This is a genomic window from Janibacter terrae NBRC 107853 (assembly GCF_001591405.1).
GTDB lineage: Bacteria > Actinomycetota > Actinomycetes > Actinomycetales > Dermatophilaceae > Janibacter > Janibacter terrae.
On the sequence record NZ_BCUV01000004.1, the window covers coordinates 115,344 to 164,733 of the forward strand.

49 protein-coding genes (1 of these 49 running past the window's edge) are annotated in these 49,390 nt (G+C 71.2%); 31 read left to right on the forward strand and 18 right to left on the reverse strand.

Annotated elements, in window-relative coordinates:
• Positions 1–2,303 carry the 3' portion of an excinuclease ABC subunit UvrA gene (uvrA, locus tag JT1_RS04560; protein ID WP_068323764.1) on the forward strand. Its footprint begins 814 nt before the window's first position, so 2,303 of the gene's 3,117 nt are visible here — the last part of the coding sequence; its start codon lies off the left edge, out of view; the stop codon is at positions 2,301–2,303.
• A 61-nt stretch (positions 2,304–2,364) separates the two neighbouring features.
• Here the strand turns inward: uvrA and JT1_RS04565 are convergent, their stop codons facing one another.
• The 5 genes from JT1_RS04565 to JT1_RS04585 form a co-directional block, all read right to left on the reverse strand.
• Positions 2,365–3,069, reverse strand: a complete 705-nt coding sequence (locus JT1_RS04565) for an ABC transporter ATP-binding protein (protein ID WP_245634671.1) — start codon at positions 3,067–3,069, stop codon at positions 2,365–2,367.
• A 5-nt stretch (positions 3,070–3,074) separates the two neighbouring features.
• Positions 3,075–3,959 (reverse strand): ABC transporter ATP-binding protein, encoded by an 885-nt coding sequence (locus JT1_RS04570; protein WP_068323770.1) that lies wholly within the window; start codon positions 3,957–3,959, stop codon positions 3,075–3,077.
• A complete protein-coding gene (locus JT1_RS04575) occupies positions 3,956–5,623 on the reverse strand; it encodes a branched-chain amino acid ABC transporter permease (RefSeq protein WP_068323772.1) in 1,668 nt (555 codons plus the stop codon). The genes JT1_RS04570 and JT1_RS04575 overlap by 4 nt, the downstream gene beginning before the upstream one ends.
• Positions 5,620–6,579, reverse strand: coding sequence for a branched-chain amino acid ABC transporter permease (locus tag JT1_RS04580; RefSeq protein WP_068323774.1), 960 nt, complete (start codon positions 6,577–6,579; stop codon positions 5,620–5,622). The genes JT1_RS04575 and JT1_RS04580 overlap by 4 nt, the downstream gene beginning before the upstream one ends.
• 150 nt (positions 6,580–6,729) lie before the next feature.
• Complete coding sequence (locus tag JT1_RS04585; protein WP_245634668.1) at positions 6,730–7,926, reverse strand: branched-chain amino acid ABC transporter substrate-binding protein; 1,197 nt, start codon at positions 7,924–7,926, stop codon at positions 6,730–6,732.
• 253 nt (positions 7,927–8,179) lie between these two features.
• Between JT1_RS04585 and JT1_RS04590 the strand changes: the two genes are divergently transcribed.
• The 10 genes from JT1_RS04590 (at position 8,180) to JT1_RS04635 (ending at position 17,308) form a co-directional block, all read left to right on the forward strand.
• Positions 8,180–8,575, forward strand: coding sequence for a Rieske (2Fe-2S) protein (locus JT1_RS04590; RefSeq protein WP_068323780.1), 396 nt, complete (start codon positions 8,180–8,182; stop codon positions 8,573–8,575).
• A 9-nt stretch (positions 8,576–8,584) separates the two neighbouring features.
• On the forward strand, positions 8,585–10,531 hold the full coding sequence (uvrC, locus tag JT1_RS04595; protein WP_068323783.1) for an excinuclease ABC subunit UvrC: 1,947 nt from the start codon (positions 8,585–8,587) through the stop codon (positions 10,529–10,531).
• Positions 10,528–11,442, forward strand: a complete 915-nt coding sequence (gene rapZ / locus JT1_RS04600; RefSeq protein WP_068323786.1) for an RNase adapter RapZ — start codon at positions 10,528–10,530, stop codon at positions 11,440–11,442. Before uvrC ends, rapZ begins: the two co-directional genes overlap by 4 nt.
• A 1-nt stretch (position 11,443) precedes the next feature.
• Positions 11,444–12,394: a gluconeogenesis factor YvcK family protein gene (locus tag JT1_RS04605; protein ID WP_068323789.1), complete on the forward strand. Its 951-nt coding sequence runs from the start codon at positions 11,444–11,446 to the stop codon at positions 12,392–12,394.
• A gap of 48 nt (positions 12,395–12,442) precedes the next feature.
• Positions 12,443–13,423, forward strand: a complete 981-nt coding sequence (gene whiA, locus JT1_RS04610) for a DNA-binding protein WhiA (RefSeq protein WP_068323792.1) — start codon at positions 12,443–12,445, stop codon at positions 13,421–13,423.
• Positions 13,424–13,520: 97 nt separating this feature from the next.
• Positions 13,521–14,528 carry a type I glyceraldehyde-3-phosphate dehydrogenase gene (gene gap, locus JT1_RS04615; protein ID WP_068323795.1) on the forward strand — a complete coding sequence of 336 codons (1,008 nt, stop codon included), beginning with the start codon at positions 13,521–13,523 and terminating at the stop codon, positions 14,526–14,528.
• A gap of 32 nt (positions 14,529–14,560) precedes the next feature.
• Positions 14,561–15,769 (forward strand): phosphoglycerate kinase, encoded by a 1,209-nt coding sequence (locus JT1_RS04620; protein WP_068323803.1) that lies wholly within the window; start codon positions 14,561–14,563, stop codon positions 15,767–15,769.
• Between the two features lies 1 nt (position 15,770).
• Entirely contained in the window at positions 15,771–16,565 is a 795-nt protein-coding gene (gene tpiA / locus JT1_RS04625) for a triose-phosphate isomerase (protein WP_068323806.1), read from the forward strand.
• Between the two features lie 115 nt (positions 16,566–16,680).
• Complete coding sequence (gene secG / locus JT1_RS04630; RefSeq protein ID WP_068323809.1) at positions 16,681–16,926, forward strand: preprotein translocase subunit SecG; 246 nt, start codon at positions 16,681–16,683, stop codon at positions 16,924–16,926.
• Between the two features lie 31 nt (positions 16,927–16,957).
• Positions 16,958–17,308, forward strand: a complete 351-nt coding sequence (locus JT1_RS04635; protein ID WP_082807470.1) for an RNA polymerase-binding protein RbpA — start codon at positions 16,958–16,960, stop codon at positions 17,306–17,308.
• On the opposite strand, the gene pgl is transcribed toward JT1_RS04635, so the two are convergent.
• Genes pgl through tkt form a run of 6 tightly spaced genes read right to left on the reverse strand, consistent with a single transcriptional unit; the run spans position 17,298 to position 25,530 of the window.
• Positions 17,298–18,026 carry a 6-phosphogluconolactonase gene (gene pgl, locus JT1_RS18230; protein WP_068323812.1) on the reverse strand — a complete coding sequence of 243 codons (729 nt, stop codon included), beginning with the start codon at positions 18,024–18,026 and terminating at the stop codon, positions 17,298–17,300. The genes JT1_RS04635 and pgl overlap by 11 nt on opposite strands.
• Entirely contained in the window at positions 18,023–19,147 is a 1,125-nt protein-coding gene (locus tag JT1_RS18235) for a glucose-6-phosphate dehydrogenase assembly protein OpcA (protein WP_068323813.1), read from the reverse strand. Before JT1_RS18235 ends, pgl begins: the two co-directional genes overlap by 4 nt.
• Entirely contained in the window at positions 19,144–20,688 is a 1,545-nt protein-coding gene (zwf, locus tag JT1_RS04650; protein ID WP_068323816.1) for a glucose-6-phosphate dehydrogenase, read from the reverse strand. The genes JT1_RS18235 and zwf overlap by 4 nt, the downstream gene beginning before the upstream one ends.
• Positions 20,685–22,304 carry a glucose-6-phosphate isomerase gene (locus JT1_RS04655; protein ID WP_068323819.1) on the reverse strand — a complete coding sequence of 540 codons (1,620 nt, stop codon included), beginning with the start codon at positions 22,302–22,304 and terminating at the stop codon, positions 20,685–20,687. The genes zwf and JT1_RS04655 overlap by 4 nt, the downstream gene beginning before the upstream one ends.
• A complete protein-coding gene (gene tal / locus JT1_RS04660; protein ID WP_068323822.1) occupies positions 22,301–23,443 on the reverse strand; it encodes a transaldolase in 1,143 nt (380 codons plus the stop codon). The genes JT1_RS04655 and tal overlap by 4 nt, the downstream gene beginning before the upstream one ends.
• On the reverse strand, positions 23,440–25,530 hold the full coding sequence (gene tkt, locus JT1_RS04665) for a transketolase (RefSeq protein WP_068323937.1): 2,091 nt from the start codon (positions 25,528–25,530) through the stop codon (positions 23,440–23,442). Before tkt ends, tal begins: the two co-directional genes overlap by 4 nt.
• Before the next feature lie 322 nt (positions 25,531–25,852).
• Between tkt and JT1_RS04670 the strand changes: the two genes are divergently transcribed.
• A complete protein-coding gene (locus tag JT1_RS04670; protein ID WP_068323824.1) occupies positions 25,853–26,803 on the forward strand; it encodes a heme o synthase in 951 nt (316 codons plus the stop codon).
• Between the two features lie 338 nt (positions 26,804–27,141).
• Here the strand turns inward: JT1_RS04670 and JT1_RS04675 are convergent, their stop codons facing one another.
• The 3 genes from JT1_RS04675 to JT1_RS04685 form a co-directional block, all read right to left on the reverse strand.
• Entirely contained in the window at positions 27,142–28,083 is a 942-nt protein-coding gene (locus tag JT1_RS04675; protein ID WP_082807473.1) for a COX15/CtaA family protein, read from the reverse strand.
• A 76-nt stretch (positions 28,084–28,159) separates the two neighbouring features.
• Positions 28,160–28,930, reverse strand: a complete 771-nt coding sequence (locus tag JT1_RS04680) for an ABC transporter permease (RefSeq protein WP_068323829.1) — start codon at positions 28,928–28,930, stop codon at positions 28,160–28,162.
• Positions 28,920–29,630, reverse strand: a complete 711-nt coding sequence (locus JT1_RS04685; RefSeq protein ID WP_068323832.1) for an ABC transporter ATP-binding protein — start codon at positions 29,628–29,630, stop codon at positions 28,920–28,922. The genes JT1_RS04680 and JT1_RS04685 overlap by 11 nt, the downstream gene beginning before the upstream one ends.
• A gap of 162 nt (positions 29,631–29,792) precedes the next feature.
• Here JT1_RS04685 and JT1_RS04690 point away from each other — a divergent pair, with 162 nt between their 5' ends.
• From JT1_RS04690 to JT1_RS04740, 12 genes are all read left to right on the forward strand, one after another.
• On the forward strand, positions 29,793–30,443 hold the full coding sequence (locus tag JT1_RS04690; RefSeq protein ID WP_245634669.1) for a helix-turn-helix transcriptional regulator: 651 nt from the start codon (positions 29,793–29,795) through the stop codon (positions 30,441–30,443).
• Entirely contained in the window at positions 30,440–31,861 is a 1,422-nt protein-coding gene (sufB, locus tag JT1_RS04695; RefSeq protein WP_068323838.1) for a Fe-S cluster assembly protein SufB, read from the forward strand. The genes JT1_RS04690 and sufB overlap by 4 nt, the downstream gene beginning before the upstream one ends.
• A complete protein-coding gene (gene sufD, locus JT1_RS04700; protein ID WP_068323841.1) occupies positions 31,861–33,030 on the forward strand; it encodes a Fe-S cluster assembly protein SufD in 1,170 nt (389 codons plus the stop codon). Before sufB ends, sufD begins: the two co-directional genes overlap by 1 nt.
• Entirely contained in the window at positions 33,027–33,362 is a 336-nt protein-coding gene (locus tag JT1_RS04705; protein WP_068323847.1) for a non-heme iron oxygenase ferredoxin subunit, read from the forward strand. Before sufD ends, JT1_RS04705 begins: the two co-directional genes overlap by 4 nt.
• 31 nt (positions 33,363–33,393) lie before the next feature.
• Positions 33,394–34,173, forward strand: coding sequence for a Fe-S cluster assembly ATPase SufC (gene sufC, locus JT1_RS04710; RefSeq protein ID WP_068323850.1), 780 nt, complete (start codon positions 33,394–33,396; stop codon positions 34,171–34,173).
• A gap of 2 nt (positions 34,174–34,175) precedes the next feature.
• Positions 34,176–35,456 carry a cysteine desulfurase gene (locus JT1_RS04715; RefSeq protein ID WP_068323943.1) on the forward strand — a complete coding sequence of 427 codons (1,281 nt, stop codon included), beginning with the start codon at positions 34,176–34,178 and terminating at the stop codon, positions 35,454–35,456.
• The gene (gene sufU, locus JT1_RS04720; RefSeq protein ID WP_068323853.1) at positions 35,456–35,926 is read left to right on the forward strand and encodes a Fe-S cluster assembly sulfur transfer protein SufU; all 471 of its coding nucleotides are present in this window, start codon (positions 35,456–35,458) and stop codon (positions 35,924–35,926) included. Before JT1_RS04715 ends, sufU begins: the two co-directional genes overlap by 1 nt.
• Positions 35,923–36,252 (forward strand): metal-sulfur cluster assembly factor, encoded by a 330-nt coding sequence (locus JT1_RS04725; RefSeq protein WP_068323856.1) that lies wholly within the window; start codon positions 35,923–35,925, stop codon positions 36,250–36,252. The genes sufU and JT1_RS04725 overlap by 4 nt, the downstream gene beginning before the upstream one ends.
• An 11-nt stretch (positions 36,253–36,263) precedes the next feature.
• Positions 36,264–36,833: an acVLRF1 family peptidyl-tRNA hydrolase gene (locus JT1_RS04730; protein WP_068323859.1), complete on the forward strand. Its 570-nt coding sequence runs from the start codon at positions 36,264–36,266 to the stop codon at positions 36,831–36,833.
• 78 nt (positions 36,834–36,911) lie between these two features.
• Positions 36,912–37,592 carry a BNR-4 repeat-containing protein gene (locus JT1_RS19120; RefSeq protein WP_082807474.1) on the forward strand — a complete coding sequence of 227 codons (681 nt, stop codon included), beginning with the start codon at positions 36,912–36,914 and terminating at the stop codon, positions 37,590–37,592.
• A complete protein-coding gene (locus tag JT1_RS18240) occupies positions 37,517–37,723 on the forward strand; it encodes a hypothetical protein (RefSeq protein ID WP_169701841.1) in 207 nt (68 codons plus the stop codon). Before JT1_RS19120 ends, JT1_RS18240 begins: the two co-directional genes overlap by 76 nt.
• A gap of 21 nt (positions 37,724–37,744) precedes the next feature.
• On the forward strand, positions 37,745–38,650 hold the full coding sequence (locus JT1_RS04740; protein WP_169701849.1) for a hypothetical protein: 906 nt from the start codon (positions 37,745–37,747) through the stop codon (positions 38,648–38,650).
• 13 nt (positions 38,651–38,663) lie between these two features.
• Here the strand turns inward: JT1_RS04740 and ypfJ are convergent, their stop codons facing one another.
• Complete coding sequence (gene ypfJ, locus JT1_RS04745) at positions 38,664–39,584, reverse strand: KPN_02809 family neutral zinc metallopeptidase (RefSeq protein ID WP_068323868.1); 921 nt, start codon at positions 39,582–39,584, stop codon at positions 38,664–38,666.
• A gap of 114 nt (positions 39,585–39,698) precedes the next feature.
• On the opposite strand from ypfJ, the gene JT1_RS04750 reads away from it, so the two are divergent.
• The 5 genes from JT1_RS04750 to JT1_RS04770 all read left to right on the forward strand — a co-directional run bounded on the left by JT1_RS04750 (position 39,699) and on the right by JT1_RS04770 (position 46,383).
• Positions 39,699–41,297, forward strand: a complete 1,599-nt coding sequence (locus tag JT1_RS04750; RefSeq protein WP_068323871.1) for an ABC-F family ATP-binding cassette domain-containing protein — start codon at positions 39,699–39,701, stop codon at positions 41,295–41,297.
• An 80-nt stretch (positions 41,298–41,377) separates the two neighbouring features.
• On the forward strand, positions 41,378–43,027 hold the full coding sequence (locus JT1_RS04755; RefSeq protein WP_082807475.1) for a nitrite/sulfite reductase: 1,650 nt from the start codon (positions 41,378–41,380) through the stop codon (positions 43,025–43,027).
• The gene (locus JT1_RS04760) at positions 43,024–43,764 is read left to right on the forward strand and encodes a phosphoadenylyl-sulfate reductase (protein ID WP_068323877.1); all 741 of its coding nucleotides are present in this window, start codon (positions 43,024–43,026) and stop codon (positions 43,762–43,764) included. Before JT1_RS04755 ends, JT1_RS04760 begins: the two co-directional genes overlap by 4 nt.
• A gap of 10 nt (positions 43,765–43,774) precedes the next feature.
• A complete protein-coding gene (locus JT1_RS04765) occupies positions 43,775–44,422 on the forward strand; it encodes a sirohydrochlorin chelatase (RefSeq protein ID WP_068323880.1) in 648 nt (215 codons plus the stop codon).
• A 77-nt stretch (positions 44,423–44,499) separates the two neighbouring features.
• Positions 44,500–46,383 (forward strand): ABC transporter ATP-binding protein, encoded by a 1,884-nt coding sequence (locus tag JT1_RS04770; RefSeq protein ID WP_068323882.1) that lies wholly within the window; start codon positions 44,500–44,502, stop codon positions 46,381–46,383.
• A gap of 4 nt (positions 46,384–46,387) precedes the next feature.
• On the opposite strand, the gene JT1_RS04775 is transcribed toward JT1_RS04770, so the two are convergent.
• Genes JT1_RS04775 through JT1_RS17705 form a run of 3 tightly spaced genes read right to left on the reverse strand, consistent with a single transcriptional unit; the run spans position 46,388 to position 47,651 of the window.
• The gene (locus JT1_RS04775; protein ID WP_068323884.1) at positions 46,388–47,158 is read right to left on the reverse strand and encodes an SURF1 family cytochrome oxidase biogenesis protein; all 771 of its coding nucleotides are present in this window, start codon (positions 47,156–47,158) and stop codon (positions 46,388–46,390) included.
• A complete protein-coding gene (locus JT1_RS04780) occupies positions 47,158–47,373 on the reverse strand; it encodes a hypothetical protein (RefSeq protein WP_068323887.1) in 216 nt (71 codons plus the stop codon). The genes JT1_RS04775 and JT1_RS04780 overlap by 1 nt, the downstream gene beginning before the upstream one ends.
• On the reverse strand, positions 47,370–47,651 hold the full coding sequence (locus tag JT1_RS17705; protein ID WP_245634673.1) for a DUF3099 domain-containing protein: 282 nt from the start codon (positions 47,649–47,651) through the stop codon (positions 47,370–47,372). The genes JT1_RS04780 and JT1_RS17705 overlap by 4 nt, the downstream gene beginning before the upstream one ends.
• Before the next feature lie 134 nt (positions 47,652–47,785).
• Between JT1_RS17705 and fabG the strand changes: the two genes are divergently transcribed.
• Positions 47,786–48,496: a 3-oxoacyl-[acyl-carrier-protein] reductase gene (fabG, locus tag JT1_RS04790; protein ID WP_068323890.1), complete on the forward strand. Its 711-nt coding sequence runs from the start codon at positions 47,786–47,788 to the stop codon at positions 48,494–48,496.
• A 48-nt stretch (positions 48,497–48,544) separates the two neighbouring features.
• Positions 48,545–49,300 carry an enoyl-ACP reductase FabI gene (fabI, locus tag JT1_RS04795; protein WP_068323893.1) on the forward strand — a complete coding sequence of 252 codons (756 nt, stop codon included), beginning with the start codon at positions 48,545–48,547 and terminating at the stop codon, positions 49,298–49,300.
• The last annotated feature ends 90 nt before the right edge of the window (positions 49,301–49,390 follow it).

Sequence of the window (49,390 nt, forward strand, 5' to 3'; positions counted from 1 at the left end):
CCAACGACCACCCGCTCAACATCGACGAGATCGAGCCGCGGTCCTTCTCCTTCAACTCCCCCTTCGGCGCCTGCCCGGTCTGCACGGGCCTGGGGACGGAGCTCGAGGTCGACGCGGAGCTCGTCGTCCCCGACGACGACCTGACGCTCGCGGAGGGGGCCATCGCGCCCTGGGCGCAGGGGACCCAGTCGGCCCAGTACTTCCAGCGCACGATGTCGGCGCTCGGCGACGACCTCGGCTTCGACATGGACACGCCGTGGCGGGCGCTGCCGAGCCGCGCCCGCGAGGCGCTCCTGCACGGACGCAACCACAAGGTGCACGTCAAGTACCGCAACCGCTTCGGGCGGGAGCGCTCCTACAGCACCGGCTTCGAGGGGGTCATCCCCTTCATCAAGCGCCGGCACACCGAGACCGAGTCGGACTGGAGCCGGGAGAAGTACGAGGGGTACATGCGCGAGATCCCGTGCCCGACGTGCCGGGGGACCCGCCTGAAGCCGGAGTCCCTCGCCGTCCTCGTCGGTGGGCAGAGCATCGCCGACGTCTCCTCGCTCTCGATCCGCGAGGCGGCCGGGTTCCTCGACACCGTCGACTTCAGCGAGCGTGAGCGGCAGATCGCCGAGCAGGTCATCAAGGAGATCAACGCACGGCTGGGCTTCCTCCTCGACGTGGGCCTGGAGTACCTCTCCCTCTCGCGGGCCGCGGGCACGCTCTCCGGTGGCGAGGCGCAACGCATCCGGCTGGCCACGCAGATCGGCTCGGGCCTGGTGGGCGTGCTCTACGTGCTCGACGAGCCGAGCATCGGTCTGCACCAGCGCGACAACCACCGGCTCATCGAGACGCTGACCCGGCTGCGCGACCTCGGCAACACACTGATCGTCGTCGAGCACGACGAGGACACCATCGCCGCCTCGGACTGGGTCGTCGACATCGGCCCGGGAGCGGGGGAGCACGGCGGTCATGTCGTCCACTCCGGGCCGCTCGCCGACCTGCTGACGAGCGAGCGCTCGGTGACCGGCCGCTACCTCTCCGGCGACCTCGAGATCCCGGTCCCGGCCGTGCGCCGACCGCAGGACCCCGCGCGCGAGGTCACGGTCAAGGGAGCCAAGGAGCACAACCTCGCCGGCATCGACGTCAGCTTCCCGCTGGGCAACTTCGTCGCGGTGACGGGCGTGTCCGGGTCCGGCAAGTCGACCCTCGTCAACGACATCCTCTACAACGTCATGGCCAACAAGCTCAACGGCGCCCGCCGGGTGCCGGGTCGGCACAAGACGGTGACCGGCCTCGAGCACCTCGACAAGGTCGTGCACGTCGATCAGAGCCCCATCGGTCGCACGCCGCGGTCCAACCCGGCGACGTACACCGGGGTCTTCGACCACGTCCGCAAGCTCTTCGCCCAGACGAGCGAGGCGAAGGTGCGCGGGTACCAGCCGGGCCGGTTCTCCTTCAACGTCAAGGGCGGGCGCTGCGACGCGTGCTCCGGTGACGGCACGCTGAAGATCGAGATGAACTTCCTGCCGGACGTCTACGTCCCGTGCGAGGTCTGCCACGGCGCCCGGTACAACCGGGAGACCCTCGAGGTGCACTTCAAGGGCAAGAACATCGCCGAGGTCCTCGACATGCCGATCGAGGAGGCCGAGGACTTCTTCGCGGCCGTCCCGGCGATCGCCCGCCACATGAAGACCCTCAACGCTGTCGGCCTGGGCTACGTGCGCCTCGGGCAGCCGGCGACGACCCTCTCGGGCGGTGAGGCGCAGCGGGTCAAGCTCGCGGCCGAGCTGCAGAAACGGTCCAACGGGCGCACGATCTACGTGCTCGACGAGCCGACGACCGGCCTGCACTTCGAGGACATCCGCAAGCTGCTGCTCGTGCTCCAGGGCCTGGTCGACAAGGGCAACTCGGTCCTGGTCATCGAGCACAACCTCGACGTGATCAAGTGCGCCGACTACGTCGTCGACATGGGTCCCGAGGGCGGGTCGGGCGGTGGCCAGGTGGTCGCGAGCGGCAGCCCGGAGCAGGTCGCAGCCGTGCCACGCTCCTTCACGGGGCAGTTCCTCGCCCCGGTGCTCGCCTCCTCGTCGGTCTCGCCCGTCGTCGGCGAGCTCGTCGTCGACGAGGCCGACCCGGCCCCCGCGGCGAAGGGAGCGGCCACGAAGAAGTCGGCCTCCGCGAAGAAGACCGCGGCCCGCAGGACCGCGGCCACGAAGGGGACGAAGGTCACCGCGACGAAGAAGACCGCGCCGGCCAAGAAGTCCGTCTCGAGTGCGGCGAGCGCGGCGGCCCGCCGTGCGAAGAAGGCGGGCTGACGCGAACGGCGAGGGGTGGGGGCCGGCCGCCCCATCCCTCGCCGTCCGGACGTGCCGGGGGTCAGTCCTCGCCGAGGTAGGCCTTGCGGACCTCGTCGCTCGTCAGCAGCTCCGCACCGGTGCCCTGGGTGACGATCTTGCCGACCTCGAGGACATAGCCCTGGTTGGCCAGCTTGAGCGCCGCCCGCGCGTTCTGCTCGACGAGGAGGATCGTCGTGCCCTGCGCCTGGAGCGTCTTCACGGTCGACATGATCCGCTTCATCATGATCGGCGAGAGCCCCATCGAGGGCTCGTCGAGCATGAGCAGCTTCGGCCGGGAGAGCATCGCGCGCCCCATGGCGAGCATCTGCTGCTCCCCGCCGGAGAAGGTGCCGGCAGGTTGCGAGCGGCGCTCCCCGAGGATCGGGAAGAGCTCGAAGGCGGCCTGGATGTCCTTGTCGACGCCCCTGTCGCGGCGGGCGAAGGCGCCCAGGCGCAGGTTCTCCTCGACGGTCATCTTCGGGAAGATCCGCCGCCCCTCGGGCGAGTGGGCCAGCCCCAGCGTGACGATCTGGTGCGCGGGCAGCTGGTCGATGCGCTGGCCCTTGAAGCGCACCTCGCCGCTGCTCGGCCGCAGCAGGCCGGAGATGGTGCGGAGGGTGGTCGTCTTGCCCGCACCGTTGGTACCGATGAGGGTGACGACCTCCCCCTCGTCGACGGTGAAGGAGATCCCCTTCACGGCGACGATCTTGCCGTAGGAGACCTCCAGGTCATCGACCTCGAGCATCGCGCTCATCGGCCCTCCTCCTCGTCCGTGGTCGCGCTGAAGGTCGTGTCGACGTCGAGTGCGGCCACCTCCTCGTCCTCGTCGTCCGCGACGCCGATGTAGGCCTCGATGACGCGGGGATCGGACTGGACCTCCCCGGGCGTGCCCTCGACGAGCACCTGGCCCCGCACGAGGCAGAGCACCCGGTCGCAGAGGTTGAAGATGAACCGCATGTCGTGCTCGATGACGACGACGGCCAGGCCCGAGTCGCGGATCTTGAAGATCAGCTCCATGGCCTGCTCGGTCTCCTTGGGGTTCATTCCGGCCGTCGGCTCGTCGAGCAGCAGGACCTTGGGATCGGTTGCCAGGGCACGCGCGATCTCGAGGCGACGCTGGTCGCCGTAGGGCATGTTGCGCGCGAGCAGGTGCGCGCTGCGCCCGAGGCCGACGTAGTCGAGCAGCTCCTGGGCACGGTCGGTCGTCTCGCGCTCCTCGCGACGGAACTTCGGGCCCCGGATGATCGAGGTGAAGGCTCCCGAGGAGGTCCGGCAGAAGCGACCCACCATGACGTTCTCCAGCGCGGTCATGTTGCCGAAGAGCCGGATGTTCTGGAAGGTGCGTGCCATGCCTGCGCGGACGACGGCGCGCGGCTTCGGAGGGATCTGCGTGCCGAAGAGCGCCACCTCGCCCTCGGTCGGCTTGTACATGCCGGTGAGGCAGTTGAAGAAGGTCGTCTTCCCGGCGCCGTTGGGGCCGATGAGCCCGACGATCTCACCCTCGCGAACGTCCATCGAGACGTCGTCGACGGCGACGAGACCACCGAAGCGCATCGTGACGTTGCGGGCGTCGAGGATGACCCCCGGCGCTGCCTGCGACTCCGCGGTCGGGGGAGTGGTGGTTGCGGTGCTCACTTGGCTGCCTCCAGCTCGTTGATGACCACTGTCTCGGCCAGGTCCTCGTCGTCCTCGTGGAACTCCAGCTGGCGACGCTTGCTGGCGACGAGGCCCTCGGGACGCACGCGCATCATGACGACGAGCACGAGCCCGAACATCAGGAGGCGGTAGTCCTCGAGGAAGCGCAGCTTCTCCGGGAGGAACTTCAGGATCGCGGCGCCGATGAGCACACCGCCGACCGTGCCCATGCCGCCGAGGACGACGGCAGCGAGCAGGAAGGCGGACTCGAGGAAGATGTAGCTGTCCGGGGAGACCGCCTGGTCCATGTGGGCCTTGACCGTGCCGGCCATGCCGGCCAGCGAGGCGCCCCCGGCGAAGGCGAGCAGCTTGAGCCCGAAGACGTTGACGCCCATGGCCTCCGCAGCGCGCTCGTCCTCACGGATCGCAACCCACCCGCGCCCGATGCGGGAGTTGTTCAGGTGGGTGAAGACGACGATCACGAAGACGATGAGCGCGATGAGCACGAAGTAGTAGTTGCCCGCACGCGGGATCTCGATACCGAGGATGGTGTGCGTGTCGCCGAAGTTGAATCCGAAGAAGTCCAGGTCCGGGATGGCGTTGATGCCGTTGGACCCCCGCGTGATGAGCGGGCCGGAGGTGCCGTCGAGGTTGAACATCGCCAGACGGAAGATCTCACCGAAGGCGAGCGTGACGATGGCGAGGTAGTCGCCGGAGACGCGCAGGGTCGGCGAGCCGATGATCAGACCCAGGATGCTCGAGACGAGACCGCCGATGAGCATCACGACGAGGAAGGGGGGCTTCCACCCGATCGTCGCGAAGGCGGAGTACGACATCGTGGCCCCGACGTAGGCACCGGCGCCGAGGAAGGCGATGTAGCCGAGGTCGAGGAGGCCGGCGAGGCCGACGACGATGTTGAGGCCGAGCGCGGTCGCCGCGAAGATCAGCACATTGCCGGCGATCGTCAGGTTGCCCTCGGAGCCGCCCTGGGTGAAGGGGAAGGCGAGCGCCACCGCGAAGGTCGCGAGCGTGAAGACGCGCCGGTGGCGCAGGGTCACGCCACCGATCCACGCCGCCATGTTCGAGCGCGTGAAGGTGAGCGTCACGCCGATGAGCATGCCGACGAGCAGGACGAGCACCCACGGCTCCTGCTGCTTCAGGGCGTACTGCGCCGTGTAGAGCGCGATGCCGAGCAGGGCCGCGATGGTCAGGATCTCCACCCAGGCGGGCAGCGCGAGCGCGGCCGGGTCGAGGACCTTGCGCTCGGGCGTCATGAAGCCGGCGACGGCGACGAGCAGCCCGCCGACGACGGCGACCCACACCCCTTCGTTGGCGTTGATCAGGCCACCGGACTCGAAGGAGATGGCTCCCAGCGAGACCACGGAGAAGATCGCGCCGGTGACGCCGATGGTGCGCAGCCCGCGGCCGGCGTCGATGTGCTCGGCCCACCGACGCAGGGGACCCAGCACGACGAGCGCCAGCACGAGCGAGACGAGGCCGATGACGATCGCGTAGACCTGCAGGGTGACCGGCCAGAAGCGGACGGAGATGTCACCGAAGAGGGGCTCGAAGCTCCACGACAGGAAACCGGAGACGATGAGCAGGACGGAGCCGGCGACCGCGAGCGGCGCTGCGAGACGGGGGTTCTGGGACGGCGACTTCATGCGCGGTCCACCACCTTTGCACCCATGATGCCTTGGGGTCGGAAGACGAGGACGAGGATGAGGATCGAGAAGGCCCAGATGTCCTTCCACGGCGATCCGCCGGGCAGGTACTGGATGGCCATCGACTCGAGGACACCCAGGACGAGGCCACCGACGACCGCGCCCTGGATGTTGCCGATGCCCCCGAGCACGGCAGCGGTGAAGGCCTTGAGGCCGTAGATGAAGCCCATCTTGAAGTTGATGTTGGTCGTCTGCAGGCCGTACGCGACTCCGGCGACGGCGGCGAGCGCGGCGCCGACGGCGAAGGCCGTGACGATCATCCGGTCGACGTTGATGCCCATGAGGCGCGCGGTGTCGGGGTCCTGCGAGACGGCCTGCATCGCGCGGCCCGTGCGCGTGCGGTTGATGTAGTACCAGAGCCCGACGGCGCTGATGACGAGGCAGGCGATCGTGAACAGCGCCGGCCGCTGCAGCGTGACGCTGCCGAGGGTGAAGGCCTCACCGGAGATGCCGTCGACCTGGGGGAAGACGACCTTCTGCTTCGCGGAGGGGAAGTCGAAGGGGTTGACCGAGGAGATGAAGAGCGTCGGGTCGTTGTACCCGACGCGGACGAGCTCCTGCAGGAAGACCGAGATACCGATGGCCGTGATGAGCGGTGCCAGACGGGGCGCGTTGCGCAGCGGCCGGTAGGCCACGCGCTCCATGAGCACCGCCACGAGGACCGAGGCCGCGACGGCGCCGAGGAGGATGAGCGGCAGGGTCCACAGGGCCGTCTGCCCGGGGAAGAGGACCAGCGAGGTCGAGAGCGCGCCGAAGGCGCCGATCATGAAGATCTCGCCGTGCGCGAAGTTGATGAGCTGGATGATGCCGTAGACGACGGTGTAGCCGACGGCGATCAGGGCGTACAGGGACCCGATGGTCAGACCGTTGACGATCTGCTGGGCGACTTGTTCCACGTGTCCTCCTGGGGCGTGGACGCAGGTCGTGCGTCCACCACGTGCGTCGAGGGGATGTGACGAAGGGGGATCTCAGCGGTGGGGTGAGGATGCGAAGCCGCGTCCCCACCCCACCGGATGACCTGACCGGGGACGGTCAGATCAGGTCGATCACTTGAACTCCTCGGTGTTCACGTCCGTCCACTTGCCGCCCTTGACCTCGTAGACGGTGAGGACCCGCGTGGTGTTGTCGCCGTACTCGTCGAAGGCGACCTTGCCGGTCACCCCGTCGAAGGAGACGTCCTTCATCGCGTCGATGGTGGCCTGGCGGGCCTCCTCCACGCTGGAGGCGTCCTTGAGCGAGACCTTCATCGCCTCGATGATCGACTGGCCCGCGTCGTAGGCGTAGGCGCCGTAGGCCTCGGCCGGGTCGCTGTAGCCGGCGGCCTCGTAGTCCTCCAGGAACTTCTTGCCGGCGTCCAGGCTCTCGGTCGGGGCGCCGACCGAGGTGGCGAGGTCGCCGTCGGAGCCCTTGCCGGCGAGCTTGATGAACTCCGGCGAGAAGATGCCGTCACCGCCCATGAGCGGGATGTCGAGACCGCCGGCCTTGAGCTGCTGGCTCAGGGGTGCGCCCTGGGGGTACTCCCCGCCGTAGTAGACGGCCTTGGGCTTCTTGGCCTTGAGGGAGGAGACGACGGCGTCGTACTTGTCCTCGTCGGGGTTGATCGTCTCGGAGGCGACGACCTTGCCGCCGAGCTTCTCGTACTCCTTGGTGAAGGCCTCGACGAGACCCTGGCCGTAGGTCTTCTTGTCGTGGACGGTCGCGATCTCCTTGATGCCGGCCTTCTCGTAGAGGTACCGGGCGGCGAAGGGCCCCTGGATGCTGTCGGTGGTGCAGACGCGGAAGTAGCTGGCGTAGACCCGCTCCGGGGAGTCCTCCGGCTTGGCCCCGCGGGTGAGCGTCGGGTTGGTGTTGGCGGGCGAGACCATCGTGATCTTCGCCTTGTCGAGGATCGGCTGCACCGGGCCGGCGACGGACGAGTTCAGCGTGCCGACGACGCCGATGACCTCGTTGTCCGAGGCCAGCTTGGAGGCAGCGTTCTTGCCGACCTCGGGCTTGCCCTCGTCGTCCTCGGGGACGACCTCGATCTGCCAGTCGCCGAGGTCGCCGGACTGGTTCGCCTGGTCGGCCGCGAGCTCGACCGAGTGCTGGATGCCGAGGCCCAGGGCGGAGAGGTCGCCGGACAACGGCGCGACGACACCGATCTTCACGACCTTCTTGTCACCGCCCGAGTCGCCGGAGCCGTCGGAGCCGCCGCTGTCGCCGCGGGTGCCGCAAGCCGACAGGGCCATGGTCGCGACGAGCATCGTCGCTCCCGTTGAGATGACGGAACGCCTGATCACGTGTCCTCCTGGTGCTGGGATGTGCGGCCGTGCGGCCTCGGCGCGCAACTCTGGTGCTGCGGGCTGTGCAGGGAATGTAGGCCTGCGGAGGCCGTGATGTGTCCCACATCGCAAGACCGTGACTCGCTCGTTACCAAGTGGTCATCACCGTGGTGACCCACGGACCCCGGTGGCAGGATCGGGGGCCGGACCGATCCCCCTTCGGAAGGGCTCTGAGATGAGCACGACGCGACGCACCGCCATGTCCCTCGCCGCGACCGGTGGTGCCGGTCTGCTCGCCGCCTGCGGGGGTGACGGCTCCGCGGCCGGCGAGACCGGCGGAGGCGGCACGGGTCGCGTGAGCATCCCGGTCGCCGACGTGCCCGAAGGGGGAGGCGTCGTGCGTGACGACGTCGTCGTCACCCAGCCGAGCGCCGGCGAGTTCAGGGCCTTCGACGCCAGGTGCCCGCACCAGGGTTGCGCGGTGGCCGGCGTGACCGCCGAGGCCATCGAGTGCCCGTGCCACGGCAGCCGCTTCGACCCGGCGACCGGGGCGGTGACGCAGGGGCCCGCGACGACCGGCCTCACGGCGAGGACGGCGACCGTCGAGGGCGCTGACGTGACCGTCTCATAGGCTCGGGGGGTGGCAGATCCGGCGACCTACCGACCCGCCCCGGGGTCCATCCCGACCGATCCGGGCGTGTACCGCTTCCTCGACGAGCACGGGCGGGTCATCTACGTCGGCAAGGCCAAGTCCCTGCGCTCGCGGCTCTCCTCGTACTTCCAGGACATCTCCGCGCTGCACCCGCGCACCTCGCGGATGGTGCGCACCGGCGCCCGGGTCGAGTGGACCGTCGTCGCGACCGAGGTCGAGGCGCTCCAGCTCGAGTACGCGTGGATCAAGGAGTTCGACCCCCGCTTCAACGTCAAGTACCGCGACGACAAGTCCTACCCCTACCTCGCGGTGACCCTCGGCGAGGAGTTCCCCCGCGCGCAGGTGCTGCGCGGCGCCAAGCGCAAGGGCACGCGCTACTTCGGCCCGTACACCCATGCCTGGGCGATCCGCGAGACGCTCGACCTGCTCCTGCGGGTCTTCCCCGTGCGCACGTGCAGCAAGGGCGTCTTCAAGCGGGCCGAGCAGTCCGGCCGCCCCTGCCTCCTCGGGTACATCGACAAGTGCTCGGCGCCGTGCGTCGGCCGCGTCACCCCGGAGGAGCACCGCGCGCTCGCGCTGGAGCTGTGCGACTTCCTCGCCGGGGACACCGCCCGGTTCGTGCGGCGGCTCGAGCGGCGGATGAAGGAGGCGGCCGCCGAGCTCGACTTCGAGCAGGCCGCCCGCCTGCGTGACGACGTCGCGGCGCTCACCAAGGCCCTCGAGAAGTCCGCGGTCGTCCTGCCTGACGGCACCGACGCCGACGTCTTCGCCCTGGCCGACGACGAGCTCGAGGTCGCCATCCAGGTCTTCCACGTCCGTGGCGGCCGCATCCGGGGCCAGCGGGGCTGGGTCGCGGAGAAGGCGGCCGAGGACCTCCCGGAGGTCGTCGAGCACCTCCTCCAGCAGGTCTACGGCGGCGAAGGGGGAGAGGCCGTGCCCCGTGAGGTGCTCGTCCCCGTCGTGCCCCCGGACGCCGCGCAGGTGGCGGCCTGGCTGACCGAGCGTCGTGGCAGCTCCGTGGACCTGCGTGTCCCGCAGCGCGGCGACAAGCGCGCACTCATGGAGACCGTGGCCCGCAACGCCGAGCAGTCCCTCGCCCGGCACAAGGTGGCCCGGGCCGGTGACCTCACGGCGCGCAGCCAGGCCCTGCAGGAGCTGCAGGAGGCGCTCGGCCTCGACGACGCGCCCCTGCGCATCGAGGGCTACGACATCAGCCACGTGCAGGGCAGCGACGTCGTGGGCTCGATGGTCGTCTTCGAGGACGGGTTGGTGCGCAAGGGGGAGTACCGGCGCTTCATCGTCCGGGGTGACGTCGACGGACGCACCGATGACACCGCGGCCATGCACGAGGTCCTCTCGCGCCGCTTCGCCCGCCACCTCAAGGACCGCGAGCGCGACGCGACCGATCCCGAGACCGGTGAGGTGCGCCGCTTCGCCTACCCGCCCAACCTCGTCGTCGTCGACGGCGGGGCCCCGCAGGTCGCGGCCGCCCAGCAGGTGCTCGACGAGCTCGGCGTCGACGACGTCGCCGTCGTCGGCCTGGCCAAGCGGCTCGAGGAGGTCTGGGTCCCCGGGGACGAGCATCCCGTGATCCTCGCCCGCACGAGCGAGGCCCTCTACCTCCTGCAACGCCTGCGCGACGAGGCGCACCGCTTCGCCAACACCTTCCACCGTGAGCGGCGCAGCAAGTCGATGACACGCAGCGCGCTCGACGGCATCCCCGGTCTCGGCGAGGCCCGCCGGGCCGCCCTGCTCGCCAGGTTCGGCTCCGTCAAGCGGATCCGGGCGGCGTCGGCGGAGGAGCTGGCGACCACATCCGGGATCGGACCTGCCCTCGCGGAGCGGATTGCGGCAGAGTTGGCCGGGACGACGACCACGCCGGCCGTGAACCTCACCACCGGTGAGGTGCTCGACGACGCAGGAGGAACCCAGTGAACGAGACCGACACCGCCGCGGCGGCCGAGAGCGACTGGGTCCCGGAGGTCGTCGTCGTCACCGGGATGAGCGGAGCCGGCCGCTCGACGGTCGGCAACGTCATGGAGGACCACGGCTGGTACGTCATCGACAACCTGCCGGTCAGCCTGCTCCCGGAGCTGCTGCGTCTCGGGGTGAGCCGGGGCGAGGACATCGCCGCGAGCGAGCCCCCGGTGCGCATCGGCATCGTCCTCGACGTGCGCGCCCAGGGTTTCGACACCCTGACCCAGGCCCTCACGATGCTGCGGGAGCGGGGGTGGACCACCCACCTCGTCTTCCTCGAGGCGACCAACGAGTCGCTCGTGCGGCGCTTCGAGAGCGTGCGCCGGCCGCACCCGCTGCAGGGCAAGGGCCGGCTGCTCGACGCGATCATCCGCGAGCGGGAGGTCCTCGCGGGCGTGCGGGCGAGTGCCGAGACGGTCATCGACACCTCGGGCCTGAACGTCCACCAGCTGAGCCGCAAGATCAGCCCGCTCTTCGTCGAGGACTCCTCGGAGCGGTTGCGCATGGCGGTGCTGTCCTTCGGGTTCAAGTACGGGGTCCCGCTCGACGCCGACTTCGTCCTCGACATGCGCTTCCTGCCCAACCCGCACTGGGTGCCCGAGCTGCGCCAGCACACCGGGCGGGAGGCCCAGGTCGCCGAGTTCGTGCTCAGCCAGCCCGGTGCGCGCGAGTTCATCGACGGCGTCGACACCATGCTGCGTCCGGTCATCGCGGGGTACCTGCGCGAGAACCGGCGCTACGTCACCCTCGCCGTGGGCTGCACGGGGGGCAAGCACCGGTCGGTGGCCCTCGCCGAGGCGCTGGCCTCGCGGCTCTCGTCGAACGACGTCGCCACCTTCGTCGTCCACCGTGACCTCGGGCAGGAGTGACGTGGTCGACGCCCTCCGCTCGGCCAAGGTGGTCGCCCTCGGCGGTGGCCACGGGCTCGCCGCCAGCCTGTCCGCCCTTCGCCTCGTGTGCGAGCAGGTGACGGCCATCGTCACGGTTGCCGACAACGGCGGCTCGTCGGGTCGCCTGCGTACGGACTTCGACGTGCTGCCGCCGGGCGACCTGCGGATGGCGCTCACCGCGCTGTGCGACGACAGCGAGTGGGGCCAGACGTGGAGCGACGTGCTCCAGCACCGGTTCACCGGTGAGGGGGATCTCGCCGGGCACGCCCTGGGCAACCTGCTCATCGTGGCGCTCTGGCAGCTGCACGAGGACCCGGTGACCGGGCTCGACCTCGTGGGGCGGCTGCTGTCCTCGCGCGGACGCGTGCTGCCGATGGCCGCCGTGCCGCTCGATCTCGTCGCCCGCGTCAGCGGTCTGGACCCGGCGGCGCCGACGGCCACGAAGGAGGTGCGCGGACAGGTCGAGATCGCGCGCACCCGCGGTCTCGTCGAGTCGATCTCCCTCGTGCCGGACAACCCACCGGCCCGCCCCGAGTCGGTGGAGGCCGTCGACGCGGCCGACCACATCGTCCTCGGGCCGGGTTCCTGGTACACCTCCGTGCTGACCCACCTGCTCGTGCCGGACCTGCGGGACGCGCTGACCCGCACGACCGCGACCAAGATCCTGACGCTCAACCTCGAGATGCACACCGCCGAGACGCGGGGGTTCTCCGCGACGCAGCACATCCGCACGCTCCACGCGATGGCGCCGGACCTGCGCTTCGACGTCGTGCTCGCCGACCCCTGGACGATCGAGGACCGCAGTCGCCTCGAGTGGGCCTGCGGCATGCTGGGCGCGGAGCTGGTCGCCATGCCGCTCGCCCAGCAGGATCGTCCGGGGCAGCACGATGCGCTGCGTCTCGCGGCCGCCTATCGTGACATCCTCTCGTAAGCGCGCGCGCGCGACCCGCACGGCCGACAACCGGGAAGGAACCCACACATGGCGATGACCGACAAGGTCAAGGACGAGCTGAGCCGTTTCGAGGTGACCAAGACCTGCTGCCGCAAGGCAGAGGTGGCCAGCCTGCTCCGATTCGCCGGGGGGCTGCACATCGTCAGCCGCCAGATCGTCGTCGAGGCCGAGGTCGACACCGCCCAGACGGCGCGACGTCTGCGCAAGAACATCGCCGAGCTCTACGGCTACCCCTCCGAGCTGACCGTGATCGCCGCCGGCGGGCTGCGCAAGGGCAGCCGCTACGTCGTCAAGGTCGGGGCTGACGGCCCGGCCCTCGCGCGCCAGACCGGGCTCGTGGACGCCGACGGCCGTCCCGTCCGCGGTCTGCCGCCCCGGGTCGTCGGCGGGTCGGTCTGCGACGCCGAGTCGGCGTGGCGCGGTGCCTTCCTCGCCCACGGCTCCCTCACCGAGCCGGGCCGCAGCTCCTCGATGGAGATCACCTGCCCGGGGCCGGAGGCGGCCCTGGCCCTCGTCGGTGCCGCCCGACGCCTCGGCATCCAGTCCAAGGCCCGCGAGGTCCGCGGGGTCGACCGCGTCGTCATCCGCGACGGCGACGCCATCTCGGCCATGCTGACCCGTCTGGGTGCCCACGACGCGATGATGGCGTGGGAGGAGCGCCGCATGCGCCGCGAGGTGCGGGCCACCGCCAACCGACTGGCCAACTTCGACGACGCCAACCTGCGTCGTTCGGCCCGCGCCGCGGTCGCCGCCGGGGCCAGGGTGCAGCGTGCCCTGGAGATCCTCGGGGACGACATCCCGGACCACCTGCGCGAGGCCGGCCAGCTGCGCCTCGAGCACAAGGAGGCCTCGCTCGAGGAGCTGGGCCAGCGGGCCGAGCCCCCGATGACCAAGGACGCCGTGGCCGGACGCATCCGGCGTCTCCTCGCGATGGCCGACAAGCGGGCTGACGACGAGGGCATCCCCGGCACCGAGGCGACGCTCACCTCGGACATGCTCGACGGGTGACCCGGCTCGACGCCGGGGGTGACGCAGGCCATAGGGTGTGAGGGACCAGGAGCCGCGTCCGCGGCGCTCGTGGAATCTCTCTCTGGAGGCACCCACTGTGACTGTTCGAGTTGGCATCAACGGCTTCGGCCGCATCGGCCGCAACTTCTTCCGCGCCGTCAGGGCCTCAGGGGCCGACGTCGAGGTCGTCGCGTTCAACGACCTGGGGGACGACGCCACCCAGGCCCACCTGCTGCGCTACGACTCCATCCTCGGACGCTTCGACGGTGACGTGCAGGTCGTCGAGGGCGGTATCGAGGTCGACGGCCGCCTGATCACCTCGCTCGCCGAGCGCGACCCGGCCAAGCTGCCCTGGGGCGACCTCGGGGTCGACGTCGTCATCGAGTCCACGGGATTCTTCACCGACGCGACCGCGGCCCGGGCCCACGTCGACGCCGGTGCGAAGAAGGTGATCATCTCGGCTCCCGCGAAGAACGAGGACATCACCGTCGTCATGGGCGTCAACGACGACCTGTACGACGGGGCGAAGCACACGATCATCTCCAACGCCTCCTGCACGACCAACTGCCTCGCGCCCATGGCCAAGGTGCTGCACGACTCGCTCGGTATCACCAAGGGCCTGATGACGACGATCCACGCCTACACGGCCGACCAGAACCTCCAGGACGGCCCGCACAAGGACCTGCGTCGGGCCCGTGCCGCGGGGCTCAACATCGTGCCGACGTCCACCGGCGCGGCCAAGGCGGTCGCGCTCGTGCTGCCCGAGCTGAAGGGCAGGCTCGACGGGTACGCCCTTCGCGTCCCCGTCCCGACCGGCTCCGCCACCGACCTGACCTTCGAGGCGGGCCGCGAGACCACTGTCGAGGAGGTCAACGCGATCATGCGCGCGGCGGCCACCGAGGGCCCGCTCGTCGGCAAGCTCGTCTACACGGAGGACCCGATCGTCTCCAAGGACATCGAGACGGACCCGGCGAGCTGTATCTTCGACTCCGGCCTGACCAAGGTCATCGGCAACCAGGTCAAGGTCGTCGGCTGGTACGACAACGAGTGGGGCTACTCCAACCGCCTCGTCGACCTCGTGGTCCACGTCGGCGCCTCCCTCTGACCGCACTGACGGACCCCCACCGAAAGGCACCTGTGAAGACCCTCGCCGACCTCGGGGACCTGCGCGGCAAGCGCGTCCTCGTCCGCTCCGACCTCAACGTCCCGATCGACGGGACGTCGATCACCGACGACGGCCGGATCCGGGCCTCGCTCCCCACGATCACCCGGCTCGTCGAGGCCGGCGCCCGGGTCGTCGTCACCGCCCACCTGGGCCGGCCCAAGGGTGCCCCGGACGCGCAGTACTCGTTGGCCCCCGTGGCCACCCGCCTGGGCGAGCTGCTCGGTGCGGACGTCGCCTTCGCCACGGACACGGTGGGGGAGTCGGCGCGGTCGGTCGTCGCCGGCCTGGAGGACGGGCAGGTCGCCCTCCTGGAGAACCTGCGCTTCAACCCGGGCGAGACGAGCAAGGACGCGGCCGAGCGGGGCGCCTTCGCCGACCGCCTCGCCGAGCTGGCCGACGCGTACGTCTCCGACGGCTTCGGCGTGGTGCACCGCGCGCAGGCCTCGGTGTACGACATCGCGACCCGTCTGCCGGCGGCCATGGGGGGCCTCGTCCAGACCGAGGTCGACGTCCTGCGACGGCTCACGAGCGAGCCCGAGCGGCCCTATGCCGTCGTGCTGGGTGGTGCCAAGGTGAGCGACAAGCTCGGCGTCATCGACAACCTCCTGGGCACCGCCGACCGCCTCCTCATCGGGGGCGGCATGGTCTTCACCTTCCTCAAGGCGCAGGGCCACGAGGTCGGCACGAGCCTGCTCGAGGAGGACCAGCTCGGCACGGTCAGGGAGTACCTCGAGCGCGCCGAGCGCGACGGGGTCGAGATCGTCCTGCCCACCGACGTGGTCGCGGCCACCGCGTTCTCCGCGGACGCCGACCACGAGGTCGTCGCCGCCGACGCGATCCCGGCCGACCGGATGGGTCTGGACATCGGCCCCGACTCCGCCGAGGTCTTCGCGGACCGGTTGGCCGACTGCCGGACGGTCTTCTGGAACGGCCCGATGGGCGCCTTCGAGATGGCCCCGTACGCGGCCGGCACCCGCGCGGTCGCGGCCGCGCTCGTCGAGGCGACGAAGGGGGGCGCTCTCACCGTCGTCGGTGGCGGCGATTCCGCGGCCGCCGTGCGCCAGCTCGGCTTCGCCGACAGCGACTTCGGTCACATCAGCACCGGTGGCGGTGCCAGCCTCGAGTACCTCGAGGGCAAGGAGCTGCCCGGTCTCGCGGTCTTCGACGGGCAGGGGGCCTGACATGGCCGGCGCGCGCACCCCGCTCATGGCGGGCAACTGGAAGATGAACCTCGACCACCTGCAGGGCACCCACCTCGTGCAGAAGCTCGACTGGACCCTGCGCGACGCCAAGCACGACGTCTCGCAGGTCGAGGTCGTCGTCCTGCCCCCCTTCACGGACCTGCGCTCGGTCCAGACGCTCGTCGAGGGCGACCGTCTCGCCCTGCGCTACGGCGCCCAGGACCTCAGCCCGCACGACTCCGGCGCCTTCACCGGCGACATCTCCGGTGCCTTCCTCGCCAGGCTCGGGTGCAGCTACGTCGTCGTGGGCCACAGCGAGCGGCGCGACGGGCACGACGAGGACGACACCGTCGTCGCGAGCAAGGCCGCCGCGGCCTTCCGCCACGGTCTCGTCCCGATCGTCTGCGTCGGCGAGGGGCTCGAGGTGCGGCAGGCCGGCGAGCACGTCGCCCACGTCCTCGCCCAGGTCGAGGGCAGCCTCGCCGGGATCACGCCGGAGCAGGCCGCGAGCGTCGTCGTCGCCTACGAGCCGGTCTGGGCCATCGGCACCGGCGAGGTCGCGACGCCCGAGGACGCCCAGGAGGTCTGCGAGGCCATCCGCGGCAAGCTCGGCGAGCTCTACTCGCCGGAGGTCGCCGACGGCGTCCGCGTCCTCTACGGCGGCTCGGTCAAGTCCGGCAACATCGCCTCGATCATGGCCGGCGGCGACGTCGACGGGGCGCTCGTCGGCGGCGCCTCCCTCCAGCCCGAGGAGTTCGCGGCCATCTGCCGCTACCAGCAGCACCTCACCGCCTGAGCGTGTCGGCGGCGCCCGGAGCGCGGGTGGACCGGGCAACCGGGGTATCCTGACGCGGGCGCTGCCGCCGCGGCGGCTCCCCACCGACTGACCCGACCGACAAGGACCTGATCGCGTGAACGCCGTCCGCATCGGACTGCAGGTGATCCTCGTGATCACCGGCCTGATCCTCACCCTGCTCATCCTCATGCACAAGGGGAAGGGCGGCGGCATGTCCGACATGTTCGGTGGCGGCATGTCCGCCTCCCTGGGCAGCTCATCGGTCGCCGAGCGCAACCTCTCGAGGTTCACGGTCATCGTCGGGCTCATCTGGTTCACGGCCGTCGTCGGGATCGGACTCATCGACCGCTTCGACGCCTGACCGCGTCCCGCACACCCCTAGGAGCTTCGACATGGCAGGTGGAAACGCTATCCGTGGCAGCCGCATCGGCGCCGGACCCATGGGAGAGGCCGAGCGGGGTGACGCGGCACCGCGCGCGTTCGTCACGTACTGGTGCTCCAGGGGGCACGAGGTGACCCCGTCCTTCTCCCTCGACGAGAGCGTCGAGATCCCGGAGCAGTGGGAGTGCACGCGCTGCGGGCTGCCTGCCGGCCGGGACAAGGACAACCCGCCCGCCCCGCCCACGGCCGAGGTCTACAAGACCCACCTGGCCTACGTGAAGGAGCGCCGCTCCGACAGCGAGGGCGAGGCGATCCTCGAGGAGCGCCTCGGCGAGCTGCGCGACCGCGGCCTCATCCGCTGACTGCGGCCTCGTCCACCAACCACAGGGTCCGCTCCAGGCCGCGCAGCCGGGCGGCGGTGCTCTCCTGCGCCGGGGCGCCGCCGACCCCCTTCGCCACCGCCTCGGCCTTGTCCGCACCGGCGACGACGAACCACACCTCACGTGAGTTGCCGAGGCACTCGAGCGTGATCGACACCCGCGTCGGCGGCGGCTTGGGGGAGTCGTGGACCGCGACGACGAGCGTGTCGGAGAGCAGCTGGGCCGGGTGGCCGGGGAAGAGGGAGGCCACGTGCCCGTCCGGACCGACGCCGAGCAGGACGATGTCCCAGCTGCCGCTGCCGTCCTCGCGCAGCGTCCGCTCGTAGGCCGCGGCCGCTTCCTCCGGCGAGCCGGAGGCCTCGGGGCCGGCGAGGCGGTGGACGTGCTCCGCCCGCAGCCCCAGGCCGGTCAGCCCGGCGGCGTCGTTCTGGGTGTCGTTGCGCTCGGCGTCACCGGCGGGCAGGTAGCGCTCGTCGCCCCACCAGACGTGGACCGCGTCCCAGTCGACGGCGTGGCGGGCCGGGTGCTCGGCGAGCGCGGCGACGACCGCCGACCCCATGGACCCGCCGGTGAGGGCGATGTCCGCCCGCCCGCGTGCCGTGATGGCGTCCTGCAGGGCCACGAGCAGACGGCTCGCGGTCATCGCGGCGAGGTCCTGCGCGCCCGGGTGGACGAGGACGAAGGGGGCCGCCCCGGTCACGCCTCGTCCTCGGTGCGCAACCGGTCGCGTACAGCGGTCCGCACGGCCTCGGTCGAGCTGCTGGCGTCCTCGGGGGCGGCCTCGACCATCGCGTTGCGGATGATCTTGCTCGACTCCTTGGTGAGTCGCTCGACCTCCTGACGGGCCTCGCTCGGCGAGGGGACCTCGCCGGCCCGGACCGCGTCGGTCATGGTGGTGCGCCGCCGGGTGATCTTCGGCAGCCCCGAGATGAGCGCGTCCGCGTAGACGTCGTCGGGGTCGAGGCGGCTCAGCTCGTCGGCGAGGCACTCGGCATCGGAGCGCGGGGCCAGGGCGATCGCCCGCTGCGGCTGGTCGGGCTGGTCGAGCGTCGCGGTGTCCCCGAGCTGCGGCCGCACCAGGTCGGTCGGGCCGGAGGCGCGCTCGAGGCGCACGCTGACGATGCCCGAGCCCTCGCGGGAGCGGACCAGGCTGACCGGGCACCGCAGGCTGTGGCGCAGCCATGCCGCCAGCAGGTCGGCCGAGGGGGAGTCCGCGCCGCCGACGACGGTGGCCGCGGTGACCGACTCGAAGGGTGCTCGGTCCAGGGCCGTGGCCAGCAGCCCGCGCCAGAGGGTGATCCGGCTCCACGCCAGGTCGGTGTCGCCGGGGCGGTAGGCCTTGCCCAGCCGCCGCAGCATCGCGCCGGGGTTGTCCGCGACGGCGCAGTCCGTGATCCGTCGCTGGGCCATCGCGCCCACGGGGTCGCCGCCGGGGTCCTTGGGCGCGTCGTGGGGCCACCACGCGACGACGGGGGAGTCGGGCAGGAGCAAGGGCGTTACGACGCTGCGGGCATGGCCGATGAGCTCCCCGTACAGCCGCAGGACGACGACCTCGGAGGCACCGGCATCGCCGCCGACGCGGATCTGCGCGTCGAGGCGCGCCTTGCCGCGGGCGTTGGCGAGGATGACGCAGACGATGCGGGCCGGGTGCTGGTGGCTCGCGGCGTTGGCGACCGCCAGGGCGTCCTCGGCCTCGTCCTCGCCGACGACGATCACGAGGGTGAGGACGCGGCTGAGGGCCATCGCCCCGACGTCCTCACGGATCTCGACGAGCCGGTGGCTGATCTGGGACGTGCTGGCGTTGGGCAGGTCGACGATCACGGCATCCTCCAGGTGCGTCCGTCACGCTGCATCATCTCGTCGGCGGCGGCCGGGCCCCAGGTGCCGGCCGCATACTGCTCGACGCCGCCCTCCTGCGAGCTCCAGAAGCGCTCGATCGGGTCGAGGATCCGCCACGAGAGCTCGACCTCCTCGTGCCGGGGGAAGAGCGGCGGGTCGCCGAGCAGGACGTCGAGGATGAGCCGCTCGTAGGCCTCGGGGCTGGACTCGGTGAAGGCCCGGCCGTAGCCGAAGTCCATCGTCACGTCGCGCACCTCCATCTGGTTGCCCGGGACCTTGGCGCCGAAGCGCATCGTCACCCCTTCGTCGGGCTGCACCCGGATCACGACGGCGTTCTGCCCGAGCTCCTCGGTCTCCGTGTCGGTGAAGGGCAGGTGCGGCGCGCGCTTGAAGACGACCGCGATCTCCGTGACCCGGCGCCCGAGCCGCTTGCCGGTGCGCAGGTAGAAGGGCACGCCCGCCCAGCGCCGCGTGTCGACGTCGAGGCGCATGGCGGCGTAGGTCTCGGTCGCGGAGCCTGCGGCGACCCCGTCCTCCTCGAGGTAGCCGATGACCTTCGTCCCGCCCTGCCACCCGGCGGCGTACTGGCCGCGGACCGTGCCGCCGGCGAGGTCCTCGGGGACGCGGACGGCCTCGAGGATCTTCTCCTTCTCGGTGCGCAGGGCCCCAGCCTTGAAGCTCGTCGGCTCCTCCATGGCGGTGAGCGCGAGGAGCTGCAGCAGGTGGTTCTGGATGACGTCGCGGGCGGCGCCGATCCCGTCGTAGTACCCGGCGCGGCCACCGATGCCGATGTCCTCGGCCATGGTGATCTGCACGTGGTCGACGTAGTGGCTGTTCCACACCGGCTCGAACATCTGGTTGGCGAAGCGCAGCGCCAGGAGGTTCTGGACCGTCTCCTTGCCGAGGTAGTGGTCGATCCGGAAGATCGAGTCCGGCGGGAAGACCGCCTCGACGATCCTGTTGAGCTCCTGCGCGCTCTCCAGGTCGTGCCCGAAGGGCTTCTCGATGACGACCCGACGCCACGAGTCCTCGGTCTGCGCCGCCAGCCCGGACCGCTGGAGCTGCTCGCAGACCGTGGAGAAGAAACCCGGAGGGATCGACAGGTAGAACGCGTGGTTGCCACCCGTGCCGCGCTGCTCGTCGAGCTCGCGCACGGTCTGGGCCAGCAGGTCGAAGGCCGCGTCGTCGTCGAAGGTGCCCGGCACGAAGCGGAAGCCCTCGGACAGGCTGCGCCAGACCTCCTCGCGGAAGGGGGTGCGCGCGTGCTCGCGCACCGCGTCGTAGACGACCTTGCCGAAGTCCTGGTCGGCCCAGTCACGTCGGGCGAAGCCCACGAGCGAGAAGCCCGGCGGCAGCAGCCCCCGGTTGGCGAGGTCGTAGATCGCCGGCATGAGCTTCTTGCGGGCGAGGTCCCCGGTGACCCCGAAGAGGACGAGGCTGCACGGACCGGCGATGCGCGGCAGCCGCTTGTCCCGAGGGTCCCGCAGGGGGTTGGAGTCGGCGGTGACGCGCGCGGGGCTCATGCCCGGCCGCCCATCAGGGCGGCACCGATCCGGGTCAGACGGTCCGACGCCGGGTCGTCGACGTGCAGCACGAGGACCGGCCGTCCGTGCTCGCCGAGCACCTGCGCATCGCCGCCCGCCTGCGCCGCGATGAACTCGCCGAGGGTGAAGTCGCGTCCAGGTACCGCCAGGTCCGCGCGCGGCTCGTCGGTGACCTGGATGTAGACACCGGTGGCGGGTCCACCCTTGTGGTACTGGCCGGTGGAGTGCAGGAACCGTGGTCCCCACCCGAAGGTCACCGGTCGCTGGACCCGCTCGGCCAGGGCATCGGTCACCCCGGCGAAGGGTGCCCTGCGGTCGCGGTCGAGATAGGCCATGACGGCCACGTAGCCGTGCTCGGGGTCGAGCTGCGCGAGGAGCGCGCTGACCGCGTCCTCGAGCGTCGCGGCGTCCCCGAGCCAGTCCCCGCCGTGGTGGCTGATCGTCACGTTGCCATCGACGGCGTCCGGGGTGGACGCGGTCGCACCGTCACCGGCCATCAGGTCGCGGGCGGCCTGCTTGGCACTCTCGACGTCGGGCTGGTCGAAGGGGTTGATCCCGAGCAGTCGCCCGGCGACCGCCGTGGCGGTCTCCCACAGGAGGAACTGTGCACCCAGCGAGCCGCCGACGTCGACGCTCGAGACGGCGCCGGGAGCGCTCTCGTCGCCGTCCTCGGGCACCAGTCGCACGACCGTCGCGTCGTCGGGCGCGGAGGACCGGCCGGGCGCGTCGAGGACGACGGGCAGCAGCCCCTTGCCCTCCTTGCCGGTGGACTCGGCGATGAGCTGCTCGGCCCAGTCACCGAGTCCCTTGGCGGCAGTGCCGTGGTCGACGAGGTAGAGCTTGTCGCGAAGGGGGGAGGTCCCGCCCATCGCGGCGCCGAGACGGAGCGCGGGGTTGGCCTCGTCGTCCTCGGCGAGCAGGTCGGCGACCGACTCGGCGTCGTCGAGGAGGGCCTCGACGTCGGCGCCGGCCAGGCCGGAGGGCACGAGGCCGAAGGCGGTGAGCGCCGAGTAGCGCCCGCCGACGGCGGGGTCGGCGGTGACGACGCGCTGGCCCTTGGCGCGCGCGTCCTCCTCGAGCGGGCTCCCGGGGTCGGTGACCACGATGATCCGGCGGGCGGCATCGATGCCGGCGTCGGCGAAGGCCTGCTCGAAGACCCGGCGCTGGCTGTCGGTCTCGACGGTGGAGCCGGACTTGCTCGAGACGACGACGACCGTCCGCTCGAGGTCGCTCACGGCGGCCCGCACGACGTCCGGGTGGCTGGAGTCGAGGACGACGAGCGGCACGCCGGCGGTGGCGCAGATGACCTCCGGGGCGAGCGAGCTGCCGCCCATGCCGCACAGGACGACGCGGTCGACACCCTGCTCGCGCAGGTCGTCGCGCAGGGCCGCGATCTCGCCCACCAGGTGGCGCGAGGTGCGACCGAGCCCGACCCAGGACAGCCGCTTGGCGGCCTCCTCCTCGGCGGTCGGGCCCCACAGGGTGGGGTCCTGCGCGAAGATCCGGCTCGCGACGCGGTCATCGACGAGGGTCGGGACGTGCGCGGCGACGGCCTCCGCCGCCGCGCCGGACGCGGCCACGGAGAGGCTGGTCACCTCGAGGCCACCTTGTCCAGCTCTGCGCGGACACCGTCGAGCAGCTCGCCCCACGCCTTCTCGAACTTGTCGACGCCCTCGGTCTCGAGCTGGTCGGTGACCGCGGTGTAGCTGATCCCGAGGCGGTCGAGCGCGTCGAGCACCTCGGCGGCCTCGGCGTACCGGTCGGTGACCTGGTCACCGGTGATCTCACCGTGGTCGATCGTCGCGTCGAGCGTCTTCTCCGGCATCGTGTTGACCGTGTTGGCCGCGACGAGCTCGGTGACGTAGAGCGTGTCGGGGTAGTCGGGGTTCTTGACGCCCGTGGAGGCCCACAGCGGACGCTGGGGGCGCCCCCCTTCGCCCTGCAGGCGCTGCCAGCGGGGCGTCGAGAAGACCTCCTCGTAGGCCTGGTACGCGAGGCGGGCGTTGGCGACGCCAGCCTTGCCGCGCAGGGCGAGCGCCTCGTCGCTGCCGATCGCCTCGAGCCGGGCGTCGACCTCGGTGTCGACGCGGGAGACGAAGAAGGAGGCGACCGAGTGGATCCTCGAGATGTCCTTGCCGGCGGCGAGCGCCTGCTCGATCCCCTCGACGAAGGCGTTCATCACCGCGCGGTAGCGCTCGAGGCTGAAGATCAGGGTGACGTTGACGCTGATGCCCGCGGCGAGCGTCTGCGTGATCGCCGGCAGGCCGGCCTCGGTCGCCGGGATCTTGATGTAGACCTGCGGGCGGTCGACGGCGTCGGACAGCTGACGGGCGACGACCGCGGTCTGCTCCGCGTCCTGCGCCAGCCGCGGGTCGACCTCGATGGAGACGCGACCGTCGACGCCGTCGGTCGCCTCGAAGATCGGGGCGAAGAGGTCGCACGCCTCGCGCACGTCGTCGGTGGTCAGTGCGAAGACGACCTCGTCGACGTCCTTGCCCTGCGCGGCGAGGTCCGAGAGCTGCTCGGTGTAGGCCTCGCCCTCGGCGAGGGCGGCCTGGAAGATCGAGGGGTTGGTCGTGACGCCGACGATGCCCTTGGTGTCGATGAGCTGCTGGAGGTTGCCCGAGCGCAGCCGCTCCCGGCTGAGGTCGTCGAGCCAGACGGAGACACCGGCCGCGCGCAGCGCGGCGACGGGGGCGGGTGCGGTGGGGAGCTGCTCTGCCATGTCGATCATCCCTTCGCGTTCTTGATGGATGCCTTGGCGGCCTTGACGACGGCCGCCGGCGTGATGCCGAACTTCTCGTACAGGGTGGCCGCGTCCGCGGAGGCGCCGAAGTGGTCGATGCCGACGCACTCGCCGGCGTCGCCGACGACCTCGCGCCAGCCGAAGGTGGTCGCGGCCTCGACGGACACGCGGGCCCGGACGGCGGGCGGCAGGACCTTGTTCTTGTACGAGGTGGACTGGCGGTCGAACCACTCGCGGCACGGCATGGAGACGACGCGGGTGCCGGTCCCGGCCTTCTCGAGCGTCGCGCGTGCAGCCAACGCGACGGCGACCTCGGTGCCGGTGGCGACGAGGACGACGTCGGGCGTGTCCGTGCTCGACTCGGCGAGGACGTAGGCGCCCTTGGCCGCTCCCTTCGCCGCCGCGTACTCGCCGCGGTCGACGACCGGGGTGCCCTGGCGGGAGAGGGCGAGGGCCGCGGTGGTGCGGTTCCTCAGGACCTCGCCCCAGCAGACGCTCACCTCGTTGGCGTCGCCCGGGCGCACGACGTCCAGACCCGGGATGGCGCGCAGCGCGGCGAGGTGCTCGATCGGCTGGTGCGTCGGGCCGTCCTCGCCGAGGCCGATGGAGTCGTGGGTCCACACGTAGGTGACCGGCAGCTGCTGCAGCGCGGCGAGGCGGACCGCGGGGCGCATGTAGTCGGAGAAGACGAGGAAGGTGCCGCCGTAGACCCGGGTGAGGCCCTCGAGGGCGATGCCGTTCATCGCCATGCCCATGCCGTGCTCGCGGATGCCGAAGTGGAGGGTGCGGCCGTACTGGTCGCCCTTCCACGTGTCGGTCTGCTTGCTCCTGGGCACGAAGGAGGGCTCGCCGTCCATCGTCGTGTTGTTGGAGCCCGCGAGGTCGGCGGAGCCGCCCCACAGCTCCGGCATGACGTCGGCGAGGGCGGTGAGGACCTTGCCGGACGCGGCACGGGTCGCCATCCCCTTGTCGGAGGCGTCGAAGGTCGGCAGCGCCTGGTCCAGCCCGGCCGGCAGCTCCCCGGCCTGCAGGCGCTCGAGCAGGGCAGCGCGCTCCGGGTTGGTCTTGCGCCACGTGGCGAAGCCCTTGTCCCAGTCCTTGTGGGCGGCCCTGCCGCGCTTCTTGACCTCACGGGCGTGGGCGAGCACGTCCTTCTCGACGGCGAAGGACTTCTTCGGGTCGAAACCGAGCAGCTCCTTGGTCGCCGCGACCTCGTCCTCGCCGAGGGCCGAGCCGTGCGAGGCCCCGGTGTCCTGCTTGGTCGGGGCGGGCCAGGCGATGATCGTGTGCAGGACGATCAGCGTGGGGGCCTTGGTGTTCTTCTTCGCCTGCGTGCAGGCGGCGAGCAGCGCGTCGATGTCCTCGACGTACGCGTTGCCGTCACCGCTGCGGCGCCAGTCGACGTCGATGACCTCCCAGCCGTAGGCGCGGTAGCGCGCGCCCACGTCCTCGCTGAAGGCGATGTCGGTGTCGTCCTCGATCGAGATCTGGTTGGCGTCGTAGATGACGTTGAGGGTGCCGAGCTCCTGGTGGCCGGCGAGCGAGCCGGCCTCCGCGGAGACGCCCTCCTGCATGTCGCCGTCGGAGGCGAGGCACCAGATCGTGTGGTCGAAGGGGGAGGTCCCCGGCGCGGCGTCCGGGTCGAGCAGGCCGCGCTGGCGGCGCTGCGCCATCGCCATGCCGGTCGCGGAGGCGAGGCCGGAGCCGAGGGGGCCGGTCGTGATCTCGACACCGGGGGTGTGGTGCACCTCGGGGTGGCCGGGCGTCAGCGAGTCCCACGTGCGCAGGGACTTCAGGTCGCTGAGCTCGAGGCCGTAACCGGAGAGGAAGAGCTGGACGTACTGGGTGAGCGAGGAGTGCCCGACGGAGAGGACGAAGCGGTCGCGACCGAGCCACGTCGGGTCGGACGGGTCGTGCGTCATGACCTGCTGGTAGAGGAGGTAGGCCACGGGGGAGAGGCTCATCGCGGTGCCCGGGTGGCCGCTGCCGCACTCCTGCACGGCGTCGGCGGCCAGGAGGCGTCCGGTGTCGACGGCGCGGACGTCGAGGTCGCTCCAGCCGGCCTTCTTCGCCAGGGGACGGGGGAGTGCCTCGGAGCGGGAGGAGGTCCCGGCCGGTCCGGCAGGGTTGGCCGAGGCGACCGTGCGGGTGGTGCCCGAGGGGCGCGACTGGGCGGCCGCCTTCTTCGCGGGGGCCTTGGGGGAGGTGCCGGTGTCCGTGCTCACGGAGGGATCTCTCTTTCGGTGGCGCGTATGTGCTCGCCACCAACCCTAGTGCGCGGCGCCGTGGACGACGGATCCACGGGGTGGGGGCCGCCCTCGCCCCCGGCACGGGTAGACTCAGGGCAGTCCGCGCATTGCGCGACCCCCCGTCCCACCCCTTCGTCAAAGGCTGTCCGTGACCACTCTCGAGTCGACGCGCGAGCTCTCGCCGACGACCCGCTCGTGGCGTCGCACCGTGCGTGCGTACGTCGCCCTGACGAAGCCGCGGATCATCGAGCTGCTGCTCGTCACGACCGTGCCGGTGATGTTCCTCGCCGAGCGTGGGGTCCCCTCGCTCGGGCTCATCGTCCTGACGCTCGTCGGCGGCAGCCTCAGCGCCGGTGCGGCCAACACCTTCAACATGGTCTACGACCGTGACATCGACGCCAAGATGGGGCGGACCCAGAACCGCCCGCTCGTCACCGGCGAGGCCACCCCGCGGGGCGCGATGATCTTCGGCTTCGTCCTCACCGCCCTGTCGACCGCGTGGCTGTGGCTCCTCGTCAACCCGCTGTCGGCGATGCTCTCGCTCGCCGCGATCGTGCTCTACGCGGTCGGCTACACGATGATCCTCAAGCGCCGGACCGCGCAGAACATCGTCTGGGGCGGCATCGCCGGGTGCATGCCCACGCTCATCGGCTGGTCCGCCGTGACCAACGAGGTCGGCTGGCCGGCGATCATCCTCTTCCTCGTGATCTTCTTCTGGACGCCACCGCACTACTGGCCGCTCTCGATGCGCTTCATCGACGACTACGCCACCGCCGGCGTCCCCATGCTGCCGGTGCTCGAGCAGCAGACGACCGTGGCCAAGCAGATCGTCGTCTACTCGTGGGCGATGGTCCTGACCTCCTTGGCCCTCATCCCGGTCGCCGACATGGGCTGGGTCTACCTCGTCGCCGCGCTCGTCTCCGGCGGGCTCTTCGTCACCGAGGCCCACCGCCTGCTCTCCGCCGCGTCCAAGGGCGTCTCCCAGGCCGTCCTGAAGCCCATGCGCCTCTTCCACTTCTCGATCACCTACGTCACGCTGCTCTTCCTCGGCGTCGCGATCGACCCCCTCGTGCACCTGCCCCTGCCCGGCCTCGCCTGAGCCGCGTGGACGGCTGAGCCCCGGCTCCCGAGGGGGCAGGCCGGCGCTGCGCCGAAGTCCTTCGTCGTCGCGTGGTGACCTTCTCGTTCTCGACTTCGGCTTGATTCGCGCCGACCTACCCCTTCGTCCGCCGGTGCGTGGGCGCTCTCCAACCACCTCCTCCGGCGTGGCCATCCGCTGAGGTGAGGCGGGGGGAGGAGGGCGCGCGGGGAGGGGCTGAGCGAATCAAGCCGAAGTCCGACGGACCGACGTGAGATGTCTCGTGAACGAAGGGACTTCGGCCCAGCGAAGCCCCTCCCTGCGTGCCGGACGATCGCAGGTATGACGAGCTGCGAGGCTCAGGCAGGGACGGCCGTCGCGGGCTCGCGGGAGAGGACGACGGCGCGGACGATGGCGACGACGAGGAGGCTGGCTCCGAGCATGTGGGCGAGGACGAGGACCTCGGGGAGCTTGGTCAGGTACTGCACGTAGCCGACGAGGCCCTGGGCGAGGGTGACCACGAGGACGACCCACCAGGCGCGGGCGGGACCGGGGGCGCGCTCGGTGAGCTTCGCACCCAGCCAGACGGCGACGCAGATGCCGATGAAGAGCATGACGGCGTCGGCGTGCAGCCACGAGATCGTCCGCGGGTCGAAGCCGGTGCGGGCCGGGGTGTCGGCGTCACCGGAGTGCGGGCCCGAGCCGGTGACGACCGTGCCGAGCACGAGGACGACGGCGGCCACGGCGACGAGGACCTGCTGCAGCCGGGTGACCAGGGGGTGGAGCAGGGAGCGGGTCCTGCCGGCGGGCTGGGTGTGGCGCCAGTACAGCCAGGCGGACACGGCGATCAGCGCCATGGAGCACAGGAAGTGGAAGGCGACGATCCACGGGTTGAGGCCGGTGAGGACGGTGATGCCGCCGACGACCGCCTGCGCGAGGATGCCGGCCATGACGACCCAGGTGCCGGTGATGAGCTCGCGGCGCTCCCGCGCCCAGCGGTAGAGGGCGATGAGCAGCGCCAGCGCGACGAACCCGAGCAGGCCGGTGAGGGTGCGGTTGCCGAACTCGATGACCTTGTGGATGCCCTCCTCCTGCTCCACCGTGGGCACGTAGGAGCCGGGCACGCACTGCGGCCACGTGGGGCACCCGAGGCCGGACCCGGTGAGCCGGACGAGCCCGCCGGTGACGACGATGCCGACCTCGACGACGAGGTTGGCGAGCAGCAGCGGCGCCAGCCACCGGTGGGACGAAGGGGGAGTGCCCCCGGTCGGTGCCGGGGCTGCGGTCTGCGCGGTGCTCACCCAGCAACGGTAAGCCGTGCCCGGCGCCACACCGGCGTCGGGCCCGGCGTCCGCGAGGAGGGGCGGCGAGGGCCCGTCAGTCGCGCCAGCGGAAGGTGCGCACCACGGCCAGCGTGAGCGCGGCACCCCACACGACGAGCACGAGCCACGGCAGCAGGGGCAGGGAGCCCTCGGCGAGGGCGTCGCGGAAGGCGTCGCCCAGGGCGCCGGAGGGGAGCCAGCGCACGACCGCGTCGAGCCCGCCGATCGTGTCGCCGGGCAGGAGCAGCCCGCCGACGCCGGCGAGCAGCACCCACACGAGGTTGGCCACCGCGAGGACGGCCTCGGCGCGGAGGGTCCCGGCGAGCAGGAGCGCGAGGGCGACGAAGACCCACACACCGAGGGCTGCGGTGACCGGGGTGACGACCAGGCCGAGGGGATCGGGACGCCACCCGAGGAGGGCGGCGATGACGCCGAGGACGAGGACCTGCACCGCGGCGACCGCGCAGATCGCGACCGCCTTGCCGAGCAGCAGGCCGTCGGTCCCGACGGGGGTGGTCGCCAGCATGCGCAGGACGCCGTAGCGGCGGTCGAAGGCCGTCTGGATCGCTTGGCCGGTGAAGGCCGTGGACACGACGGCCAGCGCCAGCACGCCGGGGGCCACGGTGGCGATGCGCGGCTCGGGCAGCTCCGGGTAGCCCGCGAGGACGAGCGCCACGAGCGCCATGGCGGGCAGGACGAGCGCGACGAGGAGCTGCTCGCCGTTGCGCAGGAGGATCGCGGCCTCGAAGCGCGCCTGGGCGATCACCCGTCGGCGCCGCGACTGCGCGGCGGGCGCCGTGGTGGGGAGCGAGGGGTCAGTCGGCACGTCGGCCTCCGGTGAGCTCGAAGTACCGGTGCTCGAGCCCGCCGTCCCCGGCGATCTCGCTCGGCGTGCCGTCGGCGACGACGCGGCCACGGTCGAGGATGACGATCCGGTCGGCGAGGCGCTCTGCCTCGTCGAAGCCGTGCGTCGTGACGACGAGCGCCATCCCCCCTTCGCGTCGCTCGCGCACGAGGTCCCAGACGTCCAGGCGCGCGTGTGGGTCGAGCCCGGCGGTCGGCTCGTCGAGGAAGGCGACGGCAGGGGAGCCGACGAGTGCGGCCGCGAGGGCGACGCGCTGGCGCTGCCCACCGCTCAGTCGCCGCACGGGCGTCGTGGCGAAGGGGGCGATGTCGAGCCGGTCGACGAGCTCGTCGACGCAGGTGGTCCGGTAGAGCCGGGCGAGGTGCGTGAGGAGCCGGTGGGCGGAGACACTCTGCGGCAGCCCGCCGTCCTGCAGCATGACGCCCACGCGCGCCCGGTGGTCCGCATCGGCCTGCCAGGGGTCGCTGCCGAGCACGCGCACCGTGCCGGAGTCCGGCCGCTGCAGGCCCTCGAGGCACTCGATCGTCGTCGTCTTGCCGGCACCGTTGGGGCCGAGCACGCAGGTGATCTCGCCGGCGGCGGCACTCCAGCTGGCCCCGTCCACGGCGACCCGGTCACCGAAGACGCGGCGCAGGTCCTCCACGACGACGGCACGTGTCACGGGAGGCGAGTCTAGGCAGCGCGCGCGCCGCTCCACGGTTAGGCATGCCTTTGTTGTGTTGGGACGCCAATTACGTAACATGGATGTGTGGTTATTGCATCGCGAGCAGCGAGGCCGTCGGACACCGACGCCTCCAGTCGTGATGCCCGCACGCGCGATCGCGTGCTGAGCACCATCAGCGAGCGCGGCCCGATCACGGCCGCCGACCTCGCCGCCCACCTCGGTCTGACCGCCACCGGTGTGCGCCGCCACCTCGACCAGCTCGCCGAGGAGGGTGCCGTCACCAGCCGTGCGCCGCACGCCGGCAAGCGCGGCCGCGGACGTCCCGCGCGCGAGTGGGTCGTCGGCGACGTCGGTCACGAGCACCTCACCTCCGACTACGACGACCTGGCCGCCGACGCGATGCGGTTCCTGCGCGAGTCCGTCGGCGAGCAGGCGGTGCGCGACTTCGCCGACCACCGCATCAGCGCGCTCGAGGAGCGCTGCGCGGACCAGGTCGAGGCCGCGGGGGAGGACCCCCGGGCCCGCACCGAGGCGCTGGTCACGGCCCTGCGCGCCGAGGGCTACGCTGCCAGCGCCCGCACGGTCGGCGACGATGTCGTCGTCGGCCTCCAGCTGTGCCAGGGTCACTGCCCGGTCCGGCACGTCGCCGCGGAGTTCCCCGAGCTCTGCGAGGCCGAGACGGATGCCTTCAGCCGGCTCCTCGGCGTCCACGTCCAACGCCTGGCCACCCTGGCCCAGGGCGATCACGTCTGCACCACCTTCGTCCCCACCCCGGGGATGCGTCCCCACACAGAGAGGTCCCCCCGATGAGCACGAACATCGAAGAGCTCAACCCAGGACTGAAGGACATCGGCCGCTACGAGTTCGGCTGGTCGGACACCGACTCGGCCGGGTCCAGCGCCAAACGCGGCCTGGGCGAGGACGTCGTCACCGACATCTCCGACCGCAAGGGCGAGCCGCAGTGGATGCGCGACCTGCGCCTGAAGTCCCTGCGCCTGTTCGACAAGAAGCCCATGCCCAGCTGGGGCAGCGACCTCACCGGCATCGACTTCCAGAACATCAAGTACTTCGTGAAGTCCACCGAGAAGCAGGCGACCTCCTGGGAGGACCTGCCCGAGGACATCAAGAACACGTACGACCGGCTCGGCATCCCCGAGGCGGAGAAGCAGCGCCTCGTCGCGGGCGTCGCCGCCCAGTACGAGTCCGAGGTCGTCTACCACCAGATCCGTGAGGACCTGGAGGAGAAGGGTGTCATCTTCGTCGACACCGACACCGGCCTGCGCGAGCACGAGGACCTCTTCCGCGAGTACTTCGGCACCGTCATCCCGGCCGGCGACAACAAGTTCTCCGCGCTGAACACCGCGGTGTGGTCCGGCGGCTCCTTCATCTACGTCCCGCCGGGCGTCCACGTCGACATCCCGCTGCAGGCCTACTTCCGGATCAACACCGAGAACATGGGCCAGTTCGAGCGGACGCTGATCATCGCCGACGAGGGCTCCTACGTGCACTACGTCGAGGGCTGCACCGCCCCGATCTACAAGACGGACTCGCTGCACAGCGCCGTCGTCGAGATCGTCGTGAAGAAGAACGCCCGCGTGCGCTACACGACGATCCAGAACTGGTCCAACAACGTCTACAACCTCGTCACCAAGCGCACCACGGTCGCCGAGGGCGGGACGATGGAGTGGGTCGACGGCAACATCGGCTCCAAGGTGACGATGAAGTACCCCGCGTGCTTCCTCCTCGGTGAGCACGCCAAGGGCGAGACGCTGTCGATCGCCTTCGCCGGTGAGGGCCAGCACCAGGACGCCGGCGCCAAGATGGTCCACGCGGCGCCCAACACCTCGAGCTCGATCGTCTCCAAGTCGGTGGCCCGCGGTGGCGGCCGCACCTCCTACCGCGGCCTCGTCCAGGTGCTCGAGGGTGCGACCAACAGCAAGTCCTCGGTCGTCTGCGACGCGCTGCTCGTGGACACGATCAGCCGCTCCGACACCTACCCCTACGTCGACGTCCGCGAGGACGACGTGCAGATGGGTCACGAGGCAACCGTCTCCAAGGTCTCCGCCGACCAGCTCTTCTACCTCATGTCGCGCGGCATGAGCGAGGAGGAGGCCATGGCGATGATCGTGCGTGGCTTCGTCGAGCCCATCGCGCGCGAGCTGCCGATGGAGTACGCCCTCGAGCTCAACCGCCTCATCGAACTCCAGATGGAAGGAGCCGTCGGCTGATGAGCCTTCTGGCTGACCCGGGCCAGCAGGCCCACACCCATTCCGCCGAGACGCTGGTCCCGGACCAGTCCCGCGCCGAGCGGACCCGCTCCTGGGACCTCGCCGACTTCCCCGTGCCGCAGGGCCGGGAGGAGGACTGGCGGTTCACCCCGGTCGGGCGTCTCACCGACCTCTTCTCCGACGAAGGGGGGACCGGTGCCCTGGGCGTCGAGCACACCCTGCCGCAGGGTGTCACCCGCTCGCAGATCCCGGCGGAGCAGGCCCGGGCCACGGGCGTCCCGCTGCCGGCCGACCGCGCCGCGGCCGTCGCCGCCAGCGGCGACTCGGTCGTCGTCATCGACATCCCGGCCGAGGCCGAGCTCGGCGAGCCGGTGCGCATCCACCTCACCGGTGAGCCCGGCGACCCGGTGCGTGCCCACCACATCGTGCGCGTCGGGGCCTTCGCGAAGGCCACGGTCGTCGTCGAGCACCGTGGCAGCGCCGACTACACCGAGCTGCTGTCGGTGCTCTCCGGTGACTCCTCGCAGCTGACGATCGTCTCCCTCCAGGACTGGGACGACGAGGCCGTGCACCTCGGCCAGCACGACGTCGTCGTCGGCCGGGACGCGAGCGTGCGGCACATCGCCGTGACGATCGGTGGAGGCATCGTGCGCCTGAACACCAACGCGTCCTACAGCGGGCCCGGCGGTTCCTTCGAGGCCTTCGGCGTCTATTTCGCCGACGCCGGCCAGCACCTCGAGCATCGGCTCTTCGTCGACCACGAGGCGCCGCACTGCACGAGCAACGTCGAGTACAAGGGCGCCCTGCAGGGCGAGACCGCGCACACGGTGTGGGTCGGCGACGTCCTCATCCGCGCCGCGGCCGAGGGCACCGAGACCTACGAGCTCAACCGCAACCTCGTGCTCACCGACGGCGCGCGCGCCGACTCGGTCCCCAACCTGGAGATCGAGACCGGCGAGATCGTCGGCGCCGGTCACGCCTCGACGACCGGTCGCTTCGACGACCAGCAGCTGTTCTACCTGCAGTCGCGCGGTGTGCCCGAGGACGAGGCCCGTCGTCTCGTCGTGCGCGGCTTCTTCAACACCATCGTCCAGCGGATCGGCGACGCCGAGATCAGCGAGCGCGTCATGCGGGCGATCGACATCGAGCTCGAAGGGGGCCGGGCATGAGTGCCGGCGCGCAGCCCGAGTTCATCCGGGTCTGCGGGATCGACGAGCTGACGCCGGGGCAGGCCGCCAAGGCGGACGTCTCCGGTCGGCTCCTCGCCATCGTGCGCGTCGAGGACGGCACCGTCCACGCGATCGACGACGAGTGCACGCACGGCAAGGTCTCGCTCTCCGAGGGCGAGGTCGACGGCTGCACCATCGAGTGCTGGCTGCACGGCTCGCGCTTCGACCTCATCTCCGGGCGCCCCACCGGCCTGCCGGCGACCGTCCCCGTCAAGGTCCACACCGTCCAGGTGACCGACGACGGTGACGTCCTCGTCGCCCTGGCCGACTGACCCACAGACCTCCACACCGAAAGACACCGACATGGCAACTCTCCAGATCACCGACCTGCACGTCAGCGTCGAGACCGAAGACGGCCCCAAGGAGATCCTCAAGGGCGTCACCCTCACCATCAACTCCGGCGAGACCCACGCGATCATGGGTCCCAACGGCTCGGGCAAGTCGACGCTGGCCTACTCCATCGCCGGCCACCCGAAGTACACCGTCACCTCCGGCGAGGTCACCCTCGACGGCGAGGACGTGCTCTCGATGTCCGTGGACGAGCGCGCCCGTGCGGGCCTCTTCCTCGCCATGCAGTACCCGGTCGAGGTCCCCGGCGTCACGGTGAGCAACTTCCTGCGCACCGCAAAGACCGCCATCGACGGCGAGGCGCCCAAGCTGCGCACCTGGGTCAAGGAGGTGCGCGGCACCATGGACGAGCTGCGCATGGACCCCGCGTTCGCCGAGCGCAACGTCAACGAGGGCTTCTCGGGCGGCGAGAAGAAGCGCCACGAGATCCTCCAGATGGAGCTGCTCAAGCCGAAGTTCGCCATCCTCGACGAGACCGACTCCGGTCTCGACGTCGACGCCCTGCGCGTCGTCTCCGAGGGCGTCAATCGGGCCAAGGGCACGACCGACGCCGGCGTCCTGCTCATCACGCACTACACGCGGATCCTGCGCTACATCACCCCCGAGTTCGTCCACGTCTTCGTCGACGGACGGATCGCCGAGCAGGGCGGCCCCGAGCTGGCCGACCAGCTCGAGGCCGAGGGCTACGACCGGTTCCTCGCGACGGGGGAGCCCGCCACGACCGCAGGGGCCTGATGATGGCACCGCAGCTGATCCCCGACGGTGAGCTGGCCGCGATCCGCGGTCAGTTCCCGATCCTCGAGCGCACGGTGCGCGGGGACAAGCCGCTCGTCTACCTCGACTCCGGCGCCACCTCGCACAAGCCCCTCGCCGTGCTCGACGCCGAGCGTGACTTCCTCATGACCTCCAACTCGGCTCCCCACCGCGGCGCGCACGCGCTGTCGGAGGAGGCCACGGAGGCCTACGAGGGCGCCCGCGCGGACATCGCCGCGCTCATCGGTGCCCAAGAGCGCGAGGTGGTCTTCACGAAGAACGCCACCGAGGCGCTGAACCTGGCCGCGTACGCCTTCTCCAACGCCGAGACGGGGTCCCCCCTTCGTCTCGGCGAGGGTGACGAGGTCCTCATCACCGAGGCCGAGCACCACGCCAACCTCGTGCCGTGGCAGGAGCTGTGCCGCCGCACCGGGGCGACCCTGCGCTGGATCGGGGTGACCCAGGAGGGCCGTCTCGACCTCGACCAGCTCGACGAGCTGGTCACCGAGCGGACCAAGGTCATGGCCTTCACCCACGCGTCCAACGTCCTGGGCGCCGTGAGCGACGTGCCCCGGCTCGTCGCGGCGGCCCGGTCCGTCGGCGCGATCACGGTCCTCGACGCCTGCCAGTCGGTGCCGCACCTGCCGGTGGACGTGCGTGAGCTCGGCGTCGACCTGCTCGCCTTCTCCGGCCACAAGATGTACGGCCCGAGCGGGATCGGTGTGCTCTGGGGCCGCTACGACCTCCTCGAGCAGATGCCCGCCTTCCTCACCGGCGGGTCGATGATCGAGCTCGTGCGCATGGAGGGCAGCACCTACGCGCCGCCGCCCACGCGCTTCGAGGCCGGCGTGCCGATGACGAGCCAGGCCATCGGGCTGGGCGCGGCCGTGCGCTGGATCCGCGACATCGGTCTCGAGCGCATCGCCGCCCACGAGCAGGCGCTCACCGCGCAGCTGCTCACGGCCCTGGCCGAGCGTCCGTGGGTGCGCCTCGTCGGCCCCGCCGACACCGTGCACCGCGGTGCCGCCGTCTCCTTCGTCGTCGACGGCGTGCACGCGCACGACGTCGGGCAGGTCCTCGACGACCAGGGCGTCGCCGTGCGGGTGGGCCACCACTGCGCGTGGCCTCTGCACCGGGCCTTCGGCGTCGCGGCCACCACCCGCGCGTCGCTGGCCGTCTACAACACCCCGGCCGAGATCGACACGCTCGTGGCGGCGCTCGACCGGGTGCCGCAGATCTTCGGCGTCGACGCAGGAGCCGCCTGATGGACCTCTACCAGGAGCTGATCCTCGACCACTCCAAGCGCAAGGTCGGTCACGGCCTGCGCGAGGGGCACGCGTCCGAGGTGCACCACGTCAACCCGACCTGCGGCGACGAGGTGACCCTGCGCGTGCACCTCGACGGCACCGGTCACGACGCTCGGATCACCGACATCTCCTACGAGGCGATGGGCTGCTCGATCTCCATGGCGAGCACCTCGATCCTCGCCGAGGAGGTCACCGGTGAGACCGTCGACGAGGCGATGGACGTCCACGAGGCGATGCGGCGCATGCTGACCAGCCGCGGCCAGGACGCCGGCGACGAGGAGGTCATCGGCGACGGAGTCGCCCTGGCCGGCGTCGCGCAGTACCCGGCACGCGTCAAGTGCGCGTTGCTCGGCTGGATGGCCCTCACCGACGCGCTGGCCCAGGCCGGCGTCGACGTCTCGACCACTTCCCAAGGAGAGAGCGCATGACCGCCCAGGCACCCACCCCGAGCAATGTCGCGGACGTCGAAGAGGCGCTGCGCGATGTCGTCGACCCCGAGCTCGGCATCAACGTCGTCGACCTCGGCCTCGTCTACGGCATCACCGTCGACCCGCAGAACCACGCGGTCATCGACATGACCCTCACCTCCGCTGCCTGCCCGCTGACCGATGTCATCGAGGACCAGGTCGACCAGGCCCTCACCGACCTCGTCACCGACTCGCGGATCAACTGGGTCTGGATGCCGCCGTGGGGTCCGGACAAGATCACCGACGACGGGCGCGAGCAGCTGCGCGCCCTCGGCTTCAACATCTGAGCACCACTCCCGTGCCCCGCACCGTCGAGGTCGACCCCGCTCGACTCGACCGCTGGGCGGCGGGCTTCGCGGCCCGGCACGACGGCGTCACCCGCGCCGACGAGCCGGGTCGTGTCGTGCTCCGGGGCGGTGACGGCGCGAGCGCCGTGGGGGAGCGCTTCGACCACGAGCGGATCGGCCTGGTGCTCCTGCGCCGCGGCGGCCACGCCGTCGGACGCGACGAAGGGGGTGACCTCCTCGCGCACACGTGCGGCACCGGGTATGTCCAGGGCCGGACGAAGAAGGGCGGCTGGAGCCAGCAGCGCTACGCGCGCCGCCGCGGCAACCAGTCGGACGCGGTCGTCGACGCGGTCGTGGGCCTGGCGCTGCGGCACCTCCCGCGGGGCTCGGTCGACGCACTCCTCGTCGGCGGTGACCGACGCCTCGTCGCGCAGGTGCTCGAGGACCCACGCCTGGCCCACCTGCGCGACCTCCCGCGACGGGAGCTGTGGGGCCTGCCCGACCCCCGGTTCGCGGTGCTCGTCGACGCCGCCCGCCGCGCGCGTGCCGTCTGGCTCGCGGTGGACGAGCCCGGGACCTGATCACGTCGGGTGTGGAGTATCGTCCGTACCGGGAGGGGGCCAGGGAGGGCCCCACCATGAACCGGGGGAGAACCACTCATGGCACCTCGTGCCGTCGTCCCTGTGTCCGCAGTCGTCATCTCGCTCGGGGTGGCGTGGTCGTCATCGGCGGGTGCCGAGCCGCATGGCGAACGAGCGCGTGGCAGCGGGTCGCTCAGCACCGTCGCACCCGCGCCGCCGGTCCCCATCGACCGGGGTGAGGCCATCGAGCACCGGCCGACCACCCAGCAGCTGCGCCGGGCCGAGCAGCTGTCCGACGCCCCGCTCCAGCGGGAGGCGCAGCCGATCCAGAGCATCCGGCCCGCGTCCGCGGCGGGATCGGTCCGCGAGGCCCGGCCCGTGCGGCTCACGAGCAACGGTGCCTGGACCTGGTACTCCGACCCGCGCGTCCTGGAGACCTCACGGGCGACTTACTTCGCCTACGTCACCCGGGCCGGCTCGGTGATGCTCACGTCCCTGAGCAACGCTGACGCGCGGATGGAGACGACCACCCTCAGTCGCTATCAGCTGCGCGACGACCACAACGTGCCCGCGCTCGTCGAGACGGCGGACGGCCGGGTCGTCGCCTTCTGGGGCGGCCACGGCAGGGCGCCCGTGCGGTACCGGGTGAGCGGTCCTCAGGGCGCGATCTCCTCATGTCGGCCGTGCGCAGGCTCAAGGGCTCGGGCATGGAGAACGTCAGGACGACGTACGTCCAGGCCTTCCGGATGCGCGGGGTGAGGAACCAGTACCACCTGCTCACCCGCCGCTACTCGGACCAGAACTGGGTGCTGACGACGAGCAAGGACCTCGTGACGTGGACCAAGCCGCTCCAGCTGTTCAAGAACTCCGACACCGTCGACAACACCTGACCCTACCTCGAGGCCGCCTCCGTGGGGTGGAAGGAGATGCACCTCGCGGTCTCCGACGGGCACGCAGCCCAGGACCCCGACAACTCGCTGTACCACTTCACCTTCGACGCGGAGACCAAGGCGCTGCGCAGGTCGGACGGTCGCTGGGTGGCCCGGCCCGCGTACCCGCGCTCGGGGACGCTCGTCTACGACGGTCACAGCCTCGACGGCCGCGTGCGCGTCTACGACCTCGCGCTGCGCGGCAATCGCCCGACCGTCGCCTTCACGACCGTCGACCGCAGCCCGGACCCCCCCGGGTACACGTACAAGTGGGCGACCCTGTGGGGCAGCGCATGGCAGACGCGGACCCTCGCCCGGCAGGAGGAATACCCGGAGGGAATCTCGCTCGACAGCAGCGACGCGACGACCGCCTACGTCGTCACCCGGGAGGGTGAGGACACCCAGCTGTCCGAGCTGCGGACCGCGGACGGTGGGGTCACGTGGCGGGCCCGGCCGGTCGCCGCCCAGACCGGTGAGCAGCGGACCCCGACGACCCCCTTCGGCACGGGCGGCCAGTACTCCGTCATGTGGATGGCCGGCCCGTACACGGACTGGACCGACTACCGCACCTCGCTCGTCGGAGAGTCCACGGGCCCCGCGCCGATCAGCCTCACGGCGACCTGGCCGAGCAACTGGGCCAGCGGCGGTGGCGTGAGCGCCCGGATCCGGGCCGGCATCGGCGGCCCGGATGTCGAGGGCGTCACGGTCTGGCTGCTCGTGAAGCGGCCGGGGAAGCCGCAGCAGTTCGTGCGCTCGGCCACGACCGATGCCACCGGGACCGTGCGCTTCGCGGTCAACCGCTACTACCCCAAGGGCACGACGGTCTGGGTCTTCGCACCCGCTGCCGGGGACTGGGGTGCCGCCAAGTCGCAGGGCAGACGGAAGTAGGCCGTGGCGGCCGTCAGATGTTGTTGGGGTCCGCGACCTCGAAGGTGTCGCAGCTGCCCACCGACTCGGCCTTCATGCCGCGCAGCAACCAGGCCTGACGGGCCTTGGCCGAGCCGTGGGTCCAGCCCTCGGGGTTGACGCCCCCGCCGGACTTCTTCTGGATCTCGTCGTCGCCGACGGACTTGGCCGCGCCCATGGCGTTCTTCACGTCGGCCTCGCTGATGTCGGTGAGCAGGACCTGACCGTTGGCGTCCTTGGTCTGCGTGGCGTCCTGGATCCACATGCCGGCGAAGCAGTCCGCCATGAGCTCGACCCGCACCGCGCCCGAGCTGGCGCCCTGCGGGTCCTTCTGGGCCTCGTCGAGGACGCCGTAGACGTTCTGGATGTGGTGCCCGTACTCGTGGGCGAGGACGTACAGCTCGGCCAGCGTGCCGTCCTGCGCGCCGAGCTGCTGCTCCATGATGTCGAAGAAGTCGGTGTCGATGAAGATGCGCTCGTCGACGGGGCAGTAGAAGGGGCCGACCTGGTTGCTCGCGGTGCCGCACTGCGACTGCGTCTGCCCGGTGTAGACGACGACCTTGTCCGGTCCGCGGAACTGCTGGTTGGCTCCCTCGAGCGCCTTGGCGAGGTCGGGCTGCTGGCTCCAGAAGTCGTGCAGGCTGTTCTCGCCGAGGACCATGAGGCACTCGCGGTCCTTCTTGGCATCGGCACCGGTCCGGCACTTCTCGGCGAGGCGGTTGTCGCCACCCTGGGCGCTGGTGTCCTGGGGGGCGCCCCCGCCGTTCAGCATGTCGCCGTTGCCGGTGAGGACGAGGATGACGGCGATGATGAGACCGACGATGCCGCCACCGGCCACGACAGGACCGCGACCCCGTCCGCCACCTCCGCCACCCATGCGCGAGGTGTCGAGCGAGGCGTTGTCGTTGATGCTCACGGCGGTCCTCCAGGGGGGGTGCGGTCCGGTCGGACCGGCACGGATGCGGTGACGGTGGGATCTGCGACTTACACTAACCGCCGACCCACCTTCGTACCTGCAGGAGAACCACCCGTGATCACAGCCAGCGGCATCGAGCTGCGCGCGGGGTCCCGCATCCTGCTCGAGGACGCCTCCTTCCGGGTCGCCGCGGGCGACCGGGTCGGCCTCGTCGGGCGCAACGGGGCGGGCAAGACGACGCTCACCAAGGTCCTCGCGGGCCAGGGGCAGGCGGCGGCGGGCTCGGTCACCTCCAGCGGTGGCATCGGCTACCTCCCGCAGGACCCGCGCACCGGCGACCTCACCGTCACCGCGCGCCAGCGCATCCTGTCCGCCCGCGGGCTCGACCGCATCGTCACCGACCGGGCGACCGCGGAGCAGCGGATGGCCAGCGCGGACCCCGAGACCCTCGAGCGCGCCATGGCGCGCTTCGGCCGGCTCCAGGAGGAGTTCGAGGCAGCCGGTGGCTACGCCGCGGAGTCGGAGGCGGCGAGCATCGCCTCCGCCCTCGGCATCGACGAGGGCCGGCTCGACCAGAGCCTCGAGACCCTCTCCGGCGGCCAGCGGCGAAGGGTGGAGCTGGCCCGCATCCTCTTCTCCGGCAACGAGACCCTCCTGCTCGACGAGCCGACCAACCACCTCGACGCCGACTCGATCGGCTGGTTGCGCGACCACCTGAAGAACTACAAGGGCGGGCTGATCATCATCAGCCACGACGTCGAGCTGCTCGAGGTCGTCGTCAACCGGGTCTTCCACCTGGATGCCAACCGCTGCGAGATCGACCAGTACAACATGGGCTGGAAGAACTACCTCCAGCAGCGCGAGACCGACGAGCGGCGCCGCAAGCGCGAGGTGCAGAACGCGACGAAGAAGGCCGGCGCCCTCCTGGACCAGGCCGAGAAGATGCGCGCCAAGGCGACCAAGGCGACGGCCGCGCAGCAGATGATCAAGCGCGCCGAGCGGATGCTCGCCGGCGTCGAGGGAGAGCGAACGCAGGACCGCGTGGCCAAACTGCGCTTCCCGGACCCCGCCCCCTGCGGGCGGACCCCCCTTCGTGCCTCAGGCCTGTCCCGGTCCTACGGGAGCCTGGAGATCTTCACCGACGTCGACCTCGCGATCGACCGGGGGAGCAAGGTCGTCGTCCTCGGGTTCAACGGTGCCGGCAAGACGACGCTGCTGCGGATGCTCGCCGGCGTCGATGCCCCCGACACCGGCCAGGTCGAGCCGGGCCACGGCCTGAAGCTCGGCTACTACGCGCAGGAGCACGAGAACCTCGACGTCGACCGCACGGTGCTGGCCAACATGAAGTCGGCCGCCCCCGACCTCGGCGAGACCGAGGTGCGCAAGGTGCTCGGCTCCTTCCTCTTCACCGGGGACGACGTCGACAAGCCGGCCGGGGTGCTCTCCGGCGGCGAGAAGACGCGCCTGTCGCTCGCCCTGCTCGTCGTCTCCAGCGCCAACGTCCTGCTCCTCGACGAGCCGACCAACAACCTGGACCCGGCGAGCCGGGAGGAGATCCTCGGGGCGCTGTCGACCTTCAAGGGCGCGGTCGTCCTCGTGACGCACGACGAGGGCGCCGTCGACGCGCTCAAGCCGGAGCGGATCCTCCTGCTGCCCGACGGCGTCGAGGACTTCTACAGCGCGGACTACCGGGACCTCGTCACGCTGGCGTGAGCCCCGGCTGCCCGGCAGGTGAGATGCATAACGACAGGTTATGGATCCGATAACTCCGGCCGTAGGATGAGCGGGTGACTGTGACGACCCGCCCCACCCGCAGCAAGTCCAACGGCGCCTGGGCCGACGGCGACCGCACCCCGTTGAACCACAACGAGGAGTTCAAGCTGGAGGACGACGCGCTCAACGTGCGCGGGCGCATCGAGGACGTCTACGCCGAGGGTGGCTTCGCCTCGATCGCCCCGGACGACCTCAGCGGTCGCTTCCGCTGGTGGGGCCTGTACACGCAGCGCAAGCAGGGGCTCGACGGCACCCACACGGGTGAGGACGGCCTCGACGACGAGTACTTCATGATGCGCGTGCGCAGCGACGGCGGCCGGGTGAGCACCGAGCAGCTGCGCACCATCGCGGGCATCAGCACCGAGTTCGCCCGGGACACCGCCGACATCTCCGACCGGCAGAACATCCAGCTGCACTGGGTGCGCATCGAGGACGTCCCCGAGATCTGGCGTCGCCTGGAGTCCGTGGGACTGTCGACGACCGAGGCCTGCGGCGACTGCCCGCGCACCATGCTCGGCTCGCCGGTCGCCGGCATCGACAAGGACGAGATCATCGACGGCACGCCGGCGATGGACATCATCAAGCGCCAGTACATCGGCAGCCCCGAGTTCTCCAACCTCCCGCGCAAGTACAAGACGGCGATCTCGGGCTCGCCGCACCTCGACATCGCCCACGAGATCAACGACATCTCCTTCGTCGGCGTCGTGCACCCCGAGCTCGGCCCGGGCTTCGACGTGTGGGTCGGCGGTGGCCTCTCGGTCAAGCCGATCTTCGCCCAGCGGCTCGGCGTCTGGGTCTCCCTCGAGGACGTCCCGGCGGTCTGGCACGGCGTCACCTCGATCTTCCGCGACCACGGTTACCGCCGGCTGCGCAACAAGGCGCGGCTGAAGTTCCTCATGGCCGACTGGGGGCCGGAGAAGTTCCGTCAGGTCCTCGAGCGGGACTACCTCGGTCGCGCCCTGCCCGACGGGCCCGAGGCGGTCGCGGCCCCCGGCAGCCGCCGTGACCACGTGGGCATCCACGAGCAGCAGGACGGCCGGGTGTGGGTCGGCGCGGCCCCCATCGCCGGCCGCATGACGGGCACCAAGCTCACCCGGCTGGCCGAGCTCGCCGAGGCCGCGGGCAGCGAGCGCATCCGCTTCACCCCGCACCAGAAGGTCCTCGTGCTCGACGTCGACCCCGAGCGGTCCGAGCAGCTGGCCGTCGACCTCAAGGACCTCGACCTCGAGGTCTTCCCGAGCGAGTGGCGCCGCAACGTCCTGGCCTGCACCGGCCTGGAGTTCTGCAAGCTCGCCCTCACCGACACCAAGAACCGCGCCCGCTGGACCGTCGAGGAGCTCGAGAAGCGCCTCGACATCGACGTCCCCTTCAGCATCCACTTCAACGGTTGCCCCAACAGCTGCGCCCGCAGCCAGGTTGCCGACGTGGGCCTGAAGGGCATGCTCGAGAAGAAGGAGGACGGCTCCCACGAGGAGGTCTTCCAGGTGCACCTCGGTGGTGCCCTCGCCGAGGACACCGCACTGGCGCGCAAGACCCGCGCGCTCAAGGTCCGCGGCGACGACCTGCCCGACTACATCGAGCGGCTGGCCCGCACCTACCTCGCCCAGCGCGAGGAGGGCGAGCCCTTCCGCCTGTGGGTCCGGCGCGCCGAGGAGGACGACATCCGATGACGAGCACCATCTCGACCGACCGTCTGCAGGAGCTCGCCCGAGCCGGCGAGGAGCGTTTCGCCGCGCTCGAGCGCGAGCTCGGCGACACGCACGAAGGGAGGGTCGAGCTGGGACGTCAGGCGCTGGCCTGGGCCCACGAGACCTTCGGCGCCGGCCTGACCGTCGCCAGCTCGATGGGCGACGAGGTGCTCGTCCACCTCGTCGGCACGACACTGCAGGACGCCGACGTCTTCTTCCTCGACACCGGCTACCACTTCGCCGAGACGATCGGGACGCGGGACGCCTACGAGGCCATGCTGCCGATCCGGCTGCGCACCATCTACCCGAAGCTCACCGTCGCCGAGCAGGACGCGGAGCACGGCCCCCGGCTGCACGACCGCGACCCCAACCTGTGCTGCGCGATGCGCAAGGTCGAGCCGCTCAACCGTGCCCTCGAGGAGCACGACGCGTGGGTCACCGGCATGCGGCGCGAGGACGCCCCGACGCGCACGGACATCACCGTCGTCGGCTGGGACGACAAGCGCGCCATGGTCAAGCTCAACCCGATCGCCGGCTGGACCCAGGACGACGTCGACCAGTACGCGGCCGAGCAGTCGGTCTTCCTCAACCCCCTTCGCCAGAGCGGATACGCCTCCATCGGCTGCGCCCCGTGCACCCGACCCGTCGCCGAGGGCGAGGACGCGCGCGCCGGACGCTGGTCCGGCACGGACAAGGTGGAGTGCGGGCTGCACACGTGATGGTCGGTCCGTGACGACCGTCCTGCTGGCACACGGGTCCCCGGACCCGCGGCACGCCAGCACCCTCGAGCGACTGCGGCAACGCGTCGAGGCCCCGCTCGAGGCGATGGGTCGGGGCGCGACCCGACTGGTCTACCTCGAGCACGACCATCCGCAACCGCACGAGTTGGGTGCGGAGCTGACCGACGAGGTCACCCTCCTGCCGATGCTCATCACCCCCGCCTTCCACGCCCGCGTCGACGTCCCCGCAGCCGCGCGGGCCCTCGGCGCCGGCGGGGCGCCCGTGCGCGTCGCGCCGGCACTGGGCGGCGACCCGCTCCTCCTGCTCGCCGTCGAGGAGCGCCTGCGCGCGGCCGGCCACGACGCCGACGCCGCGGTGCTGCTCGTCGCCGGCGGGTCCAGCTCCGGGCAGGCCGGGCAGAGCATCCGCACGCTCCTGGACGCCCACCCTCGCCCGGGGTGGCTCACGATGACGCTCGCCGCCCCCCGCGCCGGCGCGGCGAGCGGTCGGGTCGTCGTGCCCGCGACCCTCGCCGAGGGCGTGCTCCACGACAAGGTGGCCGCGCTCGCCCGGGCGGCGGGCGCCCCCTTCGTCCCCGGCGGGCTCGCGGACACCGGCGCCGTCGCACGACTCGTCCTGCGCCGCGTCCTGGGCTGAACCGCGCACACTGGGGGTGCGGGGGAATCCCGCAGGCGCCGGGGCGGTTGTCGTCCCCGGACGACGAGGAGCAGCAGATGATGAACAGCGCCTGGGGACTCATGCAGTCGATGAGCCACGGCGAGAGCGCGAAGGGGACACCCCTCCCGCCCGGCACGGCCCGACGGGTCCTGGGCTACGCCACACCCTTCAAGCGCACGATCGCGGCCTTCCTCGCGCTCGTCGCGGTCGGCTCGCTCACGGTCGTCGCCGTGCCGCTGCTCCTGCAGCGCCTCATCGACGACGGGGTGACACCGCAGGACCGCCGCGTCGTCGTGACGCTGGCGCTGCTCGTCGCGCTCATCGCGGTCGTCGAGGCGGTCACGACCCTCGCGCAGCGGTGGTTCTCCGCGCGCATCGGTGAGGGGCTGATCCACCTGCTGCGCACCGAGGTCTTCTCGCACGTGCTCCGTCAGCCCATCGCCTTCTTCACCCGCGCCCAGACCGGGGCCCTGGTCAGCCGGCTCAACAGCGACGTCATCGGCGCCCAGCAGGCCTTCACGACCGTGCTGTCCTCGGTCGTCAGCAATGTCATCTCGCTCGTGCTCATCATCGGCGCGATGCTCACGCTCTCGTGGCAGCTGACCCTCGCGGCGCTGGCCCTCGTGCCCTTCTTCATCGTCCCCGCCAAGCTCATGGGCCGGCGTCTCGCCGGTCTGTCCTCGGAGCAGATGAACCTCAACGCCGACCTCGGCACGCAGATGACCGAGCGGTTCAACGTCGCCGGCGCGCTGCTCGTGAAGATCTTCGGCCAGCCGGCCCGGGAGATCGAGCAGTACGACCTGCGGGCCGCGCGCGTGCGGGACATCGGTGTGCGGATCGCCGTCAACCGCGCCCTCTTCTTCGTCATGCTCACCGCCCTCGCCTCCCTCGCGACGGCCATGGTCTACGGCGTCGGTGGCCTCATGGCCGTCGAGGGCGGGCTCACCGTCGGCACGCTCCTCGCCCTCGCGGCCCTGCTCGCGCGGCTCTACGGGCCGCTCACCGCGATCTCCAACGTGCACGTCGACGTGCTCACCGCGCTGGTCTCCTTCGCCCGCCTCTTCGAGCTGCTCGACATGCCCTCGAGCATCGTCGAGACCGAGGACGCCCGACGGCTCCCGGAGGGCGAGGCCCTGGCCGTCGAGCTGGACGACGTGCACTTCACCTACCCCGGTGCGGACACCATCTCGCTGCGCTCCCTCGAGGGCGCGACGACCGGTGACCGCGAGGAGGGCGGCCCGGTGCTGCAGGGCGTGACCTTCCGCGCCGAGCCCGGCCAGCTCGTGGCGCTCGTCGGCCCGAGCGGCGCCGGCAAGAGCACGATCACCTCGCTCGTCACCCGCTTCTACGACCCGACGCAGGGAGCCGTGCGGATCGGCGGCGTCGACCTGCGCGAGGCCACCCTGGAGTCGGTCGCCGACACGGTCGGGATGGTCACCCAGGAGGCACACCTCTTCCACGACACCCTGCGCGGCAACCTCGCCTACGCCAAGCCGGACGCGACCGAGGAGGAGATGTGGGCGGCCCTCGAGGCCGCGCGCATCGGCCACCTCGTGCACTCGCTGCCCGCCGGCCTCGACACCGTCGTGGGGGACCGGGGCCACCGCCTGTCCGGCGGCGAGAAGCAGCGCTTCGCCATCGCCCGGCTGCTGCTGAAGTCACCCGCCGTGCTCATCCTCGACGAGGCGACGGCGCATCTGGACAGCGAGTCGGAGGTGGCCGTGCAGCGGGCGCTCGACACCGCGCTCGAGGGGCGCACGGCGATCGTCATCGCGCACCGGCTCTCGACGATCCGCAAGGCGGACCAGATCCTCGTCGTCGACGACGGCCGCGTCGTCGAGCGAGGCCGGCACGCCGAGCTCATCGCCCGGGGCGGCGTCTACGCCGACCTCTACACCACGCAGTACGCGGAGAGCGAGGAGCCGATCGAGGTGGGCTGACGGCTCAGCCGTCCTCCTCGTCCCAGATGCGCACCTTCCTGGGGCGGGGGGTGGACGGGTCGGCCTCCTGCGCCTCGCGGCGCAGCGCGACGACCACGAAGACCCACAGTGCCGGGATCACGAGCCACCACTGGATGGCGTAGGCCAGGTGCGGCCCGGTGTCGGTGTCCGGCACCTCGAGCGGCTCGGGGCGCTCGCCCTCCGGGGACTCCTGATGCAGCTCGAGGTAGGCGCCGAGCACCTGCCCGTCGACCTGCTCGGACACCTCGTCGAGGTTGATGCTCGCGACCTGTCCGGCGGGCAGGTCCCGGCCCAGGCTCGCCTCGCCGAGGCGCACCCACCCGGTCACGGTCACCTCCCCGGAGGGGACGGCTGGGACCTCGGGGGCGACGTCGGCCCCCTTCGGGCTGTTGGGGACCCAGCCCCGGTCGACGACGAGGACGTCCCCGTCACCGAGGCGAAGGGGGACGAGCACCTCGTAGCCGTACGTCCCGTCGAGCGGACGGTTGCGCACGAGGAGCTGCTCGTCGGCGAGGTACTCGCCGGTGGCGCTCACCCGCGTCCACTCGTCGTCGACCCCGACCGGTGCCGCAGTGAGGACGTCGGCCACCGGGACCGGCTCGGCCTCGTAGTGCTCGGTGATCCGGTCGGCGCGCGCGGAGCGGTCCTCGTACTTGCCCCACTGCCACTGGCCGAGCCAGACGCATGCGAGCGAGACGAGGAGGACGAGGGAGAACCACCCGAGCCACCTCGGGGTGAGGGCACGGCGCAGCATCAGCCCGCGTCGGCCGGGATCTCGTCGAGGGCGCACGTGGTCACGGGGAACCCGCGGACCGACAGGTGCTCCTGCAGGACGCTCTCGTGCTCGTCGCAGGCCAACCAGACCTTGCGGCGGGACTCGTCGTGGATGCGGGGGTTGCGCCACAGGACCGCCCGGGTCGCCGCGGCGCGGCACGCCTTGCGGCTGCACACGAGGTCGGGCTCGCTCATCGCGGTCCGAGCTGGCGGGGCGCGTCGGAGGTCCGCAGGCTGGCGTCCGGGTCGACGTCGCGCGTGTTGACCGCGTTGACGAGGACGACCGCGACGTAGGGCAGGACCACCGCGAGCAGGACGCAGGTCCAGCGCAGCCAGCCCTCGAAGAAGTAGGCCCCCACGAAGCACACCGTGCGCAGCGCCATCGTCATGAGGTACTGACGCATCCGGCCGCGTTGCTCGTCGTGCAGCGAGATCGGGGCCGTCGTGACGGACTGGACGGGGACGTGGGACACGTCTTCAGGGTACGCCGCGGGCCCGTGAGCGGGTCCCGCGGGGCGGGCAGGACTCCGCGTACCGGGCGGTAGTGCTCTAGCGTCGGAGCCGAGGTGACCGGAGGCACATCCGGTCCAGCGACGACGGGAGTGGGATGACATCGCGGCGAGTGCTCGTCACGGGAGGCAACCGAGGGATCGGCGAGGCCATCGCCCGCCGGCTGCAGGCGGACGGCCACCGGGTCGTCGTGACCTCGAGGTCGGGTGACGCGGTCGACGGACTCGACGTCGTCGCCTGCGAGATCACCGACAGCGACTCGGTGGACGCGGCCTTCGCCGCGGCCAAGGAGCTGCTCGGCGGTGACATCGAGGTGCTCGTCGCCAACGCCGGGATCACCAAGGACACGCTGCTCATGCGCATGTCCGACGACGACTTCTCCGCGGTCGTCGACACCAACCTGCACGGGACCTTCCGGTGCGTCCGCCGGGCCGCGACCGCCATGGTCAAGGCCCGCTTCGGTCGGGTCATCATGATCTCCAGCGTCGTCGGGCTCTACGGGTCGCCGGGCCAGACCAACTACGCCGCCTCCAAGGCGGGCCTCGTCGGCATGGCGCGCTCGATGACCCGCGAGCTCGGCGCCCGAGGGATCACCGCCAACGTCGTCGCCCCTGGCTTCATCGAGACCGACATGACGGCCGAGCTGCCCGAGAAGACCCGCGCCGAGTACCAGAGCGCCATCCCCGCACGTCGCTACGGCCAGGGCGACGAGATCGCCGCCGCCGTCGCCTTCCTCGCCTCCGACGAGGCGTCCTACATCTCCGGCGCGGTCATCCCCGTCGACGGTGGCCTCGGCATGGGCCACTGAGTGAGCCCCAACAGCCCATCCTCCGCGCAGCACGAAAGGCACCAGCAGATGCTCACCGGCAAGACCTTCCTCATCACCGGCGTCCTCATGGAGTCGTCGATCGCCTTCCACGTCGCCAAGCTCGCGCAGGAGCAGGGCGCGCAGGTCATCCTCACGAGCTTCGGCCGGACGATGAAGATCACCAGGACCATCGCCAAGCGGCTCCCGCAGGAGGCGCCCGTCATCGAGCTCGACGTGACGAGCGAGGAGGACCTCGCCGCCCTCGCCGACCGCATCGGTGAGCACGCCGAGCGCCTCGACGGCGTCCTGCACTCCATCGGCTTCGCGCCCGAGGGGGCCTTCAACTTCCTCGACGCGTCGTGGGAGGACGTCTCGACCGCGGTCCACGTGTCGGCGTACTCGCTCAAGGCCCTGGCCGTCGCCGCGCTGCCGCGGATGACCGAGGGTGGCTCCGTCGTGGGCCTGACCTTCGACGCGAGCTTCGCCTGGCCGGTCTACGACTGGATGGGCGTGGCCAAGGCCGCCTTCGAGTCGACCAACCGCTACCTCGCGCGTGACCTCGGGCCGAAGGGGGTCCGCTGCAACCTCGTCGCCGCCGGCCCGATCCGCACGACCGCCGCGAAGTCGATCCCCGGCTTCGAGCAGTTCGAGGAGTCCTGGGACGGCCGCGCACCGATGGGCTGGGACGTCAACGACCCGGTACCGACCGCGAAGGCCTGCACGATGCTGCTGTCCGACTGGTTCCCCGCCACGACCGGCGAGATCCTGCACGTGGACGGCGGCGTCCACGCGATGGGCATCTGAGGCTCGACCGCCTTCCCGCCCCGCGCCCCGCGCCCCGCGCCCCCGCGCTCCGCTCCACGCGCTCCGCTCCGCCCCCGCTCCGCGCCCCCG

Excerpts from the sequence above, each read along its gene's own strand:
- JT1_RS04590 (WP_068323780.1), top strand. The coding sequence starts at position 8,180 with ATGAGCACGACGCGACGCACCGCCATGTCCCTCGCCGCGACCGGTGGT.
- JT1_RS04565 (WP_245634671.1), bottom strand. The coding sequence starts at position 3,069 with ATGCTCGAGGTCGATGACCTGGAGGTCTCCTACGGCAAGATCGTCGCC.
- sufB (WP_068323838.1), top strand. The coding sequence starts at position 30,440 with ATGAGCACGAACATCGAAGAGCTCAACCCAGGACTGAAGGACATCGGC.
- JT1_RS19120 (WP_082807474.1), top strand. The coding sequence starts at position 36,912 with ATGGCACCTCGTGCCGTCGTCCCTGTGTCCGCAGTCGTCATCTCGCTC.
- sufU (WP_068323853.1), top strand. The coding sequence starts at position 35,456 with ATGGACCTCTACCAGGAGCTGATCCTCGACCACTCCAAGCGCAAGGTC.
- JT1_RS04770 (WP_068323882.1), top strand. The coding sequence starts at position 44,500 with ATGATGAACAGCGCCTGGGGACTCATGCAGTCGATGAGCCACGGCGAG.
- whiA (WP_068323792.1), top strand. The coding sequence starts at position 12,443 with ATGGCGATGACCGACAAGGTCAAGGACGAGCTGAGCCGTTTCGAGGTG.
- zwf (WP_068323816.1), bottom strand. The coding sequence starts at position 20,688 with ATGAGCCCCGCGCGCGTCACCGCCGACTCCAACCCCCTGCGGGACCCT.
- JT1_RS04775 (WP_068323884.1), bottom strand. The coding sequence starts at position 47,158 with ATGCTGCGCCGTGCCCTCACCCCGAGGTGGCTCGGGTGGTTCTCCCTC.
- JT1_RS04635 (WP_082807470.1), top strand. The coding sequence starts at position 16,958 with ATGGCAGGTGGAAACGCTATCCGTGGCAGCCGCATCGGCGCCGGACCC.
- JT1_RS04725 (WP_068323856.1), top strand. The coding sequence starts at position 35,923 with ATGACCGCCCAGGCACCCACCCCGAGCAATGTCGCGGACGTCGAAGAG.
- fabG (WP_068323890.1), top strand. The coding sequence starts at position 47,786 with ATGACATCGCGGCGAGTGCTCGTCACGGGAGGCAACCGAGGGATCGGC.
- tpiA (WP_068323806.1), top strand. The coding sequence starts at position 15,771 with ATGGCCGGCGCGCGCACCCCGCTCATGGCGGGCAACTGGAAGATGAAC.
- sufD (WP_068323841.1), top strand. The coding sequence starts at position 31,861 with ATGAGCCTTCTGGCTGACCCGGGCCAGCAGGCCCACACCCATTCCGCC.
- tal (WP_068323822.1), bottom strand. The coding sequence starts at position 23,443 with ATGATCGACATGGCAGAGCAGCTCCCCACCGCACCCGCCCCCGTCGCC.
- JT1_RS04585 (WP_245634668.1), bottom strand. The coding sequence starts at position 7,926 with ATGCTCGTCGCGACCATGGCCCTGTCGGCTTGCGGCACCCGCGGCGAC.
- JT1_RS04575 (WP_068323772.1), bottom strand. The coding sequence starts at position 5,623 with ATGAAGTCGCCGTCCCAGAACCCCCGTCTCGCAGCGCCGCTCGCGGTC.
- JT1_RS04780 (WP_068323887.1), bottom strand. The coding sequence starts at position 47,373 with ATGAGCGAGCCCGACCTCGTGTGCAGCCGCAAGGCGTGCCGCGCCGCG.
- JT1_RS04715 (WP_068323943.1), top strand. The coding sequence starts at position 34,176 with ATGGCACCGCAGCTGATCCCCGACGGTGAGCTGGCCGCGATCCGCGGT.
- JT1_RS04760 (WP_068323877.1), top strand. The coding sequence starts at position 43,024 with ATGACGAGCACCATCTCGACCGACCGTCTGCAGGAGCTCGCCCGAGCC.
- sufC (WP_068323850.1), top strand. The coding sequence starts at position 33,394 with ATGGCAACTCTCCAGATCACCGACCTGCACGTCAGCGTCGAGACCGAA.
- fabI (WP_068323893.1), top strand. The coding sequence starts at position 48,545 with ATGCTCACCGGCAAGACCTTCCTCATCACCGGCGTCCTCATGGAGTCG.
- JT1_RS04705 (WP_068323847.1), top strand. The coding sequence starts at position 33,027 with ATGAGTGCCGGCGCGCAGCCCGAGTTCATCCGGGTCTGCGGGATCGAC.